This is a genomic window from Acinetobacter colistiniresistens, assembly GCF_000413935.1.
Classification (GTDB): domain Bacteria; phylum Pseudomonadota; class Gammaproteobacteria; order Pseudomonadales; family Moraxellaceae; genus Acinetobacter; species Acinetobacter colistiniresistens.
Map to the genome: position 1 here is coordinate 403,699 of NZ_KE340380.1, position 56,102 is coordinate 459,800.

Here is a 56,102-nt window from a genome sequence, read left to right on the forward strand (position 1 = left end):
TGAAGGATATTTGCGTGAACCAAAATCACGCTTAAAAAAAAGCACCGTGATTGCACATACTAAAACTGCACAAGCACAAAGAAATATGCATTTAGCAGTTGGGGAACCTTATCTTTTAAATCCTGATGTGGAGACGAAATGGTTTGATGCCAGTCAGTATTTTAATGCAGTCGTTGGCATTGGCTTTCCACAGCGTTTTTATCAGACTTTAAATACCTTGAATGTGCAGCAATATCAGGCCCATGAGTTTCCAGATCATCATGACTATGAGATTGGCGATCTAACTTTTGATAATCATGATGCCATTATTACCACTGAGAAAGATGCGGTAAAGTTCAAGGCATTATTAAAGCAAAATCCTGAATTTAACATTCCTGTTTGGGTTGTTCCCGTTGAGGCTGATTTATCATCCGATTGCTATGACTTGCTGAAGTTACAACTGCAGCAAGTTGGTATTCAATTTTCTTAGAGAGCGACCATGAAACATATTGTTATCCCAGCTCGTTTTTCGAGTTCTCGCCTGCCAGCAAAACCCTTATTACTTATTCATGGCCGTCCAATGATTTTGCGTGTGGTTGATCAAGCTAAAAAAGTTGCTGGCTTTGATGATCTTTGTGTAGCGACAGATGATGAGCGTATTGCTGAAGTATGCCGTGCAGAAGGCGTTGATGTGGTTATCACCAGTGCAGAGCATCCTTCAGGTACAGACCGTTTAAGTGAGGTTGCACGTCTGAAGGGGTGGTCGCAAGATGATATTATCGTCAATGTACAGGGTGATGAGCCATTGCTACCAGCACAGCTTGTTCAGCAGGTTAGCCAACTTTTGGTCGACAATCCGCAGTGCTCAATGTCAACACTATGTGAACCGATTCATCAGCTAGATGAGTTTCGGCGAGATAGTATTGTCAAAGTGGTCATGAGTAAGCGTAATGAAGCACTATACTTTAGCCGTGCCACTATTCCATATGATCGTGATGGTGCGAAACTGGCTGAGCCAACATTGCATGATCAAGCTTTCCGTCACTTGGGTTTATATGCCTACCGTGTGAAATTACTGCAAGAGTATGTCACTTGGGAACAAGGACATCTTGAGAAATTAGAGAGTCTGGAGCAACTGCGTGTACTCGAAAATGGCCACCGGATTGCAATAACCGTAGCAGCAGCCAATTTACCACCAGGGGTTGATACTCAAGCGGATCTGGATCGATTAAACACTATGCCTGTGAGTGCCTTTGAATAATTATGGTCGATACTCAATCTGCGGTGAAATATCCTTGGCATGCCCAAACATGGGAATTGTTAACCACACGATTTCCTGAACTTGGGCATGGCCTTTTGTTTTATGGAAAGCAAGGCTGTGCAAAAAAAGAGTTTGCAGCGCGATTTGTGGCTTGGGTTCTTTGTCTGAATAAGCAAGCGCAAGCTGCTTGTGGTGAATGTACGAGTTGCCAATGGTTAAAGTCTGACACTCACCCAAATTATGTGCATATCACCACGGATGAAGAGAATAAAAAGCAAAATGCTAAAATTAAAATTGAAAAGATTCGAGATCTACTTCCATTTGTTCAGCAAACTGGAGAAGGTTGGCGCGTTGTCGTTATTGAGCCTGCTGAAGCATTAAATACGGCCTCGGCCAATGCATTACTTAAGACGTTGGAGGAACCTGGCGAGAAAGTGGTGCTGATCTTATTGGCGGATCATTACTTAAAACTTCCAGCAACGATTCGAAGTCGATTACAGCATTTTGCTTTAGACCGATTAACGATCTCAGATGCACAAGCATTTATAAAACAGCAGATTCCTGAGATTAGCGCTGAGCAAGTTTCTTTATTGTTGAACCTTGCCAATGATATGCCTTTGACGGCTATTGAAATTGAAAAGAGTGAATGGCTACAAAAACGTGCCTTATTTCTACAGGATTGGCTTAAGTTAGTTGCCGAAAAGAATATGCCTTTAAACTATTCAAATAAGTGGTCCAAAGAATTAAATTTCGCTGAATGGATGACCATGTTTGAATACCTTTTAGGGGATTTGATTAGTTTAAAGTTGAATCAATCATTAAAGAATGATGATTTGGATTTTAAGCCACTCGCTGAATTTTATAGTTTAGAAGCACTTTTTACGATTTATTCTGATTTACAGAAGAAAAAGTTAATGATTGAGCAAAATGTACAAACCCAATTGGTTATGGATGAGTTGTTTATTCAGCTAATGAATGTCGGTTAAGTTGGTTTAAAAAATATTTTAATTAAATTGATATGCTTAGCTCTGTTTTCTAATCTGCGGAGCTAGGTTTTGTGGTGATCATGTAAGCTTTGTATATAAATTGTTCATCGCTCTTTAATCCTTATAAAATGTATATAAAATGTGAGTTACTTCACAATAATATTAAAAAATAAGGAATATAGAGATGAAAATAACATTTATCGCGTTTGCTTTATCATTTTTAATGATACCAAGCATTGTAATGGCAGAACCAAAATTTGTATCGAATATTAATGGCTCTTCATTTGTGATTAATGCTTCAAATATAGGGTCTCAAGCCTATGAATGTATTTATAACTATTCTTTCAATCATGATCGGGGCTCAGTAGCGAATCAGTTCAGTGGTAAATTTTATATTGAAGCTGGAGTAAATAATATTTCAGTCATTTCAAGAAATACGGATCGAATGATTAGCAACTTGGATTTTGATTATAAATGTACCGAAAAATAGAAACTCATTTTTGATTTTCCAGAAAAGGCTGCTCATATGAGCAGCTTTTTTATTGGGGGAAATTCTCTCAATAGGATGTTAAAAATTCACATTTTTAAGTAAATATGTTATTTTTTCACATGGCGTTTTGCTAGATATGCTAGGGAATTGAGATATGCAAATAAAAACACTTTTAGTCGCTTTGGGTTGTCTGTCATTGAGTGCTTGCCAGACTTTGGATTCAGCAATGTCAGCAACTGATGGAATTTTAAATAAAACTGGAGATATTTTGAGTGGAGACTTCCGTGGCTTAGGGCCTGCTAAGAAGGCTACTCTGTCAGAAATTTGGAGAGATTGGCAACAGAATGAAATTACAGCAAAGCGAAAGTGGGATGCACAGCGTCTTGAAGTGCCTGGAATCATTACACGTATTACTAAAACAGGTGAGGTAATTTCCCAAAACCAGATTGCGATTATTTTTAAAGATCCAAGTAATGCTAAATGTAAAGGACAGGGGCTGACCCGTGATGATTTAAAAGTAAATACCGATAAAATTAGTAATTTAAAGGTAGGGGATCGAATTACGGTGACGGGTGTGTTGGGGACGACTGAATCAAAATGGGCAACTCAAGGTGAATGCTGGTTCTCCTTCGATAAAGCTGAAATTGTTAAAGCATCAAAATAGTGAATGTGATAGATATAGCAAGCAGGCCTTGCTATATCTCATTGAAATCATTGTCTTATGGGTTGAATTTACCATTCTCATCTTCATGCTCTGCTGCAATTGGCGTATGGTAAATTAGATTCAGCTGATTGTTTTTGAGTAGATAGAATTTTTTGGCATAAATGTCTTTTCCATTCACTTTGACAGAACCATGTGTGATCAATAGCAAACTGTTGGGTTGGGTATCAATTAATTTTTCTCCTGTTTCGCCCCCAAATGTCTGTAGAATTTTACCGGTTTTTTTACTAATTAAGGTGAGGCTATAACACATTGCACCACAACCCCAACCGACCACCACATATTCTCCTGCATAATCCGGTTTTTCTGTTAGACCTTGTGATAATCGTGTTCTAAATAAACGGGCATAGGCATCAGTCATATCCAGTTGAGCCGTGGGTCCTTTGTACAACGAGGCAGGGTAATCGGTGAATTTAGGTGGTTTTTTCAAGCTTTCAGCATAGAGCATGGAGGTGCTCAGTAAGTAAAAGCTACAAAATACCAATAGGCTTATTCTTTTCATGTTTAAACTCCTTTTGATTTAATATTTTCAGCTTTAATTGAGCTCAAAATATTGAAACAGGACTGAATAATTGTCATCTAGACTTAAACATTTCTTTTTAGACTACATGGCTTGTTTAAATAAAGTTCGGATTGTTGACTTTACTCTGCTTTTACCAAAACATTATTTGTTGTTTGTTCGATAGTTTTCTATAATCAAGTGATAAATCGAGTATAGGTTTTTTATTAAACAGTCACCAGGATAAATGTCGTAAACTTGCACAATTTTGGTAATATTTTTAGATTTATCAATGGTATAAAATTATTAATGTTTAAATTAATTGAGTGTTTAACAGGGGAATGTTATGCAACCACAAATGATGGGCGGAATTATACAGGTTAATATTCCTGACAAATCGACATTGCAATCTAGCTACATGCCTTTTGTGTTGGGTGGAGGCTTATTTGTACCAACCAAACAAGCCGTTAAAATGGGGCAGGAAGTATTTGTATTGGCAACCTTGCCTGAGCAATCACAAAAGATTCCACTCACAGGAAAAGTAATCTGGATTTCACATAAACAGACTCATTTTAAGCCACAAGGCTTTGCGATTCAGTTGGTCGGTGAAAAAGGTGTGTATTATAAAAATGAAGCTGAAAAGCTTCTAGCGGGTATGAAAGGCTTGGATCGTCCAAGCTATACGATGTAGTTGTTAAGAGAATAGGAATAAAGAGTGTTTGTTGATACGCATTGCCATTTAACCATGTTAGATCTAACGCCTTATCAGGGCGATTTAGATCAGGCACTACAGCAAGCTCGACTTGCAGGTGTTTCCAAATTCATGGGGATTTCAGTCGATTTGGATGATCATGTTAAATTGGCAGACATTGCAGCGCGACATGATGATGTTGGTTATTCAGTTGGTGTGCATCCTTGTGAAGATGAGCAGATTATGGCGCGTGCAACAACAGACTATCTTGTGAAGCTTGCGCAATCAGATAAAGTCTGGGCATTAGGGGAAACGGGGTTAGACTATTACCATAGTACTGATTTCGTGGCTGAGCAAAAACGGTGCTTCGCACGCCATATTGAAGCGTCGAAAATTGTTAAAAAGCCTGTAGTGGTGCATACCCGAGCAGCGAAACACGATACAGTCGATATTATTCGGGCGGAACAATCTACACATGGCATTCTGCACTGCTTTACCGAAGATTGGGAAACTGCCAAAGCTGTTCTGGATTGTGGTTACTATATTTCCTTTTCAGGAATTGTCTCATTCAAAAATGCACAAGACTTGCGGGATGTTGCGAAACAGGTGCCACTTGATCGGTTGCTGATTGAAACGGATAGTCCTTATTTGGCACCCGTTCCATACCGTGGTAAAACCAATGAACCGAAGTATGTTCCTTTTGTAGCAAAAGCATTAAGTGATGTATATGATAAATCGGTTGAAGAGATTGGCAGGATTACAACACAAAATTTTGAGAATCTCTTAAATTTGAAATAAACGGTTTTGTTGTACTAGGAAGAAAGAGAGTTATTACGTGAAAATGGATCGTCAAGCTCAGTTCAGAGCACGAGAAGTATTAATTTTTCAAATCGCGGAGCAACTCCTGTTAGAAAATGGTGAAGCTGGCATGACGCTAGATGCTTTGGCAGCAGAGCTAGATCTTGCAAAAGGGACCTTATACAAACATTTTCAAAGTAAAGATGAATTATATATGCTGCTCATTATCCGCAATGAGCGCATGTTACTTGAAATGATTCAGGATACTGAAAAAGCTTTTCCAGAACATTTGGCTTTTTTTATGCTGCATCATTTGCATCATCCTGAGCGTACCGCTTTATTTCACCAAATCGAAGAACGTCTTTCGACAACGGGCCAGGGCATTCAGTTGCTGTTTAGTGAATTATATAAAGTGCGTCGGCAACGTTTACGTATCATCATTCGAATGACTGAGAGCTATTTGTTGGGCATCAATAGCAGCATGACTACACGTGATTACCTCGCATCTATTTGGTCGCTGACCTATGGCGCGGCTGTAATTTTGAATTCGAGTTTTTATCAACGTTACATTGGTTCGCGAGACACATTGCGTGTTGCTTATATTGAACAAGCACTCGCATTACCCAAGTTACTTGAATCTGCTATGCCTTAGTTGAAGAGACAATGAGATCATCACTGCGATTACAAAAAGCCTTTACCCTAATTGAGGTCATGGTGGTGATTGTCATTATGGCGATCATGGCATCTTTGGTGGTGTTAAATATCGGTGGAGTGGATCAACGTCGCGCAATGCAAGCTCGGGAAATGTTTATTCTTGATCTCAAGAAAATTAATAAAGAAGCGACAGATCAGGCCAAAGTTTTTGCCTTAAATACTCAAAATGCTACAGATATTGCCCCATTTAGTTATAACCTGTTTGAATATCATGATCAGAGCCGTGAGCAGATTCAGCAGGCAGATCGTACTTGGCAGCTCTATAAAGAATTTAAAACTCGGCAGTTACCAGATCGTGTTTCTTTCAGTATTCAAAGCTTAGATACGGCGAACTATAGCAAAGCGAAAAATGAAGATTTATTGGGGGGTAAAACACCCCAACTTATTTGGTTTGGCAATGGTGAAGTGAAGCCGGTTCGGATTCAGTTCTATTATGAGCAACAACCAATTGGCCATGAGTTAGAGCTAGATCATTTGGGTAAAATAGATGAAAATTAAAGATTCAGATGATGGCGCTCCGTCTTCTTGCGAAGCTGCGCTTCTCAGGGTGAAACGTTGTTTCACTCATCCTACAACTCAAAGCATAGCTTTTCGTCTTGCAGTTGGGAAATCTCGCACCTCAAGCATAGCTTTCGGTCTTGCAGCAGGGCCGAGCGGTGCTCGATTTAATCGTGCTCACTTCGAGCATAGCTCTTCGTCTTGCGCTCGGGGGAAACGTTGTTTCACTAACCCTCGCTCAGGATTTACCTTGCTTGAAGTGATGGTGGCATTGGCGATTTTTGCCGTGGCTGCCATCGCTTTAACGAAAGTTGCAATGCAATATACGCAATCGACAGCAAATGCAATTTTAAGGACAAAGGCGCAATTTGTCGCAATGAATGAAGTGGCAATGATGGAAATCAATCAGGAATGGCTGGATGGGACACAATCCAAGCAAATCACTTCACAAGGTGAAACGTGGCAAATTGATAAAAAAGCACAATCTACCATTAGCCCAAAGATACAACGCATCGAGTTACAAGTCAGTTTATTTAATAATGAACAAGGGAAGGTTGAAGCAGGTGTAACTAATCTTGTGTTCTTTAACTACCCAGCAAAGGCTAGAACACAATGACATATAATTCCGAGCATCGCTTTTCAACGTGCGTTCGAGCCAAGTGTAGCTTTCTTGCAAAGCGATCTAGGCCTGCTTTGATTGGTTCTTCACCTCAGTCAGGATTTACCTTAGTGGAATTGCTGGTTGCAATCGCAATCTTTGCTGTACTTTCCATGTTGGGGTGGAAGGTATTTGATTATCTATTAAAAGTAAAAGATAGAAATGCAGAGCATGAAATGCATCTATTTGCCTTGCAAGATGCTTATCAGCAGGTTTTAAGAGACAGCTTGCAGATTATTCCATTGACTGCAAATGATGGTCGACAGTTACAAGCTGCTATTGTGTTGAATAATCAATATTTTGCTTTTAGCAAAGCTGGTGTTTCTGACCCATTGAAACAGGGACTATCACCTTATGAGCGTATTGAATATCGATATGACTCTACACAAAAGAAAGTATATCGACTGAAATATTCAAATCTTAATATCCCAAATCGTGTACAGCCAATCTCAAGTACCTTGTTGGAGAATGTTGATCAATTTAAAGTGATGGTTCTGAATCCTCAAGAGCTAACTCAATGGCCAGAAAATAGCGATCCAAATAATATTGCCGAGCTCAAAAAATTACCCTTGGGTTTGAAAATACAGCTGACCGTTGCTGGTACTGATTATGAATGGATCTTTAGCCTGTTAAATACGCAAGTTTATTCACAATACCTAGGGAACTCAAATACAAATGGGGGAATAAACCCACCGAATAAAGATGGATCAAATTCATCTAATCATACCGAGCTTCCATCACAATGATTAAGATAAAAGAACGCGTCAGTAAAAAGTCTCATGGATTTGGGGCATCTCAGCATGGTGTCGCCTTATTGACCATTCTTGTGATGGTAGCTTTAGCAACAATTTTAGCAGCGACCATTGCGAAACGACAAACCAATACCTCGGAAAATACGGGATATTTGATGCGTCAAAATCAATCTTTATTATATGCAAAAAGTGCAGAAGCTTTTTTCTCTGAGTTGCTCATTCAAGACAGCGATAATGGCGGTACGATTGACCATTTACAGGAAAATTGGGCTAAGCCCATGCCACCATTTCCAGTGGAAGATGGCTTTGTATCAGGACGTTTGATTGATGAGTCAGGGAAATTTAATCTCAATAATTTGGTTAAAGCAGACGGTAATCAGGTGGATGACTCGGCTCGACGTTGGTTTGAAAAGTTGTTGCAACGAGTTGGCCTGCCTGCTGAGCTCAGTCAGGCCGTGATTGATTGGCAAGATACGAATGATGAGGTTACGGGCGCAATGGGCGCTGAGAGTAGCTATTATCAAGGTCTAGATCCTGCTTATTTAGTACCAAATACAAAGTTTCATAGTGTTGAGGAATTAAAGTTGGTGAGAGGCTTTGAAGGCAAAAATTATGATTTGATTAAGCCTTATGTGACTGCTTTACCTGAGAGAACCAAGGTCAATTTGAATACTGCTTCCGCATTGTTACTTGCCAGTATTGACCCAAAGGTAGATGTAAAAGCGGTAGAGCAAGAGTTGAAACGTAAGCAGGCTGACTTAAGCTATTTCAATAATGTGGATGATTTATGGAAGTTGAGTGCATTTTCTGGCATAGATGAACAAAGTAAAACTGATGCAGCTGCGATGCTAGATAGCAAGTCAAACTATTTTACCGCACAAATCGAAGTTGTTTTAAGCGAACGGAAACGCCAATTTACCAGCTCTTTAATGAGGAAAGATAAGCAAGTGTTTGTTTACTCTAGAAGTTTGTCACCATTTTAGTAATTTTAAGATTGGTTTATCAAATGGTGACAAGGTTTAAAATCAATCCCAATACCGCTTTTTTTGCTTTATAATAAAATCCGTTTGCAGATAAAAGATTAGCTTGGTGCATGTTAATTCGTAAATTATTTAAGTTTGAAAATGCTCATATTGTACGGAACTGTACATCGGATCGTTGTAAGCGTTCGATTCATGGGCATAGCTATAAAGTTGAATTATTATTAAAAGCGTCAAAGTTGGATCATGGGCAAATGGTCTATGACTTCGGTTTGTTAAAAGGTGTGATCAAAGAGTTATTTGATAGTTTTGATCATGCGATCTGTTTTTGGCAGAAAGATGATGCTGCGTATATTGATGCATGTAAAACATTCAGTGCACGTTGGATTGCTTTGCCTGTTTCACCATCAGCTGAACAGTTTTCCCGTATCTTCTTTTATCTTGCTCAGCAGGTACTGAACTCAACCACTACTCAGAATGGTGAGGGTGATGTGGAAGTTTATTCTGTTATTGTGCATGAAACGGATACCGGTTACGCACAGAGCTTTCAGGAAGATATCGACAATGCGCAAATGGGTGTATTAAGTCTGGATCAAATTGTATTTTCAGAACAGGTGCAAGCTGAGTGGAGTGACATTCAAATGTACGAAAATCTGAAAAATGGAATCAAATTCCAAAATCCAAACGTAGAATTACAAGTTAATATTTGAATACTTTCTTCACTTTATTGAGTGAATTTTTTTCAAGGAATATGGATGGAATTTACTGAACAGCAGCAGGACAAATTAAGTAAAGTTCAGTTGGACGAGTCTTGGAAAATCTCATTGTCAGAGTTTTTGCTTAGTCAGAAAATGGATAACTTGCGTGAGTTTTTACAACAAGAAAAGCTCGCCCAAAAAACAATTTATCCACCAAGTAAACAGATTTTTAATGCACTGAATACCACACCGCTCCGTGGTGTGAAGGTCGTGATTTTAGGGCAAGACCCGTACCATGGCCCAAATCAGGCCAATGGTTTAAGTTTCTCTGTACAAAGAGGGGTTGCATTACCGCCGTCTTTGCGTAATATTTTTCACGAATTAAACACGGATTTGGCTGTACCGATTTCACGTCATGGTGATTTGAGTAAGTGGGCAGCACAAGGTGTGTTATTACTCAATAGTGTACTCACAGTAGAAGCGGGTCAACCAACTTCACATCAGAAACAGGGATGGGAAGATTTCACCGATGCAGTAATTGATGCATTGAATGAACAGCGTGAACATGTGGTGTTTATTTTATGGGGCGCTTATGCGCAGCGTAAAGGTCAACGTATTGATCGTAATAAACATCTGGTTCTCAGTGCAGCACATCCATCACCACTGGCTGCGAATCGTGGTGGTTTTTTTGGCTGTAAAGTATTTTCTAAAACTAATCATTATTTGAAACAACACGGCATTGAGCCTATAGACTGGCAATTGGACGCATAATGACTTCTCCTGATTTAAATAGCTATCATCCAGATTTAGTTATTGAACACGCAAAAAATGGTTGGCGAATCATTCGTCTGAACCGCCCTAAATCTTTGCATGCATTGGATGAACCAATCGTCACTGCGTTGCTGCAAGTTTTTCAAGATTTTCATGTTGATGAGACAGTTAAAGCCATTTGGTTTGATTCAACCACACCTAAAGCATTTTGTGCTGGTGGAGATGTTCGTAAATTACGTCAATTAGTTATTAATCAGGAAGTTGACGCAGCCAATCAATTCTTCCAGCAAGAATATGCGCTTGATTTGTTGTTACATAATTATGCTAAACCGATCGTGGTTTGGGGTGAAGGTTATGTCATGGGTGGTGGACTAGGTCTGTTTATGGCTGCACCCTTCCGCCTAGTTACCCCTTATTCACGTTTGGCGATGCCAGAAATCAATATTGGCTTATACCCGGATGTCGGTGCGAGTCGCTTCTTGGCGGATCGTGGTCAAATTGGCTTGTTTACAGGATTGACGGGTTCAATCATGACGGCTGCTGGTGCATTTAGCATTGGTTGGGCAACGCATATTTGTGAAGCGCAACGTGATAATGTCTTGCAAAAGGTATTAAATGTGGACTGGAACCATTATCCAGCAGGCGCATTTAGAGCAATTGACGACACCTTAAATAGTTTGCATCGTCCTGTAGCATCGGGTCCATTACAAAATTCGATTGATGTGATTCATAGTGTATGTCGTGGACAAAGCTTTGAATATGATTACCAGTCGATTATTGGTTTGAGTGATGCAAGTAGTGACTGGTTGCGTCAAGCCAGTGAAAACTTGCAGAAAGGCTCACCAAGTACAGCTGCGATTACTTGGTTGTTATGGCAGTGGGGCAAACAAGGCCATGCTTGGGATGAGGTTTTTGCACTGGAAGCGCAAATCTCTGATTGGAAAATCCGTCATCCTGACTTTGTTGAAGGGGTGCGTGCCCGTTTAGTGGATAAGGACTTGTCTCCAGAGTGGCAAGCTACAGAACAACTCAGCTTGAAAGGTATCTTGGGAGATTGTGCTCCTGTGACCAATATTGAAAGTTGGAATACACTATTAAAGCACTATGGTGTGATTGCCTGAGTCTTATGAGTTCTGAAAATTGTAATGATGAATACTGGATGCAGCTTGCCTATGAGCAGGCTGCATTGGCCGCAGCTCAAGGTGAAATTCCTGTAGGGGCAATTTTAGTGAGCAATGGACGGGTGATTGGGGCGGGATATAATGCACCGATTACACTTTCTGATCCAACCGCGCATGCTGAAATTCAAGCACTGCGTTCAGCCTGTCAGGCATTGAACAACTATCGTTTGCCAGACGATACTACGCTTTATGTCACCCTTGAACCTTGTACAATGTGTGTTGGGGCATTAGTGCATGCACGTGTACAGCGAGTGGTATTTGCCACAACAGAACCGAAAGCAGGTTCATTAGTCAGTGCAAGAGCATTACTCGATAGTGGCTATTACAATCACAAATTTGCCTTTGAGCAGGGTTGTCTACAAGCACAATGTTCGCAACAGTTGAGTGATTTTTTTAAGCAACGGCGTGATGAAAAGAAGAGAATTCGGTTGTCAAAAACGTCCCTAAATGATTAAAAATGTCTCTTATAGTATGGCAAACTAAGCCTCCCAAGATGTTGGGTCATATAAAAAGGCGATGTTATGCGTAATGCAATTACTGTAAAAAAAGAATTTAATGCACCGATCTCTGAAGTTTTCGACTTGCTGTCAAAACATGCCACTTATAATAAGGCATTTGCACCTTTGCAGGTTGTCCGTGTGAAGGACTCAGCTGACCCAAAACGTCCTGATGGTGTTGGCTCGATTCGCCGCATGGGATTTGGTCCAATCAAACCATTACAGGAAGAAATTACCTTATTGGAAGAAAATAAACGGATTGAATATAAGCTAATTAATAACCCGTTGGTGAAGCATCATCTGGGGCAAATTGAGTTTAAAGAAATCACACCTTTTATCACTTTAGTAATATATAAGATTGAATTTACGGCAAAAGCACCGTTGGTGAGTAAATTAGTTCTTGCACAACTGAAAGCAGCCATTACACTAGGCTTTTCAAAATTAGCCAAATCAGTTGCTTTATAAGAGATGGGAATGACAGTTCATATTATTACGATTGATGGTCCAAGCGGTTCAGGTAAAGGTACGTTGGCCGCTAAAATTGCAGCACATTACCAGTTTAATTTATTGGATTCGGGTGCGTTATATCGTTTACTTGGACTGTCATTGTTCCAACGGGGTTTGCTTGACCAAATTGATGCGAATTTAGATCAATGCGTTGAATATGCAACGAATTTAGATATTGAATTTAAAACGACTGAGGCTGCGACACTGGTCTTGCTTGAGGGTGTGGATGTGACCAATACCATTCGCACTGAACAGGTTGGAGAGTATGCCTCTAAAGTTGCAACTGTCCCTGCATTAAGAAAAGCATTATTTGCACGTCAGCGTGCATTTATTCAAGCACCTGGACTGGTTGCTGATGGCAGAGACATGGCAACATCGATCTTTCCAGAAGCTCAAGCGAAAATTTACTTAACCGCATCGGCGGAGTCTCGTGCAGAGAGACGCGTAAAACAGTTGCAGGGTATGGGGCTTGATGCTAAAATAAGCGACATTTTATCTAACATACAGGCTAGAGATAAAAGAGATATGGAGCGCACAGTTGCTCCGCTCAAGCCCGCTGAGGATGCGTATATCATTGATAGTTCTACAATAGGCATCAATGAAGTGTTTCAGTTGATGGTTGACTATATCAATAGCCGTATAAAATAGATACACAATTTTTTATCAGTTGAAGCATTGCTTGATCAGATTTTTTGGACAATGTAACAACTTAACTAAACCGGCCTTGTCTGATCCAAGACCGCGGACTTTATCAGGTATATCATGACCGAATCTTTTGCAGCCCTCTTTGAAGAAAGTGAATTAAACCTCAACGTTGAAAAGGGTGCAGTCATCCAAGGTACTGTTGTTAGTATCGATTCTGACTGGGTTACTGTTGACACTGGCCTTAAATCTGAAGGTGTTGTTGACCGTGCTGAATTTTTAAATGAACAACGTGAACTTGAAGTTCAAGTTGGCGATACTGTTGACGTAGTTGTTGAAGCGCTTGACAACGGTATGGGTCAAACAGTTTTATCACGTGAAAAAGCGAAACGTGCTGAAACTTGGACTAAACTTGAGAAAATCTTTGAAGACGGCGAAATCGTTACTGGTGTTATCTCTGGTAAGGTTAAAGGCGGTTTCACTGTTGACATCGGTCCTGTACGTGCATTCTTACCAGGTTCTTTAGTTGACACTCGTCCTATCCGTGACACAACTCACCTTGAAGGTAAAGAGTTAGAGTTCAAAGTAATCAAGCTTGATGCTAAACGTAACAACGTTGTTGTATCTCGTCGTGCAGTTATGGAAGCTGAATCTTCAGCTGACCGTGAAGCATTACTTGCTCAACTTGAAGAAGGTCAAACAGTTACTGGTACAATCAAGAACCTTACTGATTACGGCGCGTTCGTTGATCTTGGCGGTATTGATGGTCTTCTACATATCACAGATATGGCCTGGAAACGTATCAAGCACCCTTCAGAAGTTGTTGAAGTTGGTCAAGAAGTTACAGTTAAAGTACTTAAATTTGACCGCGAGCGTAACCGCGTATCTTTAGGCCTTAAGCAATTAGGCGAAGATCCATGGTTAGCGATCATGAGCCGTTACCCTAAAGGTTCTATCGTTAAAGCACGTGTAACTAACTTAACTGACTACGGTTGCTTCGCTGAAATCGCTGAAGGCGTTGAAGGCTTAGTACACGTTTCAGAAATGGACCACACGAACAAAAACATCCACCCATCTAAAGTTGTTCAGATCGGTGATGAAGTTGATGTTATGGTTCTTGAAGTTGACGAAGAACGTCGTCGTATTTCATTGGGTATCAAACAAACTCGTGCTAACCCATGGGAAGAGTTTGCTAAAGCAAATGAAAAAGGCGAAAAAGTTTCTGGTACGATCAAGTCAATCACTGACTTCGGTATCTTCATCGGTTTATCTGGTGGTATCGACGGTTTAGTACACTTGTCTGATATTTCTTGGAACGAACAAGGCGAAGAAGCGATTCGTCGTTACAAGAAAGGCGACACAGTTGAAGCAGTTATCTTATCTGTTGACGCTGAAGGCAACCGTATCAGCCTTGGTATCAAGCAATTAAACAGCGACCCATTCAATGACTTCTTAGCTGCGAATGAACGCGGTGCTATGGTTAAAGGTACTGTAACTGCTGTTGATGCTAAAGGTGCTACAGTTAAATTAGCTGATGACATCGAAGCAACACTTAAAGCTTCTGAAATCAACCGTGACCGCGTTGAAGATGCGACTAAATTCTTAGAAGTTGGTCAAGAAGTTGAAGCGAAAATCATCAACGTTGATCGCAAATCTCGCTCTATCAACTTGTCTATCAAAGCGAAAGACGAAGCTGAAGAGAAAGAAGCTGTGAACAATGCTCGCCAAGCTGCTGCGACTCAAGCTGCAGAAAGCAATGGTCCTAAGACTATTGGTGACTTAATTAAAGCTCAAATGAAGTAATTTGTTAAAAAGTACGTTTCTTGTAACTGAGACGTACTTTTTTATACAAAAATACTGTAAACGGTAGCGTAGTAATCATGTACTGCGCTACCGTTTTGTATTTAAACAGGTTATTATTAAAAACATTGGAAAGTAGCAATAATTAAAGAGGTCATCAATGACTACTGAAGCACTTAATAAATCTGATTTAATTGAACGGATTGCACTTAAAAACCCACACTTGGCTGAGCCTTTAGTTGAAGACGCAGTTAAGATTATGATCGATCAAATGATTGAAGCACTTTCGAGTGGTGATCGTATTGAGATCCGTGGTTTTGGTAGTTTTGCATTACATCACCGTGAGCCGCGTTTAGGTCGTAACCCTAAAACAGGTAAATCAGTTGATGTTGCTGCAAAAGCAGTTCCACATTTTAAACCTGGTAAGGCACTTCGTGACGCAGTAAACGAATCTGCTGAATAAAATTGAGGTGTTTATGCGTTATGTATTAATTGCATTACTCGTTGCCATTTTTGGTTATTCACTCGCTTTGGTTCTTCAGAACCCAGCTGAGTTACAAGTAGATTTACTATTTACTCAAGTTCCTGCAATGCGTTTAGGTCTGTTGCTTTTATTGACTTTAGCATTGGGGATTGTGGTTGGTTTATTATTAGGTGTACAAGTTTTTCGTGTTTTCCAAACCAGTTGGGAAATTAAACGACTTCGTAAAGATATTGACCATCTTCGTAAAGAACAGATTCAGCTTGCACAACAGGCTGCCGCAGAAGCTGCTGCAAGTGTACGGCATGAAAAAACAGTGTTGGATATCAATCCTGAGAGTCAAACACGTACTCCACTGTAATTGAGAATATTTTTAGTGATCAATCCTTGAAGATTTGATCACTGGATAGGAAATAGCCCTTTATTTTGATTAAAGGGCTATTTTTTTGCTTTATGGAAGACCGAGATATCTCAAGACTGCGGTAATTAGCATCGCGACAAGGATGACTACGATCAGTGAGTATTTCTTCCATGCAAAAATAACGGCAACAGTAACCCCGATGATTTTACTGATACCACTAAAATGCGTTTCAGTAAAAATGGTATTAAAAACGGCTAAGGTAAATAGGAGTACGCAAGCAGAGTCAGCAAGAAGTTGCTTGTGCTGTTCTTTGAACGACATGCGATTGGCTAAATAAAAGCCTGAATAACGAATTAAATAGGTGCCAAGTGCAAGTATGACAATGCCAACAAAGATATAAGCTTCACTATATTTCATTTTGATTTACCTTTTAGCAATAAACCGAACATGGAAACTAAAACAGGTAAACCTGTAGGAAGCAACGGAATAGAAGCTAAAGACAATGTTGTGCCAAGAAACACGCGATTCCGTGTGGTTCTATTTCTCAGCATAGGCAAAATCAGGGCAAATAGAATGGCAGGAAAGGCAGCATCAATGCCGAATATATAAATATCTGGAATATTCTTACTCAGGATGTAGCCAATAAACACGCCGATTGGCCAAAGAATACAAATGCCCAATCCACACATCCAATACGCTTTTCTCTTACTCTCATCTTCTTGTTGGCTCAATCCAAACATCACACTTTCATCATTCATGATATGGCAAGCAATAAAACGAGATGCATTTTTTTCGATAAAGCTAGCAACAGATAAGCCAAATGGGAGATGGCGTAGATTGATTAATATTCCAGTCAATGCCGCAAAAATAGGATTCGCACCAGTCGCAATCATACCAACGAAGGTAAATTCAGCTGCACCTCCCAATACCGTTAAAGAGAGCATCATTGGAATCCAAATCGGTATATTGAAGCTTGCGGCAACGGAACCGAGTGAAATACCAACAATGCCTGTGGCAATTGAAATGAGGCTGATGGCTTTGATGAGATTATACCGCTCTTTATCTTGCATCTTTATTTTCTATATCAAACGAACGTACGATATAATAGATTAAATTTATATCGTTCGTCAAAACGAACATTCGTTTTTTATGGTGAAATATGGCATTGCCAATAGAAATTGTTGCGAAAGGTCTACAAAGAGAAAGGCAAAAAGCGGGACTATCCTTAGCTGAAGTTGCACGTCGAGCCGGGATTGCAAAATCAACCTTGTCACAATTGGAAGCTGCGCAAGGTAATCCGAGTCTGGAAACCCTATGGGCGTTGTGTGTGGCATTGGATATCCCATTTGCGAAATTAATGGAGTCAAATATTACGCAAACTCAAGTGATCCGTTTTGGGGAAGGACCATCGGTGAGCTCTGAAATCGCTCACTATCAGGCAATCTTGTTGGCCAATTGTCCAACAGGGGCGAGACGTGATGTGTACATGTTAACCACTCAGCCGGGTGAGCCACGTTGTAGTCAGCCGCATTCGATTGGTAGTATCGAGCATATTATTATCATGAAGGGGCAAGCAAAGGTTGGCTTAATTTCAGAGCCTGTATTGCTGAATGAAGGGGACTATATTTGTTATCCTGCGGATCAGGCGCATATCTTTGAAGCACTGCAAGCAGATACGCGGGCAATTTTGATTTCAGAACAAAGATAGGTATATTTTAACTTAATGAGAAAGCTTTTTTTCAATATGAGAACTTTCTTGCTTTGTTCATGCTCTGAATCACTTTATAATTAGCCGATTTTTATGTGATGGAACTAGATTCGTGAGTATTATTGTTGCGCTAGACGCAAAAAGCCAATATGACGCCTTAACAATCGTAGATCAGCTTGATCCGTCACTTTGTCGTGTCAAAGTAGGCAAAGAGCTTTTTACTCATGAAGGCCCATCGATTGTTAAAAACTTACAAGACAAAGGTTTTGAAATTTTTCTTGATTTAAAATTTCATGATATTCCAAATACCACCGCTCAGGCTGTATGTGCAGCAGCAGATCTTGGGGTATGGATGGTGAATGTGCATGCATCTGGCGGCCGTAAAATGATGGAAACCTGTGTCGAACGTCTTAAAGCGGGCAATTATCAAACACAGTTGATTGCGGTTACTGTTTTAACTTCTATGGGACGTGAAGATTTACGGGATATCGGATTAGATATCGAGCCTGTTGAACAGGTAAAGCGTTTGGCGAAACTTACTCAGGAGAGTGGCTTGGATGGTGTGGTCTGTTCAGCACAAGAAGCTAAAATTTTACGTGATCTGTTAGGACAGGAGTTTGCCTTAGTTACTCCGGGGATTCGCCCTGAAGGCTCAAATGCAGATGATCAAAAACGTATTGTGACACCAAAACAAGCTATGCTGGATGGTTCAACCCATTTGGTGATTGGTCGTCCAATTACCAAGGCGGACAACCCAACTGCGATGCTTAAGTCAATTCTGGCTTCAATCTAATTGGGTTGGACTTAGTTTAGAATTTTAGATTTAAAAACAAGCTGATTAAGAGTGGTGCGAGAAGAGATAAAATCAAGCCACTCATCATGGCATGTGGTACGTAATGTGTGCCACATGATTGTTTCACCATGGCAAGGGTGACATCCATCGAGGTTGCACCAGCACTTGAAATTGCAGAGCGTGGAAAGCGCCAACCCAGACAATACATCAATAAAATTGCAAAAATTTCTCTAAACAAGTCGGTTAAGAGTGCAATGCCACCAAGTTTGGCGGAATGCAATTCAGTAAATAAAATCCCCGACATGGAATACCAACCATAGCCTTGAGCTAAAGCCATGACTTCATTAAAGTTATAATTTTTAGATAAAAGAATATAGTTCAGAATTGAGGCTAAACCAGAGCCGATGAATGCAGCTACGGGAACCATTAGGATTTTCCAGCTTAACCAGCTACGATCAAATTGAGTAAACGCCAGTTCAACACCAATCAAGAAAATAAAGATCAGTAATAAGTACCAGCTGTTAAATGCTATTTGAATGCCCGAAATCTTGATCAATACGCCAAATAGAATACCGACCCCTAAAGCTAAAAAGGCTTTGGCAATATTTTTGAGTGCATTTAGAAAAAGATGTGATGAAATTTTGCCTTGAATGCTTTGCCGATCTATTAGTTTGTAGGTGAGAAGACAAATGAAAAAAGAACCAATTGAAGTGGTAAATGCAATCAAAAGCGCTGGCGGTAAAATGGTTGCAGGGTTTTGGATATGATTTAAGGCCTGAGTCAGTTCGAATGCGACACTGACCAATAAAATATAAGAAAAATAAGGCAGGATTTTGAATACAAATTGTTTAAGTGTCTGAGATAGGTGCGGTGCAACAAAATAGCCTAAGCTAAGGCAGATAAAAATTTGGAAGATTAAAACAAGAGAGGTCATACAATCAGCGTGTTTAGAGTGCTGATTTATTATGCAGGGAAATCTGATACTTGAATAGATTTATATACCATTTGATAGAGAATGTTTAGTGATTAATTAAGTCTACGATATCTATCTATGAATATCTAAAGAGGTGAAATATAATTTTGTCGATATGAGAGGAAAGTGATTCGTGACAGCCGTTAGAATTCAAAAAATTGCATTGGAGCGTTTTGCAAAACAAGGCTTTGCAGCAACATCTTTAAACGAAATTGCGACTGACGTCGGGATTAAAAAACCTTCAATTTATGCGCATTTCAAAAACAAGGACGAGTTATATCTAAGTTTGATTCCAATCATGATTGATGAAGAATTAGGATATGCCAAAAATGTTTTGCAGGGAGGAGAAAAGATCCAGCAGCAGTTATATGTTTATTTTAGCAGTATTGAACAACGCTTTAATGAATCCTATGCTGTGCAATTTTGGATGAATGCTTTAATCAGTCCACCTGTACATTTATATGACCAAGTCATTGAACCGATGCATGATTTTATGAATGAACTGGAACAGCTATTTTTATACGCGATTCAGCAGTCGGTATTGAAAGAAAATAAGCACCAATTGGAGAGTGTGGCCTTGGCTCGTGTATGTATGAGTTTTGTGGACGCCTTACAAAGTGAATTGATCTATGGTGGTCGAGAGAAGTTTAGACTCAGACTTGATGCGATCTTAAAAGCTTTGAATATTCTGATCAGCAGCTAATTTTATTGAGCCACTGATCAAAAGTTATTGACCACTATTCTGCTTCTATAGTAGAGAAAGTTTGTCCTTGTCTAAGTGCTGCATACACACATAAGCCGAGTGCAATCGCTCCACAAATAAACAAACTGGTAGGGAGTAGGCTGATATTGATTTCAAACAAGCTCACGATAAAGCCAATCAGCGAAGTAAAGGCATATTGGAGTAGACCCATCAATGATGAAGCTGCACCTGTTAAGTGCTGAGGACTTTGTTGCATGGTCAATGCGGTTACATTGCCAAAAATAAAACCTGTAGACCAGATACTTAGTCCTAACAGTGCAACATACTGCCATAAGCTTAAGGTAGATAAAGAAACGCTGAGAAGTAAAATTAAACTGGCACCGCTAAATATACACATGCCCAGTATCAGTAATTGTTGTGCAGACCAACGCTTTAATAACATGATCGAGACTTGCCCAAGAATAATTAATCCGATGGCATTGGCTGCAAATAAAGTGCTAAAACCTTCATTATGAATATGATAATGCTGAATAAAAATAAATGGGGATTGGCTTAAATAAACAAAAAAGCCGCCCAAGATAGAACCACCCGCTAGCGTGTAGGCCATAAATCTTTGATTGAGAGCAAGTGTTTGATAGCTTGTTCTAATTGCTGCGAATTGGAGTGACTGACGATATTGAGGTTTTAAGGTTTCTGGAATGGCTTGAGTGCCCCATAACCAAAGCAGAGCTCCAAGTGCGGCCAAGGTGTAGAAAATCAAATGCCAAGAACCAATGCAGGATCAGGCTGCCAAACAATGGTGCAATGATGGGAACAATCATCATCACCTGCATCAGAATAGAAAAATTTTTGGCACTGGTTTTGGCATCACAGACATCAGAAATAATTGCTCTTGGAACAACCAAACCGGCAGAGGCACCGATTGCTTGTAAAAACCGGGCTGCCAGCAACCATTCAATACTGGGTGCAATGGCAGCCAATAATGAGCCCAAGATAAATATTGAGATTCCAATCAATAAGGGATTGCGTCGGCCAAAGCGATCTAATAAAGGGCCATAAATACCTTGTCCAATTGCTAATCCAACTAGAAAAACCGATAAGGTGAGTTGTACATGTCCCGGTGTGGTTGCAAAACTTTCTGCAAGTGCAGGAAAAGCCGGCAAATAAATATCAATTGCAAGTGCATCTAAGGCGGTAAATAAGGAAAGTAGGAGTAATAAAGACCAACTGATCTTGGAAATCGGGGGAGTCGTGTTCATATTTGGTTAACTCTTGCGGAAAAGCAAACAGATTTATTTTAACTACCTAACGGTAGGTAGTTAAAATCTTAACATGAATTTCTCGTTTTAACTTACCTAGAATTAATTTTTTTTGATGCGCAAGTCGAAAGTGACTTGAAGAGCGGGTAGGATTAAAGATAAGCAGTTATTCTTTATTCAAAAAAAAAACACCCTCTTGAATCTTCAAGAGGGTGTTTAAATAACAAATCTCACTAAGCGGCGCTAGATTTTGAGTTCACTGCCGTGCGAATAAAATTGTAATCGGCGACATTGACTTTACGAGTCTCTAACCAATATCGCCATGTGTAGGTTGGCCATAACGAGAAGTTTTTACCGTCAGCAGCTTGATACCAACTGCTACAGCCACCCGCTTGCCATACCGTTCCTTTAAGCTGATCTTGTACACGCTGATTGAACTGATCTTGAACTTCATGCTTGATTTCAATCGCTTGAGTCCCTGTTTGATCTACAGTTTGAATTAACTGGAGAATATAGTTGACCTGAGACTCGATCATGAAAATCACTGAGTTATGCCCAAGAATGGTATTTGGCCCCAGTAACTGGAATAGATTCGGAAAGTTTTTGGTACTGATCCCATAGTAACTTTCAGCGCCATCTTTCCATGCTTGCTTGAGTTCAATGCCGTTACGGCCAACACAATCGAAATGTTTTAGATATATACGAGGATCAGTAATAAAACCTGTACCATAAATTAGACAGTCAATTTGACGTTCTTTGCCATCTTTGGTGATGATACTATTCGCGGTGATTTCTTGAATAGCATCAGTCACTAATTCAACGTTTTTACGATTGAAAGTCGGGAAGTATTTATTTGAAATCAAAATACGTTTACAACCCATGACAAAATCTGGTGTTAGTTTTTTTGCGAGTTCTTTATCTTTCACTTGGAAACGGATAAAGGCTTCAGCCAGTTTCTGACCGTACTTCATGATTTGCGGCTGTACGATAGGAACGACACGAGATTCATTGGTCCAATACAGGCGGGTACGGTGAATCTGACGGTAGATATTTGATGCTTTGAATAATGATTTGCTCAGTTGGGAGTATTTACGTTCATCACGAGGAATCACCCATGCTGCGGTGCGTTGCAATACATATAGCTGCTTCACCTCTGGCGCAATTTCAGGAATATATTGAATCGCACTGCCGCCAGTTCCAATTGATGCAACAGATTTTCCTGCTAGGTTGTAGTTATGGTCCCACTGTGATGAATGGAATACTTTACCTTGGAATTTTTCAATACCTCTAATATGTGGAACTTGTGGCACATGCAGTGGACCTGAGGCAAAAATAACAAATTGTGCTTCTAGTGTTGGCTGATCTTTGAAAGTCAAAGTCCACAGATTGCGACTTTCATCAAATTCAGCATGGGTGACCTCATGTTCAAATTTGCAATAGTCCTTTAATTTGTATTGTTCTGTGATGTCTTGGATATAAGTAAAGATTTCATCTGCTTCAGCATAACGCTTAGACCAGTCTGTTTTTGGGGCAAATGAAAGTGAGTACATATGTGATTGAACATCACATGCTGCGCCGGGATATTGGTTATCACGCCATGTACCACCCACATCATTGGTCTTTTCTAAGATCACAAAATCATGGATTTGACTTTGTAACAGGCGAATAGCCATTGCCAAGCCACCAAAACCTGCACCAATAATGGCAACTTTTGTTTTTTGAATCGCATTTGGGTTTACATCACGCATAGTTTATGTCCTACACCGCTAAGTTTTGAGCAAGTTTAACGGTTTTGGCGAGATTAAATATGATTGTATCGACGTAAAACTTGATCATTTCGGCAATTCATTTGCTGAGGCTTTTATAGTAAAACATTAAAGTTTTGAGAATTGCATTCGGACTTATGAAGAGATCTATCCTCGGGTTGATGTATTTGATTCAAGGCATGCGTCATGTCGGCATTGATGTGGACGCACGTTTAGCAAATATGGGGATACAAGCCGATGCCTTAGATCCAAGCTCAATTATTCCAGACGAAATCGAGTGGGATATTTTGCAGCATATTAGTCAGGACATTTCACCAGAACAAGGTCTATTCATTGGGCAGCATTATGCATTGGCTGGCTATGGACCGTTCCTGATGCTACTGGTGACCAGTGATACCCTACATCGTGCCTTACTCAATGGTGTTCAATATCAGCAGTTAACCCATCTATTTGGGAGCTTGCAGTTAAAGATTGAAAATGAGTTGATCTATTTGTTCTATCAACCTATTGATCTCAGTATGCATTTAGGCCAATTAAGGGCACAGTGTGAAATTTCAGGCACTTATAAATTTTTACAAGACATCTTTAAAATGATGGGGCTGGATATACCCAAAATTCAGATTGAACTGCCATTTCAGCGTCCTAAAGATCTAGGGTTGCTTGCTGCTTATCAAGATTATTATGGTCAAGATGTCAAATTTGGATGTGCACAAGCCGCTTTTATTTTGGAAAATACACAAATTCTAAATACAAAAATTCCATCTGCCGATATTTTGACGTATCGCATTTATGAAGAAAAATGCCTACAGGATATTCAACATTTAGAGAAAAGTGCGGCGCTCAAATTAACGATTGTTGAATATGTGCAGGATTATCTGGAAATGCAAAATGGGGTCATACCCACGATGGCAGAAACTGCTTGTGCCCTGAGTATTCCAGAACGTACCTTAAGACATCAATTGCAGCAAATGCAGACCAGCTATAAGGAAATTCGTGAACGGCTGATTAAACAGAAGGCGATTAAGTTCATAGAAAATAGTTCCTATTCGATTGAACAAGTCGCCGAAATGTTGGGTTATTCTGAGCCAGCGGCCTTCAATCATGCTTTTAAAAGATGGTTTGGATTGAGTCCGAGACAATATAATCGAAATCATTAAATGATTAAAAATGGTACATTTTGATGTTTAAACTCTATGATAATTAAGCCTAAAATCTAATGCCATTGAACAGAATGTTCGATATAATTTTCATCAATTAAAATTGCAATAACACCTTATGTCAAATTCTAAACCAGACTCACATAGCACTGCATATATCCCAACGTCACCTGCTGAGCGTTATGCTCAAGCACTTGAGTCAGGGCAATTCATGCCAGATGAGGCTCAAGCACAAGCAGTGCAAGAGTTGGATCGAGTATGGAAAGAGTTACTTACTCGCTATAAAGCATCGAAGAAAGCGTTTCGACGTTTCCGTCGTCAAACCTATCCAAAAGGTGTATATATGTGGGGTGGTGTAGGTCGGGGCAAAACATGGTTGATGGATCAGTTTTATGAATCTGTTCCATTTCGCCGTAAGATGCGGATGCACTTCCATCACTTTATGCAACATGTTCATAAAGAGTTGAATAAACTTTCGGGTCAACGTAATCCACTAGATTTGGTTGCAGATCAGATTTATAAAGACGCTGTTGTAATTTGCTTTGACGAATTTTTCGTATCAAATGTAACGGATGCCATGATTTTAAGTGATCTGTTCCAAAAGCTCTTTGAGCGTGGTATCACTTTGGTTGCAACATCGAATATTGCACCAGATGGTTTATATAAAAACGGAATTCATCGTGATCGTTTCCTGCCGACGATTGAGTTGGTCAAGAAGAACTGTATGGTTTTAAATGTTGATGCAGGCGTAGATTATCGTTTACGTGTCTTGAAACAGGCGCAATTATTTAAATATCCCTTAACAGATGATGCCCAAGCGTGGTTGGCTGGGCGTTTTAAAGCACTGACCCAAACACAGACGCAATCCAATTCACCAATCATGATTAACAATCGTGTGGTGGAAACTTTAGGTCATACAGAAGATGTGTTGTGGTGTGAATTTTCAGAGTTATGCTTCAAGCCACGTAGCCCAGCAGACTTTATTGAAATTGCCAACATTTATAATACTGTGCTAGTGAGTCATGTTCCGCATTTGACCGACTTCCTGTCGGAAGGAACTCGCCGCTTTATTTACTTGGTCGATGAATTTTATGACCGAGGCGTAAAACTGATTTTAACCTCTGAAGACTCAATCATTGATCTTTATGAAGGTGAAAAATTAGCATTTGAAATTGAACGGACACGTTCACGTTTACTGGAAATGCAATCCGATGATTATTTGCATTCGGAGCATCGACAGATTCAAGTGGCTCAAACTTCATAAATGAAAGGCATTCTTCGGAATGCCTTTTTTTATAAACTTATAGGGATAAGGCTTTATTCTTGGTCGAATTTTGTTATAACTAGATGAGTTTGAAAAAGGGAGTATGTTGCATAACTAGAAAACAAGCACGCATCATTTGATATTTTGATAAGTATAAAAAAATATGTTTGTCAATACTTCTAATGAGGAAAATGCTTACTATTTAGGAATGTGATATTACTATTCAGGCTAGTATAAATCAGTATACTAGAATTCTTGTTATAAAAAGTTAGCACCATCAGGAAAGACAATGACTGTACGTATTCAAAAAGGCAAGCTAGCGATTGCTAAAGAACTTTACGATTTCATCGAAAATGAAGCTTTACCAGGTACTGGTTTAGAGAGTGAAACTTACTGGAAAAACTTCGAGCAAGTCGTTGTCGACCTTAGCCCAAAAAACAAAGCATTATTGGCTAAGCGTGATGAACTTCAAGCAAAGATTGACGAATGGCATCGCAACAATAAATTTGAATTAAATGCTTACAAGGCATTCTTAACTGAAATTGGTTACTTAGAGCCAGAAGTTGCTGATTTTCAGGTAACGACTGAAAACGTTGACGAAGAAATTGCATTATTGGCTGGCCCACAACTTGTTGTACCTGTGCGTAATGCACGTTACAGCTTGAACGCTGCAAATGCACGTTGGGGTTCTTTATATGACGCACTGTATGGTACAGATGTTATTTCTGAAGAAGGTGGCGCAGAGAAAGGCAAAGGCTATAACCCAGTTCGTGGTGATAAAGTCATTGCTTTTGCCAAGGACTTCTTAAACCAAACTTTCCCATTGGCACAAGGTTCGCATGCAGATGCAACTCAATATGCAGTGGTGAATAACGGTTTAGCTGTGACGCTCAAAGATGGTTCAACCACGACTTTAGCACACGAATCCCAGTTTGTCGGTTTCAATGGTGAAGCGGCGAGCCCAACTGAAATCGTTTTATTAAATAATGGCTTGCATGTGATTATCGAAATTGATGCAAATAGCCCGATTGGTAAAACAGATGCGGCTGGCGTTAAAGATTTAACCCTTGAAGCTGCCGTGACCACGATTCAGGATTTGGAAGATTCGGTTGCAGCGGTTGATGCTGAAGAGAAAGTGGAAGGCTACCGTAACTGGTTAGGTCTAATGAAAGGTGACTTGCAAGAGTCAATTGAGAAAAATGGTAAAACCATTACGCGTACCTTAAACAAAGACCGTACTGTACAGAATCTGATTGGTGGTACAACGACATTGCATGGTCGTTCATTAATGTTGCTTCGTAACGTAGGCCACTTAATGACAAACCCAGCGATCCTTGTTGAGGGTGAAGAAGTGTTCGAAGGCATCATGGATGCTTTAGTTACACCTTTGCTGACCGTTGCTGATATTCGCGGTCAAAACGAGAACAAAAACTCGCGTAAAGGTTCAATGTATATCGTTAAGCCAAAAATGCATGGCCCAGAAGAAGTGGCATTTGCGGTTGAACTGTTTGAGCGTGCTGAACAAGCCATCGGTTTGCCTGCTAAATCACTCAAAATCGGGATCATGGATGAAGAACGCCGTACGTCTGTGAACTTGAAAAACTGTATCTTTGCTGCAAAAGACCGTACCATTTTCATTAACACGGGCTTTATGGACCGTACAGGCGATGAAATCCATACGTCTATGGAAGCTGCGCCAGTTGTGCGTAAAGAAGCTGTTAAAACCCAAAAATGGATTGCTGCTTACGAAAACCGTAACGTTGCAATCGGCTTAGCATGTGGTTTACAAGGTAAAGCGCAAATTGGTAAAGGCATGTGGCCAAAACCAGATAGCATGAAAGATATGTTGGCGACCAAGACCGCACATCCAAATGCAGGTGCAACTTGTGCATGGGTTCCATCACCAACAGGCGCAGTACTGCATGCATTGCACTACCATCAAATCAATGTAAAAGCACGTCAAGATGTATTGGCTGCTGAAGACATGCTGACTTTAGATGACTTGTTAACGCCGCCATTTGCACCAGAAACAAACTGGTCTGCAGAAGAGTTAAACAACGAACTTGAAAATAACTGTCAAGGGATCTTGGGTTATGTGGTTCGTTGGGTAGATCTTGGTGTTGGTTGTTCTAAAGTACCAGACATTAATAACGTTGGCTTAATGGAAGACCGTGCTACTTTACGTATTTCATCTCAACACGTTGCAAACTGGTTGCGTCACGGTATCGTAACGCGTGCGCAAGTTGAAGAAGTACTTAAGCGTATGGCGGTGATCGTTGATCAACAAAATGCCAATGATCCGCTGTATACACCAATGGCACCAAACTTTGATGGTATTGCATTCCAAGCCGCTTCTGACTTGATCTTCAAGGGCGCTGAGCAACCATCGGGTTATACCGAGCCATTGTTACATGCTGCACGTTTAAAGTTAAAAGGTTATACAGGTGATTAAGCTCATCTAATATAAAAAGCCTCTTCGGAGGCTTTTTTATTTCCGTGGCTTGAAGGAAGCTTTGATTGAGAAATAGATCTAAAACAGGATTAAGCATTATCTTGATCAAATTTTTGCTATAATTGCTACAGTTTGATCATTTAGTCGAATCATAGCGATGTCACAAATTTTAAAATTAGATGCTTTAAAACAAGCGCAAGTTTCTACCTCACCGTATCCTTACTTTGTTGTAGAAAACTCAATTGTGGACAGTGAAGTAAAAGCTGTTATTCAGGATTTTCCAAAAATCCAGCAAGGTGGTAGCTATAATATCGAAGATGTTGAGATTAAACCTAATTTTGATCGTTTCTTAAAATCGTTAGATACCAAAGAATTTCGTCAAATCTTGACTGAAAAATTTGATGTTGATGTGATGGAACATCCGATGATGATCACTTTACGTGGTTATTCACGTCAAAAGGATGGTCGTATTCATTCCGACTCGAAAACCAAGTTGTTGACCATTTTGATTTATTTAAATGAATCTTGGGATGCGCCGACAGGCCGTTTACGCATCTTGAATGATGAAAAGAATATGGATGACTATGTTGCAGAGATTGATGCTGGACCAGGAACCCTTGTTGCATTTAAGGTGACAGATAATGGTTGGCATGGATATGTACCTTTTGAAGGGCAACGTCAATCGATCCAGATTAATTTCTTAACCAGTGATAAAGCCAATGCAAAACATCGTTTTATCCACGGCTTAAGTGCGAAGATGAAAAAATTATTTGGTTAATTTGATCTAAGAATAAAAAGGAGGGTTGATGCCACTGCTGTCCCACAAATATCACAAGAAGAACCTCAATTGAGGTTCTTCTTGTTTTCGCCATTTTTTATCAGGCACAAAGAGTGACCTTAAAAGTTTCCTTTCAAATAAATTGACCTGAATAATTCTCAGTAAACGCTGAACACTCCATCCTTCTTGTGCCATGTGTTTAGCGAAGTTCACCAGCAAATAGGCAATTAATGCAATCCATATTTGCGTTTGTATCGCATTGCGGCTTCGACCTAGAAATGACTTCAGTTTTAAATTCTGCTTGATGGCTTTAAAGAATAACTCAATCTTCCAGCGATCTTTATAAATTGCAGCAATGGTGGATGCTGCCAGATGAAAGTTGTTGCTCAGAAATTCGAATGTTCTTTTCTTATCTGTATCATAAAACTCTATACGTCTTAATAATTCAGGTGCGCCTCTTTTCTTGGCATGCGCACTGCTCAATTCAATACATTCATCCGCAATAATCCCTTTAGTCTCTAATACGCTGCGGCTTGATTTAACTTGATAAACTGTCTTTGGGCGTAGCCGGGTTACAAAGCTGACGTTCTGAAGTGTCAACTGAGCAAACCATTGATAATCAACATATCCTTTATCAAAGACGATAATGCTGCCAGCAGGAAATTTAAATGCTCTGCCTTGCACCATATCATTTTCAATACCATCCCCAAGCGCTACAAATTCAGGAATGGTATTGCTGTGATTTAAGCCAACACTGAGTTTAATACTGGCTTTGGATTCATGCACTTTTGCCCATGCGCACAATGACAGTGAAAGATCAATATGACTGGCATCTAGTGAATACAGCGGATTTTTGAATCTAAATTTATGTGCAGTTTTAGAGTTTTCACAGCGCTGAAGCAGCTGTGTGAACAATTGCTGATACAGGCTGGCGGGCTGTTCTTCGTTGAGTCTTGCTAAGGTGCTTCGCGCAATTCTCTTCGCGCCAAGATGATAGAGCTTTTCCTGCTGGGATTCGAGATTGGATTGAATGTCTCTTAAGCTTTGCCGACAAGAAAGTTGGGACATCAATATAGCAACAAACTGATCCCAGCGGGTGGCTGATCTTAATTTTTGCCCAGAGTGGTGTAGTTTAGCCAGACGTTCAAAATCTTGTCTTAGAATGGGTTTGAGTAATTGATGAAATACGGTATTCTGATGTGACAAAACCTGACTCCTTTATAGTTAAAGTGTTTGTTTGCACTCATATTTTAACTATTTAGACTCAGGTTTTTTTTATTTAAAGCAAACTATGGGACAGTAGTGGGGTTGATGCCTCCTTTTTTTAACTTTATTTTTTAGAGATACGTAGTGATCTGCTTATGTGTGCTAACTATAAACCTTTGACGGTTGAACAAGCCAAACAGCTAGAATTGCCTTTGATTCCGTTTGAATATGTGGATGAGGTTTACCCAAGCTATAAAACGCCTTTGCTGTTTAAATCGGAGCAGGGGCTAGAGTGGCGTGAAGTATTATTTGGTTTAGTACCGAAGTGGTCGGAAGATACCAATATTTCTAAGCATACTTATAATGCAAGACATGAAACTATCTTTCAGAAACCCAGTTTTCTTGAAGCAGCATCTAAATGCAAGTTTGGTGTGATTCCTGTTTCAGAGTTCTATGAAAGTAAGTATATCGATAATAAACCGCAACGCTGGGGTGTACGCCGTAAAGATGGGCAAGCGTTTTATATTGCAGCACTTTATGAGATCCGTAAATTGAATGAACACACTGTTCGTTCAGCGACCATGCTGACTATGGACGCGATAGACCACCCGATGATGAAGGATTTCCATGAACCGGGTAATGTGAAGCGATCCGTGGTGGTTATTCCACATGAGCGCTTGGATGAGTGGTTAAGCCTGAAGCAACCCCATCAACTCTATGGGTTTATGAATGGCTTTCCCGTAGAGGAGTTTGAATGTTCTTATGTATCGAAAGCAAGGCTCGAAAAAGTAACCCCACAACTCAATATGTTTGACTTGTAATTTTAACAATAAAAACAAAGGCTTCAATATTGAAGCCTTTTTTATCTCTGTTTGTTAACGCGCAAGATTCTTAAACATATGACGCAGAATTTCCATCGTCTTTTCAATTTGTAAAGGCGTAAGACCATCAAAAGATTGCTCTAGGATGATGGCTGTAAGATCATTAATTTTTGTGATCATCTCTTGGCCTTTTTCTGTAAGAAAAACACGTGTTATACGGCCATCTTCTTTACATGAATAGGTATCGATATAGCCTTCATCTTTAAGGCGATAAACGATTTTGGTGGTTGTAGACATTTTTGAAATAACCATGTCTGAAAGCTCTGACACACTTGCATGTGGTTTGACATGTAAGGCGATTAAAATACGACGACGAGAATTGTCTAGACCATATTTTTTAAGTACGTTGTCAATGTTTTGGACGTATTGAGCATTTACTTGAGAAATCCAGTAAAAAGGGAAGTCTTCTAGGTTAAATGAATCGGCTGTAGGTAAAAAACGCGCATATTTTTTTGGCATCACTTATTTCCTGCTTGCACAAGGAGCGACATCTTGTTGCTCCTAGATTCCATGAAATGTCTCTAACTTTCCTGTTAAAAAAATCAATTTCCAGATTTTTTTAGCATTCCATTTTTTAACACTTTTATCGAAAGATAATGCTGGAATTATCTTAATTCTAAATGAATAAGTCATCATAAAATTCACATAAATCAGCTATTAATGATGTACTATCCAGTCGTCATTCCTTTGCAGATTATGTTCAAGTTTTGAATTCTTGCTCATCTGTAGAATAATCATATTGTAGAAAAAAAATACGATTTTTGACGTGACATTTTTATAATAATTTCTGTCTAAAATGTCATAAATATAGAAAATCAATATATTTAAAAAATAAATAATGCTTAAAAAATAGAGAATACAAATGCTTGTATTAATCAATTGGTTAAAATATGGCACATCAAAAAATTAAAAAAGTTGAATAAATACATTCTTTATCACATTTTTCCGATGAAATTTTATCATTGATTGTTTGAAAATCATTGGAATCAAGTGGTTTGAGTCAATCGTGATGGAGTATGGTTGCTGTAATCAATAAATCTAAGCGGACGGGATATTTAAGATAAAAAGACGCATCTAAACAGGATTACAGGTTTAGATGCGTAAAGTACCAATCGGAGAAAGTGCGTAGATTTAAATTCGCAGTTCGCTTTCTATGAGTGACCATAATTTTTGATGGGATTTTTTAAACATCAGCATGTGTCCAATGTATTTATAACCGTGCTGCTGTGGATTCAATTCAATCAATTTAGTTGAGGCATTTGGATATAAACGTAAGAGATCTTGGACATTTTCCTGTGTGGCAATTTCGTCATCGCTTGCCCAGAAAGAGGTGATTGGGCATTGAATTTCTTGGTGATAGTCTTCAAAAATGGTCTTGCCAATCGCATTCATCACATAACCGGGTTTGCTACAAAACTCTGCCCATTGTCTGGCAACATTTTTGGGGAGGTTTTCACCCATGCCAATAAATTGAGTTGCACCATAACCTTTGAAAAAACTGGAAATTGGAAAAATAATATTAAACATTACTGGCGCAAGGATTTTGGTTTTTCCTTTTAAACCTTTGACATGTCCTGTTGAGCCTGCAATTGCCAAAACTTTAACAACTTTATTGTAGTTGGGGGTAATGCCGAGCAACTGTCCACCCGCACTGTGGCCAATGATGATGACTTTTTCAGCTTGGCTGCGATTTAATAATGTTTCGATTGCTGCTGGAATATCATAGATTCCCCAATCGCTAATGCTGGCATTAGAATCCTTAAGTGCACCGTGCAACGATTTACCAATCCCCCTAAAATCAAAGCTTAAAACATCATAGCCTTGCTGGCTAAGCCAGTCGGCAAAAGCGTGATAGAAATTTTTGGTAATCCCTGTTGCTGGACAAATCAAGATAGGGTATGGCTTGCTATTGCCTTGTGCAGGATAAAACTGGGCAGCAAGTTGATAGTTATCTTGACAATTGATCCAAAAAGATTCAGAGCGATTCATTAAAGCATACTCGTGTATTCGCATCGTTCTACTTTACACAAGTTCCAAAAAGAAACTCGTTTAAAAAATGACTTAAAAGTCAAATTTTATGTAATATAAGCGCACAAAAGGAATAGATTGTTTTCGGGGATATCTATGTTGGTTTTAAACAGTGCGACACAACTTGCAATTATATTTAGTGGGATTTTTTTGTGGATGGGGATGTTAACTGGGGTTTGGAAGTATTATCAAATCAGACAGTCAGAACTTGCTCGGGCACATTATTATGTTGATATTGCACATCGGAGTAGTTTGCTTTATGCCTCTGCCAGTTTGATTCTCGCTGCATTAAGCTTCTTTACGGTGCTATCAGATTCACTGGTTTTGTTTTGCGTTGTTGCGAATTTATTCTTTTTTACAATGTCGATTTTGATTTACATCTTGCACGGCTTATTAAAGGATACAACCAATCAATTTAAACAGCCGCATCAAATTGGGCGCTGGACTTTACCTGTATGGTGTATGACTTTGATGATGCTCAGTTTAATTGTTGTCGAACTGGGCGCTACGACAATTTTGTTATTGGGTACAATTGCCCGATTCTGGAATTAAAAAATGGATGATTACTCATCCATTTTTCCTAAAGTATTTTTCTGTCGAGTTACACTTAGCTGTCGAAACTTTCGATCGACAATCGCCCACATACAAAAGGCCAGCGATACAACCAATGCATATGCAAAATATTCGGGTTTTAAATTACCTTTAATTGTGCCTTGAAACAACAATGTAACCATTAAGGCAACTGTTGTTGTTGCATATACGATTGAATCATTAGCCTTCAGAGTGTTAATGAAGACTTGCTTGTTGAAATGTATTGATAACATCTCCATCCCTCCTTGTTGTGACGACAAAACCATGTGTTTTTGTCTGAATTGTTTTTTTAGTTGTACTGCTATTTTCTGAGCATTTCAAGAGGGATAAGGGGTATTTTGAAAATAAATTTTTGAATGTACTGATTTATATAGCTTTAAAGTATTTTTTATAGTGATTTGTACTATTTTTACATTTTGAAAAACGATTGAGTAAGTGTGTTGAATAAGAATAGTGGGTTTCCAATGCTTGATTTGACTGGAACGGAGTGATTTTGTTGTTTCCAAAGAAAAGAAAGATTTGTCGTAAACAAAAAATGAACATTGGATAAAAGAACATTTTTTGTATAGCTAAAATCATGTTTGGGTAAAACATCATTTTAACGACAAATCATTTTATTTCTTAGATGACGATACGCGATCAATCAAAATTGCAATGACAAGAACAATAATTGATGGAAGTAACCATGCAAGATTCTGTTCATTCAAAGGTAAATGCTGAATAAAAGTCGGTAATTGTTGAGTAAAGCCAGCTGCTTTAATCGCTTCAATAATACCGAATAGGAAGGCAATAGTTGTCACTGAACCAACAACGATTGATGGATTATTCCAGTGTTTCCAGAAAAAGCTCAGCATGATTACAACAATTGCAGGTGGATAAATGGCACTTAAAACAGGAACCGAAAACGCAATCAGCTTGGTTAAACCTAAATTGGAAATCAATAATGAAAAACCAGTTAGGATGAAAACCAGTAATTTATAAGATAAACCTGTTAACTCATTGAAATATTCAGCACATGCACAGGTTAAGCCAATTGCAGTGACCATACATGCAAGGAAGATTAGGCAAGTTAGGAAATATGAACCGTAATCACCAAAAGCATGCTGAACATAGGCATGTAGAATGATTGCACCATTGGCTGCGTTTGGAGCGACTTCATGACTGCCTAGGCCAAGTTTGAACAAACTAATATAGACTAGAGTTAGTCCTACACCAGCGATCAAACTCGCGATAATCGCATATTTGGTAATGAGTTTAGTATCTGTGACTCCACGAGATTGGATCGCTTGAATAATCACAATACCGAATACCAAAGCACCTAAAGTATCCATGGTTAAATAACCACTCACAAAACCTTCAGATACTGGGCTGCTCACATAATTATTTACAGCAGGTGAAATCATGCCTGTTGGAATGGCAAATGCAGCGATACCTAAAATTGCAAGTGCAATAATTTTTAACGGTGCAAGTACATGACCAACAGTATCGAGTAGTTTGTTTGGATACAGTGAAACTGCGGTCACAAAAGCAAAGTAAACAATACTATAGATAAAGAGACTACTGCCTGATGTACCAAAATAAGGTGCAAAACCTATTTCATAAGAAACGGTAGCGGTACGTGGGGTGGCAAATAGTGGCCCTACAGATAAATAGCAAACAATAGTCAGGAGTAAGCTAAAAAAGCGTCCTAAAGGAGAGCTAATGATTTCGATCGAACCTTTCATGCGAGATAAGGCCATAATCGTAATCACAGGCAAACCAACTGCAGTGATTAAGAAACCGAAAGCAGCAAGCCAAACATGTTCGCCAGCCTGCTGAGCAACGATTGGAGGAAAGATAATATTGCCTGCGCCAATGAATAACGCAAAGGTCATAAAACCTAAAGCAATGATATCTCCTGTACGAAGTTGATTCATAACAAGGGAGGCATAAAATAAAAGTGCGAATTTTAAAACAAAAATACATTCTTTTGAAACTAATTTTATGTGAAAACTGTTTGTTTTTTGACTAAAAAGAAATTATGAAAATCATATAATTAGCACTGGTAAAGCTAATGTGTTGAAAAGATTTTTAAAACTTGGGAAATGTGTAGCATCTGTATTTTTTTCTTTAGTGCAAATCGACATTCAAGATAAAATAAAAATGATCTTTTAGTCTTAAAATGATTGAAGATTTGAATGCAAAGGCGTACAAATATTGAAATACTTGATGCAGACCCCATATAAATTTTCTGCGTGTGATTTTAATCTAATCAATGAATAAGGAATATCTCGAATGAGAGCTTCTACTGTGACCATTAAGACTGAACAAGATCTGGAGAAGTTAAGAATCTCGGGTCGTTTAGCGGCACAAGTGTTGGAAATGATTGGCGCTCATATCAAGCCAGGCATTTCAACTGAATATTTAGATGATATCTGCAACGATTATATTGTGAATACCTTGCAGGTTATTCCTGCCAATGTGGGGTATCACGGTTTTACCAAAACCACGTGTATTTCGGTCAATGAAGAAGTTTGCCATGCGATTCCTTCTGCGAAAAAGATCTTGCAAGAAGGGGATATTCTAAATATCGATGTTGCGGTTATTAAAGATGGTTATTTCGGTGATACCAGTCGCATGTATTTTGTGGGTGAACCGAGCCCAGAGGCGAAGAAACTGGTTGAAACGACGTATGATGCAATGTTAGCCGGAATACATGCAGTAAAACCAGGCGCGACATTGGGTGATATAGGCTATGCGATTCAATCGGTTGCACAAGCTCAAGGTTACAGTATCGTTCGTGAATACTGTGGGCATGGAATTGGCCGTATTTATCATGAGCAACCGAATATCTTACACTATGGGCAAAAAGGCCAGGGTATGGTCCTGAAGAAAGGCATGGTGTTTACGATCGAACCAATGGTAAATGCTGGGAAACGATATGTAAAAGAGCTTAAGGATGGCTGGACTGTGGTGACACAAGATAAGTCATGGTCAGCCCAATGGGAGCATATGGTTGCAGTCACCGATGATGGTTTTGAATTATTGACCCCGTGGCCAAATGGTACGGGATCTTATGCGCCTGTTTAAGCTTGTCTTTTAATTTAAAGCGCGATTATTTAATCGCGCTTTTTTTTAGTTGAACATTGTGTGAGTTCTTCAACAAGGTAGTCAATAAAGACACGTACGGCTGGCAACAAGCCACGTCGTGACGGATAAACCGCATGGAAAATACCGTGAGGCGCAGTCCACTCTGGTAAAACGGTTACCAGTTGTCCTGATTTAACAAAATCTTGGGCAATACTGTCTGGTAATAATGCAACGCCACAATTTTGGGTCGCTAGTTCTGCCAGCATTAATAGGTTTGAACCCATGATGACTGGATTCACTTTGATTTTTTTCTGTTGATGGTCTGGTCCTGTAAGCAGGAACTGCTGATCAAGATGATCTTCGGCCATGCTGATAATACGGTGTTCTGCTAATTGTTCTGGCGTACTAATATTACCAAATTCATTTAGATAAGCTTGGCTCGCAAACAAACGCTGTTCAATCGCTTCAAATTGGCGTAGCACAAGATTTGGATCATCGTCCAGCTTCGAGCGGACCCGTAGAGCCAAATCAATCCCTTCATTGATCACATCGACCCGGCGATTGCTGATCATCATTTGTATGCGAACTTCAGGATACTTTTTCAGAAAGGCGGGTAGGATTTTGGCCATTTGATTCTGTGCAATATCTACAGGCACGCTCACTTTGATTACGCCGCGTGGCTGGCTACTTAGGTGATTCACCACATCGTGTGCTGCTTGCGCCGCATTCATCATCACTTGTGCATGGCGATAGACATCCATCCCAATGTCTGTCACAGCAAAATGACGTGAACTGCGTTGAATCAGACGCACGCCGAGTTGTTCTTCAAGATTATAAACCCTGCGGCTGAGTTTAGATTTAGGAATATCAGTCGCACGTTCTGCGGCACTGAAGCCGCCGTGCTCTACAACAAGCGCAAAGCAATAAAAGTCATCTAAATCCGTTAGCATTACGCTATAAGCTCCAGCTTTTTGTCATCAAGTTAAATTAGTATCAATGAGATTATTAAACATTTTGGGCCAATAGGATATCTCGAACTTGTTTATATTCGTTCAAACGCTCCAAGTCTTTGAGTGTCGGCGCTGGAATTCGAGACAAGTCCATATTGTCTGTGATATCAGCTAATTTCACAACACGTGCAATCGGGTTTTGCACAGTTCTTTGTACAGCCTGTAGTCGAGATTCACCTTGCTTTTTAGTCAAGGCAACAATAGCTTCAACAATATGCGTTTGAAATCCTAAAGCATATAAATCTTCAGCGCTTGTTTCGGTATCTTCCAAGACATCATGCAAAACAGCGACAATTTTGTGCTCAATGTCGGGAACATTCAGCATCACCCTTATGGGATGTAGAATATAAGGCGCGTTGGCTTTATCGACTTGCCCCGCATGTTGTTGTGCTGCGAATGCAATGGCTTGTTCTAGGGTTGCCATCAGCTAAATCCTCCGATAGAAGATAGATTAGTGCATCATATTCTTTTAAACTGATTGAAATTTTTTACGTTTTATCATTATGTCATATCAACTCATCACTATTGCCGATGCGACCCAAAACATTGTATGTCCTTATTGCCAACATGCCGTTTTAGACTGGAATCAGGAGCAATATATTCAACCGTGTGAGCATACTTTGTTTATGGCGATGGACTTGGGCTTTGAGTTTATTGCAGATCGCTTCGAAGAAGTTTTACCACAATCTGTCGATGAAATTCATGAAGATCCAAACATGAATATTTTTGCCAGTGTGACACAGGTGAATTATCCAGATTTACACATTTATAAAGCAGATTTGGGCGTAGAAGGGATGTTTCGCTATGTCGGTTTTAGTCAGAACTAAAATGAACCCAATAAAAAAGCCAATCATTTGATTGGCTTTTTACTTTACAGCTTATGCTTCAGGAGCAGGGCTGTACTGTTCAACTAATGGCTTTAACTCGCCATTTTGGAACATTTCAAGCATGATGTCGCTACCACCAATTAACTCGCCATTAATCCATAATTGTGGGAAAGTAGGCCAGTTCGCAATTTGTGGTAAAGTCGCACGAATATCTTGATTTTCCAAAATATTTACATAGGCAAATGGACGACCAATTTGGCTAAGTGCTTCTACTGCACGAGCAGAAAAACCACATTGCGGGAATTGTGGAGTGCCTTTCATGTAAAGTAAAACAGGGTGTTTCGCAATTTGATCACGAATTAACGCTACTGTATCACGCGCTTGTTCCGTCATAGATAGATCCTCTACTAATCTCCCTGCATTATACCTAAAAAAAAGCGTGGCGGAGGATTGCAAAAGATTTTTCTTATATAAATGTGACTTTACGCTTTCAATCTATGCAAGTTTTTGCTTATATAACTTTTTTCACCACTACTACTGATAGATTGAGTTTGTTATGACTAATATCACTCTGGCTCCTGTACAACCTGATCAACCATCACACCTTATGGCAACTTATGGTCGCCAAGCGATCAGCTTTGTACGAGGGCGAGGGGCATATTTATATACGGCCGATGGAACGGAATATCTAGATGCACTTACTGGAATTGCGGTATGCGGCTTAGGGCATGCACATCCGGTAATCGCGGAAGCAATTGCTGAGCAGGCTGCGACATTGGTGCATACCAGTAATCTCTTTGAGATTCCTTGGCAAACAGCAGCAGCGCAAAAATTGGCTGAAGTTTCAGGTATGGAAGAAATTTTCTTCTCAAACAGTGGTGCAGAATCAAATGAAGGCGCAATTAAAATTGCACGTAAGTTTGGTGCACAACAAGGCATTGCCAACCCTAAAATTTTAGTGGCTGAACAGTCATTCCATGGCCGTACTTTGGCAACCTTGTCTGCAACAGGCAATAAAAAAGTTCAGGAAGGATTTGCACCTTTGGTTGAAGGCTTTATTCGTGTGCCATTTGGTGATGTCGAAGCAATTCAAGAAGCCGCAATCAATCATCCTGAGATTGTTGCGATCTTGATTGAACCAATTCAGGGTGAAGGGGGCGTCAATACAGCGCCACAAGGTTTTAGTTATCTGGAAGAAGTGCGTGCTCTATGTAACCAGCATAACTGGTTGATGATGCTAGATGAGATCCAGACTGGTAATGGGCGTACCGGTAAATACTTTGCATATCAACATACCAATATTATTCCTGATGTAATGACGACAGCCAAAGGCTTAGGCAATGGTTTTCCAATTGGTGCGGTGATGACTCAAGGTAAAGCTGTTGGTTTGCTTGGTGCGGGTAGTCATGGTTCGACCTATGGCGGAACCGTTTTAGGTTCACGTGTGGTCTATACCGTACTGGATACGCTTGAGAAAGAGAATGCAGTTGAAAATGCAGCAACCGTTGGGGCTTATATTGTTGATCAATTAAGAGCTCAATTGACTGATTACAATGTGCAAGTACGTGGTTTTGGGATGATGATCGGTATTCAATTACCGAAAGACTGCGCGGAACTGGTTGCGATTGCACGTGATGAGTATCAATTGATTGTCAATGTCACCGCAGGTTCAGTGGTTCGTTTATTGCCACCGCTAAATATGACACAAGTACAAGCAGATGAGTTGCTAAAACGCCTTGTGCCTGCCATTCAAAATTTTCTCAAAGCTTAACTAAGTCGTTACTCATAAAAAAGGGCAATCAATTTGCCCTTTTTTATATCTAAATAAATGCTTAGCCAGAGATATATTGCTGAAGTTGTTCAATCAGAATGCGTTGATCATCCATCGCAGCTTTAACCAAATCACCAATGGAGATAAAACCGACAAGTTTCTCTTGATCGAGTACAGGTAAATGACGCAAATGGCGATCAGTCATGAGATTAAGGCATTCTTCTACCGTGTAGTTTAAACTCACCGAGATTACTTTTGACGTCATAATGTCAGCCACAGGTGTGTTGTTTGAAGAGCGCTCCATCAACGCAATTTTACGTGTATAGTCACGTTCAGAGAAAATGCCGACGACTTTTTCGTCTTCAGCAACGACTAAAGCACCAACACCTTTGTCTGCCATAATTTTAATTGCTTCAAGTACAGTCGCATTCGGTGAAATGGTGAAAATTGATTGTACTGCTTTATTCTTGATGACTTGAGCAACGATTGTCATTGTTTATCCACCTGTGTTGTATTGTCATTTTCATTTAACTTAACGGTATTTTTTTTAATTGCAAAGCCCTAATTTCTTTCCAATGATAACTTTTTCTCATGAATGTCTAAAAAGTCATCATTGAGATGACATAAATAGCTAAACCGTCACAGCAGTTTGCTGTGGCATAAAGAAGAAATGCTGCATTTGCTGGGTTGAAAGTTTAAATTTTCGATGTGAAGAGTTAAATAAGGCTGGCTCGACCTGTAAACGTGTTAAGGTCGGGAGTAGTGATTCATGGAAATCTTTAGGCGTGATTTTTCGTGGTGTGTAGTGTTTCCAATGTGCTTTGGCATAGCGATGAGCTTGTACGCCGTTGAGCCAAAATGGAAATACGTGACCGTCTTGATCAGATTTAATCGCCCATCCTTGATGGTATAAACCCCAAAGCACGCCACAATACATCATTGTTTTTAGAATTGAAATTTTAATCATCAACTCACGTGAGACAGGTTGGAAATGGTTAAAACGGTACATTTTATTGAACTAATATTCTTAAACTTATGGTTTATTATAAGAAATATAGATGGCAGTTATGTTTAAACAATTGATCTAAATCGTAAGCAAATATTGTTCGTGCAAAAGAGGTCCATGCTCAAGGCGATTGAATAAAAAATTGATGCAGTCCAAGACAAGCCAAGCACATCGTCTTTATTAGGATAATGCTTTTATGAATTCTTAAATATTAAAAATGCCACTTGAGCAAGGCAAAGCGACTAAGCTTTGATGCAGTGCAAGTCAAGCAATAGGGAGGATAGTGTTAATATGGGGTATGTAGGTATTAAAAAACGCCACCTGGGCAAGGCAAAGCGACTAAGCTTTGATGCAGTGCAAGTCAAGCAATAGGGAGAATAGTGTTAATAGGGGGTATGTAGGTATTAAAAAACGCCACCTAAGTGACGTTTTATTATGCTTGCAAGGTTGCCATCTTCTGCCAATACTGTGCCTTCAAGGAATCTCGTTCTACTCGGAAGCCTTGGTAATACAATTCTGCTAAAAATAACGCCGCTTTACCGTGGCCTGCTTTAGCAACTTCCTCTAGCTCTTTTACTGCATCTTGGAAGTTTTTTTGCGATTGAATCGTGTTAACCGCGTTGGCATAAACATGTTCTAGTTCATGATGTGTAAATTGTTGAATCATATAATAACTCCTTATTTTAATTATGATTACCGCACATTCTATTCAAAGATACTCTACTTTGAATCTAAGCTACTTTAACTTTGAATTATTAAAGTAATATGACAAATTGCTGGAAATGTCAAATATATTAAGTATCTTTGCGTAAATAAAAGCTTACACGATTAAACATTAACCACAAATAATTTTAAGTAAAATCAAAGTGAGAATAATAGAAAAGGAGAATAACATGTCAAATGTCATTGATGGCGTAACTGTGGATGTTCCACCATTAGAGAGTCAAATTATTGCTTTAGCACATCATCACCGTAAATTACTTGATGAAGCCATTTTTCATCAAGAAATTCATTTGGGTGATTATTGCTTGGCACAGCGTAAACGTGTCTATGATTTTGCCAGCCATTTAAGCCCAGAGCAAAAGGATAGGTTCTATATGATTTATGATGGAGAACTGAAAAATATTGCAGATGATGATGATTTGCATCCTGCTGATGCCGAAAGTGGTGTGGGTATGTTTGCCATTTTTATTACTTTAGTCATTATTGCTTTTATTCTGTATTTTTCCTTTGTCCGCTCATTAATTAGTTAATTGCAGCAAAGTTATGTGCGTTCAATAAGTTGTGGAATTGTGACTTATTGAACGTTGTACTTGTTCTAACTGAATCAGAGACATACACTACCTCTAATTCGAGGTAAGTTATGTTGTCTATACTTTCTAAGCATAAAGTGATGCAATCCAGATTAGGATTAAAATTGGACCAATTTTATAATGTTTTGGTCGGTATTATTATTTTGTCTATTTTTATACTTGCGTATAACGCTTTACAGCGTCCGATTAATACAGTGCAATATCAAAAAATCCTTCAGTATGCACATCAAGCAAGTCATCCAAGAACGCAGCATTTGGCTGAAGAGGTGCTCACCCATGCTTCAATTCGCCGCATTGACTACTTAAAGCTTTTAAATGCGTATCAATTTGAATCGAACCGGATTAAGCAATATCCGGCAATGGCAAAAGAGGATGAATGAGTTTTAAACGACTCATTTCTATCAATAAATGAATGGTTTGTCCTGATCGGGAAAACCAAATCAATTTATGCTAGACTGACCATCTTTTTAAAAGCCGCTTTAATCTCAAGGAATCGACATGCAACAGCAATCGAATATGCAAAATAAATTCTTGATCAATGAGGACATCGGTGATGATGATGTCACATTGCCGAGTTTACCTGCTGTCGATGTTCCCATTATTGAGCCTGAAGTACAAAAGGTTGTAGAAACACCAGAACCAGCTACCGCAGAGCCTTCGATCGCCGCTGTTGAAGAAGAAACCAAATCAACAGGTTTCTTTGGTCGTATGAAAGATGGTTTGACTAAAACCCGTCGTAGTTTTACTGATGGTATGGTCAACATTTTGATCGGTGGTAAAGAGATCGATGATGAACTGTTAGAAGAAGTTGAAGAGCAGTTACTGGTCGCAGATATTGGGGTTGATGCAACCAAGACAATTATTGCGAATTTGACTGAACGAACAGCGCGTGGTGATTTGATCTATTCACATGCACTGTATAAAGCATTGCAAGAAGAGTTGGTGGCTTTGCTTGCACCACGTGTTAAGCCATTGCATATTGATCCGAATAAATCGCCTTATGTAATTTTAATGGTTGGTGTGAATGGTGTAGGTAAAACCACAACCATTGGTAAACTGGCGAAGCGTTTACAAGGTGAAGGTAAGAAAGTGATGTTGGCTGCGGGTGATACATTCCGTGCAGCAGCTACTGAGCAGTTACAAATTTGGGGTGAGCGTAATGATATCCCAGTTGTTGCTCAAGGCCATGGTGCCGATAGTGCTTCAGTTATTTTTGATGCATTTGAAAGTGCACGTGCTAAAGGGATTGATGTCCTGATTGCCGATACAGCAGGGCGTTTGCAGAATAAAGCAAATTTGATGGAAGAGCTGAAAAAAGTAAAACGTGTAATGCAAAAGATTGATGCGACTGCACCACACGAAATTATGTTGATTGTTGATGCGGGTACAGGGCAGAACGCAATTAATCAAGTACAACTTTTTGATGAGGCCGTAGGTTTAACGGGTATTACCATTACCAAGCTTGATGGTACCGCAAAAGGTGGTGTGCTATTTAATATTGCAAGCCGTACTCATGTACCAATTCGTTATATTGGTGTGGGTGAGAAGATTGATGATTTACGTCCTTTCTCGGCAAAATCATTTGTTGCAGCATTATTTGAAACTGATAAGTAATTAAATTATGCTAAAAAAACTCCACCAAGATGTGGAGTTTTTTATTTTGAATAAAAAATAAGACTGTTTCAAAAATAAAACGATCTGTCATATTTTTTAGGCTGTTCCTAAAAAATACATCGTTATACACTACATCCAATCCAAGATAACGCCCTAAGGGCACAAGGTAGGAATAACAACATGAGCAACTTCTTAAATAGCATTAAATCACGCCGTACTATTTATGCCATTGGTAAAAACCTTACGGTTGACCAAGAAAAGGTTGAAGAAACGATTCGTGAAGCTGTTAAACACAGCCCGTCATCATTTAACTCACAAACTTCACGCGTTGTAACTTTGTATGGTGAATCACACGTTAAATTTTGGGAAATTGTCCGTGAAACTTTACGTAAAATGATACCAGCAGAAGCGTTTGCAAATACAAGTGCAAAAATTGACAGTTTTGCGGCAGGTTTTGGTACAGCGCTATTTTATGAAGATCAAGATGTTGTGAAAGGCCTACAAGAGCAATTTGCATTGTATGCAGATAACTTCCCGGTTTGGTCTGAACACTCAAGTGCGATTGCTCAGTTTGCGACTTGGACGGCTTTGTCTGAAATTGGTGTGGGTGCATCTTTGCAGCATTACAACCCAATTATCGATGAAGAAGTTGCTGAAACTTTTGAGATCCCTGCAAATTGGAAATTACGTGCTCAGCTCGTATTTGGTTCTATCGAAGCCGCAGCAGGCGAAAAAACCTATATGGATGATACGGCTCGCTTTAAAACTTTTAACTAAGTTTAAACGAGTATCAAGAAAGAGCACTTTTAGTGCTCTTTTTTTATTGCAATAAAATGATTCCCCGAAGATTCATGAGCTCCAGAATAAATAGTCTGCTTTCATGCTATAGAAGAATAAACAGAATAAAATGAGGTGCTAGAATAGAGTCGGTCTTCATTGCTGGAAAGTATAGGTTATGATTAAGTGAGATTATCATAAGATTTTGTTTTGTAACATTAAATTTGAATTTTTTCTGCATAAATTATAAAATATACACTTGTCTTTGTTTGTTTTGTATTGAGTGTATATTGTGAAAAAAATATTAATTCTCCTGATAAGTAGCTTAGTTTGTGGTTCTGCATATAGTGCCGATGATTTGTTTAAGAAGCCTCAATCTTTTTTAATTCTGAAAAAAGAAGAGCCTCAATATGAGAAGAGTGGCGATCGTTTTGATTTCTTTGAGTCATTCAAACAACAAGAACAAGACCGTATCAATCAACGCAATTACGACTTAGAAAAACAACATGAAATTCAAGCCAATACTTCGAATATGAGTCCTCATGACAAATCCCAATACCTTTTGGAACATCGACATTTTGATGCTTTGAATGCGTATGGCCAGGAGCAGCAGTTTAACTTAATGCAAAAAGCACGAAATAAAGGTGTAATTTCAGAACAGGACTATCAACAAAAAATTCTGCAGCAACCTTCGTTTCCTTCAGAGCAGAGAAGCAATCAACTTAGACTATCAATCCCGATTGGGGAGTGAGCAGATTGGATATTGTTTTGCAGATGAATATTTGAAAAATATACCCACCCATTCGGTGGGTTTTTTTATGATGACACAATTTAGATTAACTGTTTGGTTGGCGTGTTATTAAATAGATATTCGTCCAATCAGACTATGCCTGATTCATCGACAAGAAGTTAAGACAGCCGTGAGTATCATCCAACACATTAAAGGGCAAAAGTGATATAAGGGAGAAGCGGGAGTGATAGATGAAAGCAATATTAGATTTCTTGAAAACGTTAACGGGTAATCAATCAACGCGGAAGAAGGCCAGTACAACGAATCCATCTTTTGATGTGGCAACTGCTTATGATGTTGTTGATAATATTGGTGTAGCTACTGATTCGGAAAAATTGACCAGTAGTGTCGGTATAAATCTGATTACAAGCTTTGAAGATTTAAAACTAAATGCTTATGACGATGGTGTAGGCGTCTGGACAATTGGTTTTGGTACGACAATTTACCCAAATGGCCTTAGAGTAAAACGGGGAGATCGTTGCACAGTAGAGCAGGCCAAGTCTTTTTTTCAACAAAACTTGAGGCGCTTCGAGGCAACGGTCAATCAAGCTGTTAACGTCGTAATTAATCAAAATCAATTCGATGCCTTGATATCACTGACATATAACATTGGTCAAAGCGCATTTAAGCGCTCTACACTGCTTAAAAAGCTCAATGCAGAGGACTATGAAGGAGCAGCCGATCAGTTCCTTGTCTGGAACCGTGGCGGAGGTGAAATATTAAGAGGTTTGGTTCGGCGCCGTGAAACAGAGCGGGCACTATTTTTAAAAAAGTAGCTTGAATGTAGATGAACCTACATTTTCATTTTTCTGATATCGGCATAAGAAAAGTCGTTTAAAGTATTAGATTTGAGCAGTTGTGGCCTGTGGTGTTTCATAGTAAATTACCAAAAGAAATTGGCAATCAAGGGATTTATAACATAAAGGTTTTATCATTGTAGAGAATTGCCAGAACACCAGTTCTATATCGATCAATTGTAAGATATTGTTTTTGTTATAATTAAATTTTTGTCATAAAATGGTCATAATCGCGTTGCATAGTGCATACGATTTCATAAAAATGTTTATATCGAGAAGAGTCTAATGTCTTTAAGAGTTGGTGTTGCTGCTTTCGGTTTATTATTAAGTAGTTCAGTTTTTTCAGCAGTTACAATCACTGCACCTGAAGAAATAGTGATTCTTGCTGTAAATGGTCAAGAAGTAAATAATGGTTTGATTCCTTCGAAGAAGAGTACCTATCAGGTTGATCCAGGTGATTTAACCGTTAATGTGCGCTATCGCGAATACTTTGAGCATTTGAGTGGTGAGCATGACATTCTTAAATCAGGTGTTGTTACTCTGCAAGCTTCTAACTTAAAAGATAACCAGTCCTATAGTTTAGGGCTTGTAAATGCACCAAAAAGCTTTGAAGCAGCAAAAAAATATGCAGATCAACCGACGGTTGCTCTCTATGATCAAAATAAAAAGCTTGTTGTTCAACAAACAGGTGCAAATAATGAGGCACAACCGTGGTTCTCTGGGAATAATTTGTTAAGTCGTACCTTAGATCTGACACAAAAGAATAAAAACAATACTGCAAATCAACCAGCACCTGTTTATGCAGCACAAGCTGCTGTACCAGTAGCAGTAACCACAACTGCTGTTACGGGGGCAGGGAAAACAACGGATCAACAGCTAGCTGAATTATGGCAAAAAGCATCTAAAGCTGAACGTCAAAAGTTTATGGCTTGGCTTGCAGGTCAAACGAACTAATTCAGAATATGATAAAAAAAGCCGATGTCATCATCGGCTTTTTTTATTGTTGGGTGGGTAGTTTAAGCTTGGTTTTCAGTGAGAGGTTGTACTTGATCTGCCTTGTGTATAGACCACATGGAACCAGCTGGCGCAACGTGTGCTCGATCTTTGGCTTGTTGGTAAAAACGTATAAACAATAAAGCAAACACCAAGGCAGTGATATCAATCCAAATTAACATGTCGGTTGAAAACCAAAGCCCTTGGATTGGGAACAAATAAGCAAGTACTGAAGTCAGGGGGATTAGAAATAAAATCGTGGCAATGGCCAAGAAAAGTTGTGGTAGGGCTTTTGCTGCACCAATGATAAAGCTGTATAAAATACAGGCAATAAATACAAAATAGTAGCTATACATAAATACATGGTTATGACTTTGTAATTGCAATGGTATTACATAAGCCCATCGACCTACCAACATACTGGTGAATATTGCCAACATACAGCCCAAGCATGCACCGATGGTCAGGTTTGCAATAAACATGACTTCCTTGCGTTGTTGTGGTGCGGGTAAGTTTAGATTTTTCTGCTTACGTAAACGTGTTTCTATCCATAGAATATTACCTGAGTAGAAAAGATAAGCACCGCCTAGACCAAAAATTAAGTAAATCCAACGAATAGGTTCACCGCCATAATTACCAAAATGTAAGGCAAACATCGAACGGATAATCGACGCTGCTGAACTTTCTTCAGTTGATAGGGTTTTGGTTGGGTACGGTGTGTTTTGGTAAGGGTTAAAGGTCATATAATCGAAGGTATCACCACGGAGCATACGGTCAGGATGGTATAAAGCGACAAAAGCCGATGCGCGTTCAGGCTGATCGAGCTGGTTAAAGCGAATAGCATCGATACGATAATCAGGTGCCGCTTTTTGAATATTCAAGAAAACTTTTTCTACATCTAATTGCTGTACTGACCCGACGATCTTCACAGCAGGTGGGCGCTCAAATAAAGGCTTATCTTTGGAAACCAGTTGGTTAAGCGCCCCATAGAAAATATCATGAAAAGCAAATACAACGACCGTCACACTAATGATGATATGAAAAGGTAAACTTGTGATTCCAATGACATTATGAGTATCTAGCCAAAAGCGTTTTTTATTTTTACCTTTGCGTACTACAAAATAGTCGCTGATCAGTGTCGGTAGTAATACGATTAAGCCAGACATAATCGCAAGGAAGTATAAAACAGCAACCACTCCCATCACCATCACTCCTGCAGTATGGTGTCCGATCATGCCTGGGATAGCAGCAGTTTCATGCAATTGCTCAATCAGCCAGCCTAATTTTGATAGATTTTCTTCTATGGTGATGAGCTGTCCATGCTTGTCTAGAGTTGCCATCATGCTTGTTTGGGCAATATCAATGCCATGATGATCTTCTTGCTCTTCATGTGTAGCCTCCCATTGAATCGGAGCATTGTGTCCTTCTGGTGAGCTAAAATTTAAGCTAAAGGCCTTCCGTGTTTCTGGAAATTTAGCCTGAACTTGTTCAACCAGTTGATTATATTGATGAGGCTGAATGGCTGCTAATTTTTGCTGTGGCGGCGTAGCCCATTGGCTGAGATGATGCTGAAACATGGTTAAACCACCAGCAAAAAAACAGATAAATAATAAAATACCTGCACTTATGCCAACCCATGTATGTAGGTTTTTGCCCGTTTTAATAATATCTGCGCGAATTTTCATATTAAGCTCTCAACCAAAATAACAGGGCATAAGCAACAACATTTATAAGGCTGAAGATCACAGCACTTTGCCAGCCTTTGGGTATAAAGTAAGCGATAAAGAACGCAAATAACCAAAACCAAGGAATTGACCACATTCCTAATTGAGGGGCAATGGAGGTATCAGCACTGCTTTTGCTGAGTATGACGATAATTGCCCCCATGGCCAGTGCAAAGCTCAAGCCTAGAAAAAAGCCCACAAAGGTTTTTGTCCACCAATCGGGTTGTAGTTTTTGTTTAATGATATTCATTGATTAAGACCTGTTCATAAGCATGATGAAGGGCGCAAATGACCAAACGAGTGTTGCAATTGCAAGCCAGATCAGGATTGCAACCAATGCAGGTAGGGCATAGATTAAAATGCCTAGCCCTAAAAATAAGCCAAATAGCCCCACATAGAAAAATATGCGATTCAACTGAGTTTTTAGGAAGATTTGATTGGGATGGCTGAGATATAAACTCATGCAAGAGAGTAGTGAAACCATGATCCCGAATAATTTTAAAGTCATAAAAAAGACATGTTATTTGTAATGATAATTATTATTATTTAAATTCAATAAAAATTAAAGCCTATATTCAAAAACTTATTCATGTTTAGTTCAATGAGATAATGGTGAGGTCGTTGATTATTTTGCGGTCAATAATAAGATTGGATTTTGTCCAAATGGTGGAACTGTCTAGTTGATAGAGCGAGCTAATCTTAAGCCTGTTTTGATAGTTTCTCTATCATCTTAACAAGCATGTGGTACAGCTAAATCTGGAGAGTGAGCCAGTTCAAGGAGTGGATCAATCAGTTTCAGCTTAATCCAATGTATCTTGATTCTAAGGGGAGATTTAAAAGCCCGTAAATAAAAAAGCTGCCAGATCAACCAGCAGCTTTTTTATGGTGAGGAGGGATTTAGTTGCCGACCCAAATAAAATACCCTAACAGCATTAAAGGCCAGGCGATGTAGGGACTAAATAGCCATTTCCATAACCAGAATCTGGGTATAAACCCAACGCCATGCACGAAGCCACCAGAAATTCCAATCATTACCAACATGAGCAAGCTATGATTGTAATGTCCGTTCGCATCCAACATCAGGGATGGGTGTATCAGTAAAATAGCAGCAAGGGGCAATGCCAACAAAAACGAAACGGTCATTGCAAATACTTGCGCTTTACTATTCTTCGGTGTTGTCATTGCTTCAGCCATTTTATTATTCCTCATCTAAATTTTGATGGTGTTCGATATACAGTGCACTGAGTACACCCGCAAAGCACGCCATCAAAATGCCTAGAATCCATGCAAAATACCACATGTTATATCTCCTGATTAATACAAACTATGTGAATTTTCTTCAATATGTTTGTTGGTGATGACACCCCACATTTTGTAATACGACCAAGAGGTGTAGATCAAAATGAGTGGAACGAAGATACATGCAGCAACGGTCATTACACCAAGGGTTTTATGACTGGAAACAGCATCCCACATGGTCAAGCTTGAGGTTGGGTCAATGCTTGATGGCAGTAAGAATGGGAACAAGGCAAAACCAGCAGTCAGGATTGCACCAACAATCATCAGGCTTGTACCGGTAAAACTTACAGCCGCTTTATGTTTTGCTGCACTGACAATTACCAATAAGGCCCCCAAGATTGCAACGATTGGTGCAGCCATGGTAATCGGGTAGGTTGTATAGTTGTTTAACCAACCGTGATTGGCATTGGTCACCACATCTTTCGCAAGTGGGTTAAGCGCAGCATTGGTATTGACCGCAGTGGCATAGCTATAACCGGAGATATTGCCAAAGGCTAACCATGCACCCGCAGCCAAGAAGCACACAAGGAACACGATTGCCATGATCTGTGTAACTTTGGCAGAACGGTTATGCAAATTGCCATCGGTACGCAGCATCAGCCAAGCACCACCATGTGCACATAACATTGATAGGCTAACAAGACCGCAAATCAGTGCAAACGGATTTAAGAGTGCAAAGAAGCTACCTGTATATTGCGAACGTAATGTGTCATCTAAGCTAAATGGTACACCGAGGAACAAGTTACCAAAGGCTACGCCAAACACCAGTGCAGGTACAGCACCACCGATACATAGTCCCCAGTCCCAAGAGGTACGCCATTGGGTATTCTCTAATTTAGAGCGATAGTCGAAGCCGACGGGTCGCAGGAACAGGGCAAATAGAACGAGGAGTAGTGCCCAATACATACCAGAGAAGGCCACCGCATAGACCATTGGCCAAGCAGCAAACAGTGCACCACCAGCTGTAATAAACCAGACTTGGTTACCATCCCAGTGCGGTGCAATGGTATTGATTGCTGCACGGCGTTCAGAGTCGGTTTTACCTACAAATGGCATCAGTGCCATTGAGCCCATATCAAAACCATCGGTGAGAGCAAAGCCAATCAGTAGTACACCAACCAGTACCCACCAGATGATTTTTAGGAGTTCATATTCGATCATGATTGAGCCTCCCCAGCTTTTGCTTCTAGTTTTTCAAAGTGATATTTACCAGTATGCAAAGAGCTTGGACCTAAACGAGCAAATTTGATCATTAAATACATTTCAATAATGAGCAGTACAGTATAGAACGCGGCAAGTGCAATAATTGAACCCCACACATCACCAGTACTTACGCTAGATGCTGAGAGGTGTGTTGGTAGAATTTCACCAATCGACCAGGGTTGACGACCACCTTCAGCCACATACCAACCTGTTTGAGCTGCAATCCATGGGAGTGGGAGAGCAAGCAAAGCAAATTTGAGTAACCAAGGCTTATCTTCAGCATTACGTTTTGCTACTGACCAAGTCGCTAACAGGAACAGCAATAACATGAGGAAGCCAGAAGCAACCATTGCACGGAAAGAGAAGAACAGAGCTGCGACATTTGGAATGGTATCTTTGGTTGCAGCCTGGATGTGTTCTTCAGTGGCATCAACCACATTTGGAGAATATTTTTTCAAGAGTAGACCATAGCCTAAGTCTTTTTGATTTTTCTCAAATGAAGCCAATAATTCTGGAGAACGATCACCGGCACGAAGTTTTTCTAACTCGCTATAGGCCACCATACCATTACGGATACGGACTTCATGTTCTTTCATCAAGTCACGTAAACCGGTGACTTCTTTATCGGTAGAACGAGTTGCAATAATCCCCATCACATATGGAATTTTAATCGCATAATCAGTACGCATTTCCTGCTGATTTGGGAGACCAAACAAGGTAAACGCAGCAGGTGCAGGTTCGGTATGCCATTCTGCTTCGATTGCAGCAAGTTTGGTTTTTTGAACATCACCCAACTCGTAGCCTGATTCATCACCGAGTAGAATTACCGATAAAGTTGAGGCTAGACCGAAAATTGCAGCGATGGCAAATGAGCGACGTGCAAAAGGTAAGTCTCGTTTCTTTAATAGGTAGTAACTTGAGATAGCAAGGACAAAGATTGCACCTGTGACATAACCCGCAGAAACCGTATGTACAAATTTGACTTGAGCCACAGGGTTAAAGATCAGCGCACCAAAGTCCACCAATTCCATACGCATGGTTTCGTAGTTAAATGCAGCACCGACTGGGTTTTGCATCCAGCCATTGGCAATCAGAATCCATAAGGCTGACATATTTGAACCGATCGCCACTAACCAAGTCACACCTAAGTGCTGTACTTTAGATAGACGATCCCAACCAAAGAAGAACAAACCGATAAAGGTTGATTCAAGGAAGAATGCCATTAAGCCCTCAATTGCAAGCGGTGCCCCGAAAATATCGCCTACATAGTGAGAATAATATGCCCAGTTAGTACCGAACTGAAATTCCATGGTCAGACCAGTGGTTACCCCTAAGGCAAAGTTAATCCCGAAGAGTTTTCCCCAGAACTTGGTCATGTCTTTATAAATTTCTTTACCCGAAATCACATAGGTGGTTTCCATGATGGCAAGAATAAAAGCTAGACCTAAAGTAAGAGGGACGAAAAGAAAGTGATACATTGCGGTCATTGCAAATTGGAACCGCGAAAGATCGACCACGCTTTCAGAAATCATCAACGTGTCTCCTGAGTTTTGGACATGTCACCAGCAATACGCTCGGCAACTTCATTGTTAAAATCTTTTGGAATCGTTGGCGCATCAAACCAGATGTGTTTAATCACCAAGAGAAGGACAACTTTAATAATAAGAATAATCGTGATTTCTCTGATGAGCCGCCGATTTGGATCTTGAGAACTCGTGTTCATTGAACCCAGCCTCATATTTAAAGAAGATGTAAAACATTATTAAATAAAATTCATTAAAAATAAACCTTTAAGAATTTAAAATAATATTTGTTGATTTATATGTTGTTTATCAGTTACTTACTATTGTTTTGTTAAATATTTTAAAATAAATATTTTATCCAACTAAAATAATAAGAATTAATTTTAAAATCTGATTAAAACAGTTGTATTTGTATTTTTTAAATCCGATTAAAAAGATATGGTTTATAGTGAATTAAATAAATATTAAACCAACTAAAATAGTATGAATATAAAATTTATAATATATACAGTAGGTTATAAATTTACTTGCACAATTAAATACTTTTTAGAATGAAGTCACGAGAAAACCTAGTGTATAACTAAAGATTATTTTAAAAAACGTGATGAATATCACTGTTGTATTTTTAGTACCAGTGAGATCATGAAAACCACAAGAAGGGAAGAGCTTAATTCAAAACTTTTGCCCTATATATTTGTAACAAAATGTAAGTTTTAGAGGTTTTATGCAGAAAAGCGCTTTTTTGAATGAAAATTTAGTCTGGTGTAAACAGATTATTTGAAAGCGAGATTTTCTTGGCGAGATAGTGGGAATTCGATTTTTGGCTAATCAACAACACTTGTGATTGTAATTCGAGCTCGCCGTATTCTGGCTCGACTTGTACATAATACAGCTGTCCAAACTCATCACGGACACGTGCTTGTGCTGAAAACCCTGGACGTGCATTGCCGGTCGAAATGGTGGCTAAACGGCCAACCAAATTGGTATGCGTATGAATGACTTTAGGCTTAATTACTTGATCTAGGCAATGAATTATAAATACGGTAAAGAAAATATCGATGATTAAAGCAGGAACAAATAAATAATAAGGGGAAATAAAGTAGTGCTGCAAAGCAAAGAATGAGAGCTCTAAAAAATAACCAGCAAAACTAAAGTTGATTAGCAGGAATACAAAGATGAGATATTTAGAAAATTTGACGTCAAGCAAAGGGGAATTGAGTAACCATTCAGGCGTTAGCTTTTTCACCAAATGACTGGGCCGTAAACCAATCACAATCCCAATGGTTTCTGCAATGCTGAGCACAATTAAAGCCACAACACTCATATGAAATGGCATAAGGTAATAATTGAGGAAAAATTCAGTCATTGCAGAATTCATGATCTAGGTGTTAATCAATATAGATACCACCATCTGAGTGGACTTCCAAATTTACTTTTTCAAGAAATTCACCCAAACATGGTCCAGAAATACATTCGCCTGTTTCGACTGAAAACAGCGCGCCGTGAGTAGAGCACTGAATGTATTCTCGGTCTTGGTCTAAGAATTGATTTTCTAAATATTCAAGTTCAGTTTGCAAATGTGGGCAAACATTTTGATAGGCATAGAAATTGCCATCTTTTTGAGTAATGAAAATCGTGGTTCCTTTCATGGTGTCGTATGCACGAGACTCACGTTCAGGGACTTCCTCGGTCATGCAAATCTTTTCCATATTATGCACATTCCTGCTGAGCTTTTTGGAATTGTTCGAAAAGTTTAGCGTAGTTTTCTACACTTAAACGTGGTCCGTACTGAGCAACCACCTCGCTTGAGATCAAAATAGCAAGTTGTGCCGCAGCTTCCAAGCTTAAACCCGCATTTATTGCATATAAAAATGCACCTGAAAATGCATCACCTGCGCCATTGGTATCGACGGCTTCAACAGCACGACCATTAACGTGGAAGTGGTGTGCACCATCTACAATCACAGCACCTTTAGCACCTTGAGTAATGACCACTTGTTTGTTTTTTGAGCTCAGGCTTGCAATGGCAGCTTCAAGATTTTCTGTTTCAGTAAACATCAGTGCTTCTTGTTCATTACAGAACAACAATTCAACACCGTCATCTAGAAGTTCTTCCAGACCTTGGCGTGCATATTGCACCATGGCTGGATCAGACAGCGACAAGGCAATTTTTACACCCTGTGCTTTTGCAAGTTCACGTGCTTGTTTAACCGCAACACGTGCGGTATCGCTGGTCGATAAATAACCCTCGATATACAGCCATTTTGCAGTTTTAAGCGGCTCAAGGTCGATTTGTTCAGTCGATAATTCAGCAGTAATACCGAGGTAAGTTTGCATGGTGCGTTCTGAATCTGGGCTGATGAGAACCATACAGGTGCCTGTTACACCTTCACTAATCGATTGAGTTGTGGTTTTGATGCCTGCTTCGTTTAAGCCGTCTAGGTAAATTCTACCAAGTTCATCATTACCCACGCGACAGCCATAAAATGCAGTACCACCCAATGCACTAAAAGCAACAGTGGTATTGGCTGCTGAACCACCACTGGCTTGGCCTTTATAAGTTTGTGTTGCTTGTAGTTTTTGATATAAATCTGCTTGTGTTTCACCATCGGCCAACTGCATCGTGCCTTTTTGTAACGCCTGTTGCGTTAAAAACTCATTTGAAACCTTAAATTCTTGGTCAATGAGTGCATTACCAATTGCAAAAAGATCAACAGTTGCCATGTTTGTCATCACAGTAAAAATCAAAAAGCAAAGTTTACACGAATGCTACGGATTACAGTAGGTTGTTGAGGAAAATTCAGCAAAGCGCTGGAGAATCGTGAAATGAGGGGAATACGGTGGGCAAACTCTATTTTAAAA

The 56,102-nt window shown here is 39.4% G+C and carries 66 protein-coding genes and 2 pseudogenes (1 of these 68 running past the window's edge); 40 read left to right on the forward strand and 28 right to left on the reverse strand.

The features are described from left to right. The 5 genes from lpxK to F907_RS08255 all read left to right on the forward strand — a co-directional run. Window positions 1-469, forward strand: the final stretch of a protein-coding gene (lpxK, locus tag F907_RS08275; protein ID WP_016652304.1) for a tetraacyldisaccharide 4'-kinase. The gene continues 539 nt to the left of window position 1, outside the view; only the last 469 of its 1,008 coding nucleotides appear in the window; its start codon lies off the left edge, out of view; the stop codon is at window positions 467-469. A gap of 9 nt (window positions 470-478) precedes the next feature. Beyond that, a complete protein-coding gene (gene kdsB, locus F907_RS08270; protein WP_016652305.1) occupies window positions 479-1,240 on the forward strand; it encodes a 3-deoxy-manno-octulosonate cytidylyltransferase in 762 nt (253 codons plus the stop codon). A 2-nt stretch (window positions 1,241-1,242) separates the two neighbouring features. Further along, on the forward strand, window positions 1,243-2,226 hold the full coding sequence (locus F907_RS08265) for a DNA polymerase III, delta' subunit (protein WP_016652306.1): 984 nt from the start codon (window positions 1,243-1,245) through the stop codon (window positions 2,224-2,226). A gap of 184 nt (window positions 2,227-2,410) precedes the next feature. Then, window positions 2,411-2,716 (forward strand): hypothetical protein, encoded by a 306-nt coding sequence (locus F907_RS08260; protein WP_016652307.1) that lies wholly within the window; start codon window positions 2,411-2,413, stop codon window positions 2,714-2,716. Window positions 2,717-2,870: 154 nt separating this feature from the next. Next, on the forward strand, window positions 2,871-3,380 hold the full coding sequence (locus tag F907_RS08255) for a hypothetical protein (protein ID WP_005241888.1): 510 nt from the start codon (window positions 2,871-2,873) through the stop codon (window positions 3,378-3,380). Window positions 3,381-3,435: 55 nt separating this feature from the next. Here the strand turns inward: F907_RS08255 and F907_RS08250 are convergent, their stop codons facing one another. After that, window positions 3,436-3,939, reverse strand: a complete 504-nt coding sequence (locus F907_RS08250) for a hypothetical protein (RefSeq protein ID WP_016652308.1) — start codon at window positions 3,937-3,939, stop codon at window positions 3,436-3,438. A gap of 343 nt (window positions 3,940-4,282) precedes the next feature. Between F907_RS08250 and F907_RS08245 the strand changes: the two genes are divergently transcribed. The 16 genes and pseudogenes from F907_RS08245 to F907_RS08175 all read left to right on the forward strand — a co-directional run bounded on the left by F907_RS08245 (window position 4,283) and on the right by F907_RS08175 (window position 15,965). Continuing rightward, a complete protein-coding gene (locus F907_RS08245) occupies window positions 4,283-4,627 on the forward strand; it encodes a PilZ domain-containing protein (protein WP_005275060.1) in 345 nt (114 codons plus the stop codon). 24 nt (window positions 4,628-4,651) lie between these two features. Then, complete coding sequence (locus F907_RS08240) at window positions 4,652-5,425, forward strand: TatD family hydrolase (protein WP_016652309.1); 774 nt, start codon at window positions 4,652-4,654, stop codon at window positions 5,423-5,425. 43 nt (window positions 5,426-5,468) lie between these two features. Then, window positions 5,469-6,077 carry a TetR/AcrR family transcriptional regulator gene (locus tag F907_RS08235; protein WP_016652310.1) on the forward strand — a complete coding sequence of 203 codons (609 nt, stop codon included), beginning with the start codon at window positions 5,469-5,471 and terminating at the stop codon, window positions 6,075-6,077. An 11-nt stretch (window positions 6,078-6,088) separates the two neighbouring features. Continuing rightward, window positions 6,089-6,637, forward strand: a complete 549-nt coding sequence (locus F907_RS08230) for a pilus assembly FimT family protein (protein WP_032862094.1) — start codon at window positions 6,089-6,091, stop codon at window positions 6,635-6,637. 241 nt (window positions 6,638-6,878) lie between these two features. Then, window positions 6,879-7,253, forward strand: a pseudogene (gene gspI / locus F907_RS19240) (type II secretion system minor pseudopilin GspI); the annotation flags it as partial. After that, window positions 7,250-8,041: a type II secretion system minor pseudopilin GspJ gene (gspJ, locus tag F907_RS08225; RefSeq protein WP_016652313.1), complete on the forward strand. Its 792-nt coding sequence runs from the start codon at window positions 7,250-7,252 to the stop codon at window positions 8,039-8,041. The pseudogene gspI and the gene gspJ, both read left to right, overlap by 4 nt. After that, entirely contained in the window at window positions 8,038-9,030 is a 993-nt protein-coding gene (gene gspK / locus F907_RS08220; RefSeq protein WP_016652314.1) for a type II secretion system minor pseudopilin GspK, read from the forward strand. Before gspJ ends, gspK begins: the two co-directional genes overlap by 4 nt. Before the next feature lie 110 nt (window positions 9,031-9,140). Next, entirely contained in the window at window positions 9,141-9,737 is a 597-nt protein-coding gene (locus tag F907_RS08215) for a 6-pyruvoyl trahydropterin synthase family protein (RefSeq protein ID WP_005275074.1), read from the forward strand. 45 nt (window positions 9,738-9,782) lie between these two features. Next, complete coding sequence (gene ung, locus F907_RS08210; protein ID WP_005275075.1) at window positions 9,783-10,496, forward strand: uracil-DNA glycosylase; 714 nt, start codon at window positions 9,783-9,785, stop codon at window positions 10,494-10,496. Continuing rightward, entirely contained in the window at window positions 10,493-11,617 is a 1,125-nt protein-coding gene (locus tag F907_RS08205; RefSeq protein ID WP_171068381.1) for an enoyl-CoA hydratase/isomerase family protein, read from the forward strand. Before ung ends, F907_RS08205 begins: the two co-directional genes overlap by 4 nt. Before the next feature lie 5 nt (window positions 11,618-11,622). Continuing rightward, on the forward strand, window positions 11,623-12,132 hold the full coding sequence (gene tadA / locus F907_RS08200; RefSeq protein WP_005275081.1) for a tRNA adenosine(34) deaminase TadA: 510 nt from the start codon (window positions 11,623-11,625) through the stop codon (window positions 12,130-12,132). 66 nt (window positions 12,133-12,198) lie between these two features. Continuing rightward, window positions 12,199-12,639 carry an SRPBCC family protein gene (locus tag F907_RS08195; protein ID WP_016652316.1) on the forward strand — a complete coding sequence of 147 codons (441 nt, stop codon included), beginning with the start codon at window positions 12,199-12,201 and terminating at the stop codon, window positions 12,637-12,639. 9 nt (window positions 12,640-12,648) lie between these two features. After that, window positions 12,649-13,329, forward strand: a complete 681-nt coding sequence (cmk, locus tag F907_RS08190; RefSeq protein ID WP_016652317.1) for a (d)CMP kinase — start codon at window positions 12,649-12,651, stop codon at window positions 13,327-13,329. A gap of 114 nt (window positions 13,330-13,443) precedes the next feature. Then, window positions 13,444-15,126, forward strand: a complete 1,683-nt coding sequence (gene rpsA, locus F907_RS08185) for a 30S ribosomal protein S1 (RefSeq protein ID WP_005241870.1) — start codon at window positions 13,444-13,446, stop codon at window positions 15,124-15,126. Window positions 15,127-15,283: 157 nt separating this feature from the next. Further along, the gene (locus F907_RS08180) at window positions 15,284-15,586 is read left to right on the forward strand and encodes an integration host factor subunit beta (protein ID WP_004653854.1); all 303 of its coding nucleotides are present in this window, start codon (window positions 15,284-15,286) and stop codon (window positions 15,584-15,586) included. Between the two features lie 13 nt (window positions 15,587-15,599). Then, window positions 15,600-15,965, forward strand: coding sequence for a lipopolysaccharide assembly protein LapA domain-containing protein (locus tag F907_RS08175; RefSeq protein ID WP_005153427.1), 366 nt, complete (start codon window positions 15,600-15,602; stop codon window positions 15,963-15,965). Between the two features lie 90 nt (window positions 15,966-16,055). Here the strand turns inward: F907_RS08175 and F907_RS08170 are convergent, their stop codons facing one another. Next, on the reverse strand, window positions 16,056-16,382 hold the full coding sequence (locus tag F907_RS08170) for an AzlD domain-containing protein (protein WP_005275085.1): 327 nt from the start codon (window positions 16,380-16,382) through the stop codon (window positions 16,056-16,058). Beyond that, a complete protein-coding gene (locus F907_RS08165) occupies window positions 16,379-17,035 on the reverse strand; it encodes an AzlC family ABC transporter permease (RefSeq protein ID WP_016652318.1) in 657 nt (218 codons plus the stop codon). Before F907_RS08165 ends, F907_RS08170 begins: the two co-directional genes overlap by 4 nt. 89 nt (window positions 17,036-17,124) lie before the next feature. On the opposite strand from F907_RS08165, the gene F907_RS08160 reads away from it, so the two are divergent. Together F907_RS08160 and pyrF are read left to right on the forward strand one after the other, a co-directional pair. After that, on the forward strand, window positions 17,125-17,673 hold the full coding sequence (locus F907_RS08160; protein ID WP_005275092.1) for a helix-turn-helix domain-containing protein: 549 nt from the start codon (window positions 17,125-17,127) through the stop codon (window positions 17,671-17,673). A 112-nt stretch (window positions 17,674-17,785) separates the two neighbouring features. After that, a complete protein-coding gene (gene pyrF, locus F907_RS08155) occupies window positions 17,786-18,466 on the forward strand; it encodes an orotidine-5'-phosphate decarboxylase (protein ID WP_016652319.1) in 681 nt (226 codons plus the stop codon). A 16-nt stretch (window positions 18,467-18,482) separates the two neighbouring features. Here pyrF and F907_RS08150 read toward each other — a convergent pair whose 3' ends face one another. Continuing rightward, window positions 18,483-19,400: a LysO family transporter gene (locus F907_RS08150; RefSeq protein ID WP_016652320.1), complete on the reverse strand. Its 918-nt coding sequence runs from the start codon at window positions 19,398-19,400 to the stop codon at window positions 18,483-18,485. 172 nt (window positions 19,401-19,572) lie between these two features. Between F907_RS08150 and F907_RS08145 the strand changes: the two genes are divergently transcribed. After that, complete coding sequence (locus tag F907_RS08145) at window positions 19,573-20,142, forward strand: TetR/AcrR family transcriptional regulator (RefSeq protein WP_005275101.1); 570 nt, start codon at window positions 19,573-19,575, stop codon at window positions 20,140-20,142. 34 nt (window positions 20,143-20,176) lie between these two features. Here F907_RS08145 and F907_RS0118040 read toward each other — a convergent pair. Then, window positions 20,177-21,401, reverse strand: a pseudogene (locus tag F907_RS0118040) (multidrug effflux MFS transporter). 233 nt (window positions 21,402-21,634) lie between these two features. Then, window positions 21,635-23,149 (reverse strand): flavin-containing monooxygenase, encoded by a 1,515-nt coding sequence (locus F907_RS08140; protein WP_016652323.1) that lies wholly within the window; start codon window positions 23,147-23,149, stop codon window positions 21,635-21,637. 155 nt (window positions 23,150-23,304) lie between these two features. On the opposite strand from F907_RS08140, the gene F907_RS08135 reads away from it, so the two are divergent. The 4 genes from F907_RS08135 (at window position 23,305) to F907_RS08120 (ending at window position 28,818) form a co-directional block, all read left to right on the forward strand. After that, entirely contained in the window at window positions 23,305-24,324 is a 1,020-nt protein-coding gene (locus F907_RS08135) for an AraC family transcriptional regulator (protein WP_016652324.1), read from the forward strand. 118 nt (window positions 24,325-24,442) lie between these two features. Further along, window positions 24,443-25,588, forward strand: a complete 1,146-nt coding sequence (gene zapE / locus F907_RS08130) for a cell division protein ZapE (RefSeq protein ID WP_016652325.1) — start codon at window positions 24,443-24,445, stop codon at window positions 25,586-25,588. A 289-nt stretch (window positions 25,589-25,877) separates the two neighbouring features. Then, the gene (locus F907_RS08125) at window positions 25,878-28,040 is read left to right on the forward strand and encodes a malate synthase G (protein WP_016652326.1); all 2,163 of its coding nucleotides are present in this window, start codon (window positions 25,878-25,880) and stop codon (window positions 28,038-28,040) included. Window positions 28,041-28,197: 157 nt separating this feature from the next. Next, window positions 28,198-28,818 carry a 2OG-Fe(II) oxygenase gene (locus tag F907_RS08120; RefSeq protein ID WP_005241851.1) on the forward strand — a complete coding sequence of 207 codons (621 nt, stop codon included), beginning with the start codon at window positions 28,198-28,200 and terminating at the stop codon, window positions 28,816-28,818. Between the two features lie 51 nt (window positions 28,819-28,869). Here F907_RS08120 and F907_RS08115 read toward each other — a convergent pair whose 3' ends face one another. Further along, the gene (locus tag F907_RS08115; RefSeq protein WP_005003123.1) at window positions 28,870-30,024 is read right to left on the reverse strand and encodes an IS4 family transposase; all 1,155 of its coding nucleotides are present in this window, start codon (window positions 30,022-30,024) and stop codon (window positions 28,870-28,872) included. Between the two features lie 155 nt (window positions 30,025-30,179). Between F907_RS08115 and F907_RS08110 the strand changes: the two genes are divergently transcribed. Then, window positions 30,180-30,845, forward strand: coding sequence for an SOS response-associated peptidase family protein (locus F907_RS08110; RefSeq protein ID WP_016652327.1), 666 nt, complete (start codon window positions 30,180-30,182; stop codon window positions 30,843-30,845). A 54-nt stretch (window positions 30,846-30,899) separates the two neighbouring features. Here the strand turns inward: F907_RS08110 and F907_RS08105 are convergent, their stop codons facing one another. Both F907_RS08105 and F907_RS08100 read right to left on the reverse strand, forming a co-directional pair. Next, the gene (locus tag F907_RS08105) at window positions 30,900-31,364 is read right to left on the reverse strand and encodes a MarR family winged helix-turn-helix transcriptional regulator (RefSeq protein WP_005241849.1); all 465 of its coding nucleotides are present in this window, start codon (window positions 31,362-31,364) and stop codon (window positions 30,900-30,902) included. 672 nt (window positions 31,365-32,036) lie between these two features. Then, window positions 32,037-32,894: an alpha/beta hydrolase family protein gene (locus F907_RS08100; RefSeq protein ID WP_016652328.1), complete on the reverse strand. Its 858-nt coding sequence runs from the start codon at window positions 32,892-32,894 to the stop codon at window positions 32,037-32,039. A gap of 135 nt (window positions 32,895-33,029) precedes the next feature. Between F907_RS08100 and F907_RS08095 the strand changes: the two genes are divergently transcribed. Beyond that, entirely contained in the window at window positions 33,030-33,485 is a 456-nt protein-coding gene (locus tag F907_RS08095) for a hypothetical protein (RefSeq protein ID WP_016652329.1), read from the forward strand. A gap of 11 nt (window positions 33,486-33,496) precedes the next feature. On the opposite strand, the gene F907_RS08090 is transcribed toward F907_RS08095, so the two are convergent. Together F907_RS08090 and brnQ are read right to left on the reverse strand one after the other, a co-directional pair. Next, entirely contained in the window at window positions 33,497-33,757 is a 261-nt protein-coding gene (locus tag F907_RS08090) for a hypothetical protein (RefSeq protein ID WP_016652330.1), read from the reverse strand. A 381-nt stretch (window positions 33,758-34,138) separates the two neighbouring features. Beyond that, window positions 34,139-35,440 (reverse strand): branched-chain amino acid transport system II carrier protein, encoded by a 1,302-nt coding sequence (gene brnQ, locus F907_RS08085; protein ID WP_016652331.1) that lies wholly within the window; start codon window positions 35,438-35,440, stop codon window positions 34,139-34,141. 358 nt (window positions 35,441-35,798) lie between these two features. On the opposite strand from brnQ, the gene map reads away from it, so the two are divergent. Continuing rightward, window positions 35,799-36,593, forward strand: coding sequence for a type I methionyl aminopeptidase (gene map / locus F907_RS08080; protein ID WP_016652332.1), 795 nt, complete (start codon window positions 35,799-35,801; stop codon window positions 36,591-36,593). Between the two features lie 29 nt (window positions 36,594-36,622). Here the strand turns inward: map and F907_RS08075 are convergent, their stop codons facing one another. Next, on the reverse strand, window positions 36,623-37,543 hold the full coding sequence (locus tag F907_RS08075; RefSeq protein WP_005275131.1) for a LysR family transcriptional regulator: 921 nt from the start codon (window positions 37,541-37,543) through the stop codon (window positions 36,623-36,625). A gap of 55 nt (window positions 37,544-37,598) precedes the next feature. Next, window positions 37,599-38,027 (reverse strand): HD domain-containing protein, encoded by a 429-nt coding sequence (locus F907_RS08070; RefSeq protein WP_005275132.1) that lies wholly within the window; start codon window positions 38,025-38,027, stop codon window positions 37,599-37,601. 79 nt (window positions 38,028-38,106) lie between these two features. On the opposite strand from F907_RS08070, the gene F907_RS08065 reads away from it, so the two are divergent. Beyond that, window positions 38,107-38,430 (forward strand): hypothetical protein, encoded by a 324-nt coding sequence (locus F907_RS08065; protein ID WP_016652333.1) that lies wholly within the window; start codon window positions 38,107-38,109, stop codon window positions 38,428-38,430. Window positions 38,431-38,481: 51 nt separating this feature from the next. Here the strand turns inward: F907_RS08065 and grxD are convergent, their stop codons facing one another. Continuing rightward, on the reverse strand, window positions 38,482-38,823 hold the full coding sequence (gene grxD / locus F907_RS08060; RefSeq protein ID WP_004639270.1) for a Grx4 family monothiol glutaredoxin: 342 nt from the start codon (window positions 38,821-38,823) through the stop codon (window positions 38,482-38,484). A gap of 163 nt (window positions 38,824-38,986) precedes the next feature. On the opposite strand from grxD, the gene F907_RS08055 reads away from it, so the two are divergent. Further along, window positions 38,987-40,201, forward strand: coding sequence for an aspartate aminotransferase family protein (locus F907_RS08055; RefSeq protein ID WP_005275135.1), 1,215 nt, complete (start codon window positions 38,987-38,989; stop codon window positions 40,199-40,201). Between the two features lie 61 nt (window positions 40,202-40,262). Here the strand turns inward: F907_RS08055 and F907_RS08050 are convergent, their stop codons facing one another. The 3 genes from F907_RS08050 to F907_RS08040 all read right to left on the reverse strand — a co-directional run bounded on the left by F907_RS08050 (window position 40,263) and on the right by F907_RS08040 (window position 41,874). Then, window positions 40,263-40,694 carry a CBS domain-containing protein gene (locus tag F907_RS08050; RefSeq protein ID WP_016652334.1) on the reverse strand — a complete coding sequence of 144 codons (432 nt, stop codon included), beginning with the start codon at window positions 40,692-40,694 and terminating at the stop codon, window positions 40,263-40,265. Between the two features lie 138 nt (window positions 40,695-40,832). After that, window positions 40,833-41,210, reverse strand: a complete 378-nt coding sequence (locus F907_RS08045) for a DUF2750 domain-containing protein (RefSeq protein ID WP_005241831.1) — start codon at window positions 41,208-41,210, stop codon at window positions 40,833-40,835. Window positions 41,211-41,640: 430 nt separating this feature from the next. Continuing rightward, entirely contained in the window at window positions 41,641-41,874 is a 234-nt protein-coding gene (locus F907_RS08040; RefSeq protein WP_004653777.1) for an SEL1-like repeat protein, read from the reverse strand. Window positions 41,875-42,100: 226 nt separating this feature from the next. On the opposite strand from F907_RS08040, the gene F907_RS08035 reads away from it, so the two are divergent. From F907_RS08035 to F907_RS08005, 7 genes are all read left to right on the forward strand, one after another. Then, entirely contained in the window at window positions 42,101-42,460 is a 360-nt protein-coding gene (locus F907_RS08035; RefSeq protein WP_005241830.1) for a hypothetical protein, read from the forward strand. 110 nt (window positions 42,461-42,570) lie between these two features. Further along, a complete protein-coding gene (locus tag F907_RS08030; RefSeq protein WP_016652335.1) occupies window positions 42,571-42,900 on the forward strand; it encodes a hypothetical protein in 330 nt (109 codons plus the stop codon). A 118-nt stretch (window positions 42,901-43,018) separates the two neighbouring features. Next, the gene (ftsY, locus tag F907_RS08025) at window positions 43,019-44,134 is read left to right on the forward strand and encodes a signal recognition particle-docking protein FtsY (RefSeq protein WP_016652336.1); all 1,116 of its coding nucleotides are present in this window, start codon (window positions 43,019-43,021) and stop codon (window positions 44,132-44,134) included. A gap of 180 nt (window positions 44,135-44,314) precedes the next feature. Beyond that, window positions 44,315-44,911 (forward strand): nitroreductase family protein, encoded by a 597-nt coding sequence (locus tag F907_RS08020; protein ID WP_005275143.1) that lies wholly within the window; start codon window positions 44,315-44,317, stop codon window positions 44,909-44,911. A gap of 292 nt (window positions 44,912-45,203) precedes the next feature. Further along, a complete protein-coding gene (locus F907_RS08015; RefSeq protein ID WP_005275144.1) occupies window positions 45,204-45,662 on the forward strand; it encodes a hypothetical protein in 459 nt (152 codons plus the stop codon). A 230-nt stretch (window positions 45,663-45,892) separates the two neighbouring features. Further along, window positions 45,893-46,477: a lysozyme gene (locus tag F907_RS08010; protein WP_016652337.1), complete on the forward strand. Its 585-nt coding sequence runs from the start codon at window positions 45,893-45,895 to the stop codon at window positions 46,475-46,477. A gap of 306 nt (window positions 46,478-46,783) precedes the next feature. Beyond that, window positions 46,784-47,452, forward strand: a complete 669-nt coding sequence (locus tag F907_RS08005; RefSeq protein WP_016652338.1) for a YccT family protein — start codon at window positions 46,784-46,786, stop codon at window positions 47,450-47,452. A 62-nt stretch (window positions 47,453-47,514) separates the two neighbouring features. Here the strand turns inward: F907_RS08005 and F907_RS08000 are convergent, their stop codons facing one another. The 11 genes from F907_RS08000 to F907_RS07955 all read right to left on the reverse strand — a co-directional run bounded on the left by F907_RS08000 (window position 47,515) and on the right by F907_RS07955 (window position 55,964). Continuing rightward, on the reverse strand, window positions 47,515-49,176 hold the full coding sequence (locus tag F907_RS08000; protein WP_016652339.1) for a PepSY-associated TM helix domain-containing protein: 1,662 nt from the start codon (window positions 49,174-49,176) through the stop codon (window positions 47,515-47,517). A gap of 1 nt (window position 49,177) precedes the next feature. Next, window positions 49,178-49,465 carry a hypothetical protein gene (locus F907_RS07995; protein ID WP_005275151.1) on the reverse strand — a complete coding sequence of 96 codons (288 nt, stop codon included), beginning with the start codon at window positions 49,463-49,465 and terminating at the stop codon, window positions 49,178-49,180. Window positions 49,466-49,468: 3 nt separating this feature from the next. Further along, window positions 49,469-49,723 (reverse strand): hypothetical protein, encoded by a 255-nt coding sequence (locus F907_RS18480; protein ID WP_005275153.1) that lies wholly within the window; start codon window positions 49,721-49,723, stop codon window positions 49,469-49,471. Between the two features lie 389 nt (window positions 49,724-50,112). Then, window positions 50,113-50,409, reverse strand: a complete 297-nt coding sequence (locus F907_RS07990; protein ID WP_005241811.1) for a cyd operon YbgE family protein — start codon at window positions 50,407-50,409, stop codon at window positions 50,113-50,115. 4 nt (window positions 50,410-50,413) lie between these two features. Next, on the reverse strand, window positions 50,414-50,515 hold the full coding sequence (gene cydX / locus F907_RS18485; RefSeq protein WP_000270276.1) for a cytochrome bd-I oxidase subunit CydX: 102 nt from the start codon (window positions 50,513-50,515) through the stop codon (window positions 50,414-50,416). Between the two features lie 14 nt (window positions 50,516-50,529). Further along, window positions 50,530-51,675, reverse strand: coding sequence for a cytochrome d ubiquinol oxidase subunit II (gene cydB / locus F907_RS07980; RefSeq protein WP_016652340.1), 1,146 nt, complete (start codon window positions 51,673-51,675; stop codon window positions 50,530-50,532). After that, window positions 51,672-53,249: a cytochrome ubiquinol oxidase subunit I gene (locus F907_RS07975; protein ID WP_016652341.1), complete on the reverse strand. Its 1,578-nt coding sequence runs from the start codon at window positions 53,247-53,249 to the stop codon at window positions 51,672-51,674. Before F907_RS07975 ends, cydB begins: the two co-directional genes overlap by 4 nt. Beyond that, on the reverse strand, window positions 53,249-53,440 hold the full coding sequence (gene cydP, locus F907_RS07970; RefSeq protein ID WP_004806751.1) for a cytochrome oxidase putative small subunit CydP: 192 nt from the start codon (window positions 53,438-53,440) through the stop codon (window positions 53,249-53,251). Before cydP ends, F907_RS07975 begins: the two co-directional genes overlap by 1 nt. Before the next feature lie 554 nt (window positions 53,441-53,994). Beyond that, complete coding sequence (locus F907_RS07965; protein WP_162616971.1) at window positions 53,995-54,606, reverse strand: OB-fold-containig protein; 612 nt, start codon at window positions 54,604-54,606, stop codon at window positions 53,995-53,997. 22 nt (window positions 54,607-54,628) lie between these two features. Continuing rightward, window positions 54,629-54,934, reverse strand: a complete 306-nt coding sequence (locus F907_RS07960) for a Rieske (2Fe-2S) protein (protein ID WP_010590022.1) — start codon at window positions 54,932-54,934, stop codon at window positions 54,629-54,631. 16 nt (window positions 54,935-54,950) lie between these two features. Further along, window positions 54,951-55,964, reverse strand: a complete 1,014-nt coding sequence (locus tag F907_RS07955) for an adenosine kinase (protein ID WP_016652343.1) — start codon at window positions 55,962-55,964, stop codon at window positions 54,951-54,953. Window positions 55,965-56,102 lie beyond the last annotated feature (138 nt).

Excerpts from the sequence above, each read along its gene's own strand:
- F907_RS08175 (WP_005153427.1), top strand. The coding sequence starts at position 15,600 with ATGCGTTATGTATTAATTGCATTACTCGTTGCCATTTTTGGTTATTCA.
- tadA (WP_005275081.1), top strand. The coding sequence starts at position 11,623 with ATGAGTTCTGAAAATTGTAATGATGAATACTGGATGCAGCTTGCCTAT.
- F907_RS08005 (WP_016652338.1), top strand. The coding sequence starts at position 46,784 with ATGTCTTTAAGAGTTGGTGTTGCTGCTTTCGGTTTATTATTAAGTAGT.
- F907_RS08150 (WP_016652320.1), bottom strand. The coding sequence starts at position 19,400 with ATGACCTCTCTTGTTTTAATCTTCCAAATTTTTATCTGCCTTAGCTTA.
- F907_RS08165 (WP_016652318.1), bottom strand. The coding sequence starts at position 17,035 with ATGCAAGATAAAGAGCGGTATAATCTCATCAAAGCCATCAGCCTCATT.
- F907_RS08090 (WP_016652330.1), bottom strand. The coding sequence starts at position 33,757 with ATGTTATCAATACATTTCAACAAGCAAGTCTTCATTAACACTCTGAAG.
- F907_RS08195 (WP_016652316.1), top strand. The coding sequence starts at position 12,199 with ATGCGTAATGCAATTACTGTAAAAAAAGAATTTAATGCACCGATCTCT.
- F907_RS08135 (WP_016652324.1), top strand. The coding sequence starts at position 23,305 with ATGAAGAGATCTATCCTCGGGTTGATGTATTTGATTCAAGGCATGCGT.
- F907_RS08035 (WP_005241830.1), top strand. The coding sequence starts at position 42,101 with ATGTCAAATGTCATTGATGGCGTAACTGTGGATGTTCCACCATTAGAG.
- zapE (WP_016652325.1), top strand. The coding sequence starts at position 24,443 with ATGTCAAATTCTAAACCAGACTCACATAGCACTGCATATATCCCAACG.
- cmk (WP_016652317.1), top strand. The coding sequence starts at position 12,649 with ATGACAGTTCATATTATTACGATTGATGGTCCAAGCGGTTCAGGTAAA.
- F907_RS08245 (WP_005275060.1), top strand. The coding sequence starts at position 4,283 with ATGCAACCACAAATGATGGGCGGAATTATACAGGTTAATATTCCTGAC.
- F907_RS08030 (WP_016652335.1), top strand. The coding sequence starts at position 42,571 with ATGTTGTCTATACTTTCTAAGCATAAAGTGATGCAATCCAGATTAGGA.
- F907_RS08180 (WP_004653854.1), top strand. The coding sequence starts at position 15,284 with ATGACTACTGAAGCACTTAATAAATCTGATTTAATTGAACGGATTGCA.
- map (WP_016652332.1), top strand. The coding sequence starts at position 35,799 with ATGAGAGCTTCTACTGTGACCATTAAGACTGAACAAGATCTGGAGAAG.
- cydB (WP_016652340.1), bottom strand. The coding sequence starts at position 51,675 with ATGATCGAATATGAACTCCTAAAAATCATCTGGTGGGTACTGGTTGGT.
- gspJ (WP_016652313.1), top strand. The coding sequence starts at position 7,250 with ATGACATATAATTCCGAGCATCGCTTTTCAACGTGCGTTCGAGCCAAG.
- F907_RS18480 (WP_005275153.1), bottom strand. The coding sequence starts at position 49,723 with ATGACTTTAAAATTATTCGGGATCATGGTTTCACTACTCTCTTGCATG.
- F907_RS08095 (WP_016652329.1), top strand. The coding sequence starts at position 33,030 with ATGTTGGTTTTAAACAGTGCGACACAACTTGCAATTATATTTAGTGGG.
- F907_RS08110 (WP_016652327.1), top strand. The coding sequence starts at position 30,180 with ATGTGTGCTAACTATAAACCTTTGACGGTTGAACAAGCCAAACAGCTA.
- F907_RS08055 (WP_005275135.1), top strand. The coding sequence starts at position 38,987 with ATGACTAATATCACTCTGGCTCCTGTACAACCTGATCAACCATCACAC.
- F907_RS08010 (WP_016652337.1), top strand. The coding sequence starts at position 45,893 with ATGAAAGCAATATTAGATTTCTTGAAAACGTTAACGGGTAATCAATCA.
- F907_RS08045 (WP_005241831.1), bottom strand. The coding sequence starts at position 41,210 with ATGTACCGTTTTAACCATTTCCAACCTGTCTCACGTGAGTTGATGATT.
- F907_RS08230 (WP_032862094.1), top strand. The coding sequence starts at position 6,089 with ATGAGATCATCACTGCGATTACAAAAAGCCTTTACCCTAATTGAGGTC.
- F907_RS07960 (WP_010590022.1), bottom strand. The coding sequence starts at position 54,934 with ATGACCGAGGAAGTCCCTGAACGTGAGTCTCGTGCATACGACACCATG.
- ung (WP_005275075.1), top strand. The coding sequence starts at position 9,783 with ATGGAATTTACTGAACAGCAGCAGGACAAATTAAGTAAAGTTCAGTTG.
- F907_RS08070 (WP_005275132.1), bottom strand. The coding sequence starts at position 38,027 with ATGGCAACCCTAGAACAAGCCATTGCATTCGCAGCACAACAACATGCG.
- grxD (WP_004639270.1), bottom strand. The coding sequence starts at position 38,823 with ATGACGGAACAAGCGCGTGATACAGTAGCGTTAATTCGTGATCAAATT.
- F907_RS08100 (WP_016652328.1), bottom strand. The coding sequence starts at position 32,894 with ATGAATCGCTCTGAATCTTTTTGGATCAATTGTCAAGATAACTATCAA.
- F907_RS08235 (WP_016652310.1), top strand. The coding sequence starts at position 5,469 with ATGGATCGTCAAGCTCAGTTCAGAGCACGAGAAGTATTAATTTTTCAA.
- rpsA (WP_005241870.1), top strand. The coding sequence starts at position 13,444 with ATGACCGAATCTTTTGCAGCCCTCTTTGAAGAAAGTGAATTAAACCTC.
- cydP (WP_004806751.1), bottom strand. The coding sequence starts at position 53,440 with ATGAACACGAGTTCTCAAGATCCAAATCGGCGGCTCATCAGAGAAATC.
- F907_RS08215 (WP_005275074.1), top strand. The coding sequence starts at position 9,141 with ATGTTAATTCGTAAATTATTTAAGTTTGAAAATGCTCATATTGTACGG.
- F907_RS08020 (WP_005275143.1), top strand. The coding sequence starts at position 44,315 with ATGAGCAACTTCTTAAATAGCATTAAATCACGCCGTACTATTTATGCC.
- F907_RS08140 (WP_016652323.1), bottom strand. The coding sequence starts at position 23,149 with ATGCGTGATGTAAACCCAAATGCGATTCAAAAAACAAAAGTTGCCATT.
- F907_RS07955 (WP_016652343.1), bottom strand. The coding sequence starts at position 55,964 with ATGGCAACTGTTGATCTTTTTGCAATTGGTAATGCACTCATTGACCAA.
- F907_RS08160 (WP_005275092.1), top strand. The coding sequence starts at position 17,125 with ATGGCATTGCCAATAGAAATTGTTGCGAAAGGTCTACAAAGAGAAAGG.
- F907_RS08265 (WP_016652306.1), top strand. The coding sequence starts at position 1,243 with ATGGTCGATACTCAATCTGCGGTGAAATATCCTTGGCATGCCCAAACA.
- F907_RS07975 (WP_016652341.1), bottom strand. The coding sequence starts at position 53,249 with ATGATTTCTGAAAGCGTGGTCGATCTTTCGCGGTTCCAATTTGCAATG.
- F907_RS08050 (WP_016652334.1), bottom strand. The coding sequence starts at position 40,694 with ATGACAATCGTTGCTCAAGTCATCAAGAATAAAGCAGTACAATCAATT.
- F907_RS08105 (WP_005241849.1), bottom strand. The coding sequence starts at position 31,364 with ATGCCAAAAAAATATGCGCGTTTTTTACCTACAGCCGATTCATTTAAC.
- F907_RS08260 (WP_016652307.1), top strand. The coding sequence starts at position 2,411 with ATGAAAATAACATTTATCGCGTTTGCTTTATCATTTTTAATGATACCA.
- F907_RS08040 (WP_004653777.1), bottom strand. The coding sequence starts at position 41,874 with ATGATTCAACAATTTACACATCATGAACTAGAACATGTTTATGCCAAC.
- F907_RS08250 (WP_016652308.1), bottom strand. The coding sequence starts at position 3,939 with ATGAAAAGAATAAGCCTATTGGTATTTTGTAGCTTTTACTTACTGAGC.
- ftsY (WP_016652336.1), top strand. The coding sequence starts at position 43,019 with ATGCAACAGCAATCGAATATGCAAAATAAATTCTTGATCAATGAGGAC.
- F907_RS08120 (WP_005241851.1), top strand. The coding sequence starts at position 28,198 with ATGTCACAAATTTTAAAATTAGATGCTTTAAAACAAGCGCAAGTTTCT.
- F907_RS08170 (WP_005275085.1), bottom strand. The coding sequence starts at position 16,382 with ATGAAATATAGTGAAGCTTATATCTTTGTTGGCATTGTCATACTTGCA.
- kdsB (WP_016652305.1), top strand. The coding sequence starts at position 479 with ATGAAACATATTGTTATCCCAGCTCGTTTTTCGAGTTCTCGCCTGCCA.
- F907_RS08075 (WP_005275131.1), bottom strand. The coding sequence starts at position 37,543 with ATGCTAACGGATTTAGATGACTTTTATTGCTTTGCGCTTGTTGTAGAG.
- gspK (WP_016652314.1), top strand. The coding sequence starts at position 8,038 with ATGATTAAGATAAAAGAACGCGTCAGTAAAAAGTCTCATGGATTTGGG.
- F907_RS08255 (WP_005241888.1), top strand. The coding sequence starts at position 2,871 with ATGCAAATAAAAACACTTTTAGTCGCTTTGGGTTGTCTGTCATTGAGT.
- brnQ (WP_016652331.1), bottom strand. The coding sequence starts at position 35,440 with ATGAATCAACTTCGTACAGGAGATATCATTGCTTTAGGTTTTATGACC.
- F907_RS08125 (WP_016652326.1), top strand. The coding sequence starts at position 25,878 with ATGACTGTACGTATTCAAAAAGGCAAGCTAGCGATTGCTAAAGAACTT.
- F907_RS08065 (WP_016652333.1), top strand. The coding sequence starts at position 38,107 with ATGTCATATCAACTCATCACTATTGCCGATGCGACCCAAAACATTGTA.
- F907_RS07965 (WP_162616971.1), bottom strand. The coding sequence starts at position 54,606 with ATGACTGAATTTTTCCTCAATTATTACCTTATGCCATTTCATATGAGT.
- F907_RS08000 (WP_016652339.1), bottom strand. The coding sequence starts at position 49,176 with ATGAAAATTCGCGCAGATATTATTAAAACGGGCAAAAACCTACATACA.
- F907_RS07995 (WP_005275151.1), bottom strand. The coding sequence starts at position 49,465 with ATGAATATCATTAAACAAAAACTACAACCCGATTGGTGGACAAAAACC.
- cydX (WP_000270276.1), bottom strand. The coding sequence starts at position 50,515 with ATGTGGTATTTTGCATGGATTCTAGGCATTTTGATGGCGTGCTTTGCG.
- F907_RS07990 (WP_005241811.1), bottom strand. The coding sequence starts at position 50,409 with ATGGCTGAAGCAATGACAACACCGAAGAATAGTAAAGCGCAAGTATTT.